Source organism: Burkholderia cenocepacia (assembly GCF_900446215.1).
Lineage (GTDB): Bacteria > Pseudomonadota > Gammaproteobacteria > Burkholderiales > Burkholderiaceae > Burkholderia > Burkholderia cenocepacia.
The window spans coordinates 281,937-336,062 of record NZ_UAQZ01000018.1 but is presented as its reverse complement, the minus strand read 5'-3'; the positions used below and the strand labels follow the sequence as shown (position 1 = coordinate 336,062).

Genomic DNA, 54,126 nt, shown 5'->3' with positions numbered 1-54,126 from the left:
TGCGGCCGTGGAAGCTGTGGTCGAACGTGATGATCTCGTATGCGCCGTTCTTGAACTTGCGGCCCCACTTGCGCGCGAGCTTGATCGCGCCTTCGTTCGCTTCCGCGCCGCTGTTCGTGAAGAACACCTTGTCGAACACGCTGTGCTGCGTGAGCAGGCCCGCGAGCTTCGCCATCGGCTCGTTGTAGAACGCCGGCGACGGGTTCAGCAGCTTGTCGGCCTGCGTCTTCAGCGCCTCGACGATGCCGTCGTTGCAGTGGCCGAGGCTGTTGACGGCCCAGCCCTGGATGAAGTCCAGATAGCGCTTGCCCGTGTGATCGTAGAGCCACGAACCCTTGCCGTGCGTAAACACGATGTCGGGGCGGTTCGTGATGTACATCAGCGAGTCGATCGGATAATCGTTCAGGGGCATGGCAGCAGACTCCAGCGGGCGTTGAAAGGGAAACGGGCAATAAAAAAGCCACGGAAGGCCGTGGCTGGTGGGTCGAACAGCTTGTGCGTAACCGATGAAGCGGAGGAGGGTTACGCGCGAGTCCGTGACGAGCCGGCGGCATCCGGGCGGAGCGGCGAGCGGCGACGTCGGAGAGCGGACAGGAAGCGGTTCATGTGCGCAAGCATAAGGCATCCCGCGCCCCACTGTAAACCGCCGCGATGCCACGGATGTGACGCGGCGGCGCACGGCGGGGTGCGGTCGCGCCCGGTGTTCAGACCGGATGCGCGAGATCGGCGGCGCTCGTGAACGAGTCCGCGTAGAACTCGTCGGCCGACAGCGCGTGGTGCTGCGTGAAGTCGCGCTGCGCGGATTCGACCATCACCGGCGCGCCGCACGCGTACACCTGGTGGCCGGACAGGTCGGGCAGATCCTCGATCACCGCGCGATGGACGAAGCCGGTGCGGCCCGTCCACTGGTCGGCGTCGTCCGGCTCGGAAAGCACCGGCACGTACTTGAAGTTCGGGATCTCGCGCGCCCACTGCTCGGCGAGCTCGGCGAGGTAGATGTCCTTCTTGCGGCGCGCGCCCCAGTAAAGCGTCATCGGGCGCGTGATGCCCGAATGCTTCACATGCTCGATGATCGCCTTGATCGGCGCGAAGCCGGTGCCCGACGCGAGCAGCACGATCGGCTTGTCGGAGTCTTCGCGCAGGAAGAACGTGCCGAGCGGGCCTTCGAAGCGCAGGATGTCGCGCTCCTTCATCGCACCGAACACGTGGTCGGTGAACTTGCCGCCCGGCATGTGGCGGATGTGCAGCTCGATCGGGCCTTCCTCGTGCGGCGCGTTCGCCATCGAGTAGCTGCGGCGCGAGCCGTCCTTCAGGATGAATTCGACGTACTGGCCCGCGAGGTACTGCAGGCGTTCGTTGGCGGGCAACTGCAGCTTCACGACCATCACGTCGTCCGCCTTGCGTTCGAGCGCGGCGATCCGGCACGGCAGCTTCTTGACCTGCACGCCGTCGACGCCGGCGATCTCGCGCACGTCGATCTCGAGGTCGCATTGCGCCTTCGAGCAGCACAGCAGCGCCAGGCCGCGCGTGCGTTCGTCGTTGGACAGCGCCGACGCGGCGTGCGGGCCCTGTTCGATCTGGCCCGACACGATCTGGCCCTTGCAGGAGCCGCACGCGCCGTTCTTGCAGCCGTACGGCAGATGGACGTTCTGGCGCAGCGCGGCCGCCAGCACGGTTTCGTCCGACTCGACCTGGAATTGCCGGCCGCTTTGCTTGAGAGTGACGTTGAATGCCATAGAACCAAACTAGAACAAAATGGGGGGACCGTGCATGTCGCGCACGGCAGCTACAATGCAAAACCGCTGCGCGTCGCGCAACGGCGGCTACTGATTTCGCAACCAACATGATCGCGACACGAATCCTGCGCCGGCCGCGCGTACTGATCGTCGGCTGCGGCGACGTCGGCATGCGCTGCGTCGCGCAATGGCGTGACGCGCGCCGCAATCTGCGCATCCTCGCGCTGACGAGCCACCCGGCCCGCCGCGACGAACTGCGCGGCGCGGGCGCGACGCCGATCGTCGGCGACCTCGATCGCCCGGCGACGCTCGGCCGTCTCGCGGGCCTCGCCCGCACGATCCTGCATCTCGCGCCGCCGCCATCCGACGGCCGCGACGACCGGCGCACGCGTGCGCTGATCGCCGCAACGTCCATGCCCGCGCGTCGGCCGGCGGCACCGCCGGCCCCGGCGGTCGGCCGGCTCCGAACGCTGCGCACCGCGGCCCGACAGGCCGGCGCGCCCGTTCGGGCAGCGCGTATTGTACCCGACGGTCTTCGCGCGCCGACGCTCGTCTACGCCAGTACGACGGGCGTCTACGGCGACTGCGGCGGTGCGCGCATCGACGAAACGCAGCCGCTGCGCCCGGCGAATCCGCGCGCGTTCCGGCGCGTGTCGGCCGAGCGGCAACTGCGTGCGGCGACGGTGCGCGGCGTGCTGTCCGCGCGCATCGTGCGCATCCCCGGCATCTACGCGGCGAACCGCCTGCCGGTCGCGCGGCTCGAGCGCGGCACGCCGGCGCTCGAGCCGGCCGACGACGTGTACACGAACCACATCCACGCGGACGATCTCGCGGCGATCCTGCGTCGTGCGGCCGTGCGCGGCAAGCCGGCGCGCGTCGTGCACGCGTCGGACGACACGGAACTGCGGATGGGAGAGTATTTCGACCGGGTCGCGCAGGTGCTCGGCCTGCCGAGGCCGCCGCGCGTCAGCCGCGCGGACGCCGAGCGTCTGCTCGAGCCGACGCTGCTGTCGTTCATGCGCGAGTCGCGGCGCCTGTCCAACGCACGGCTCAAGGCCGAATTGTGCGTGACGTTGCGCTATCCGACCGTAGACGATTTCCTTCAAACGCTCGCGCCGGGCAGCGCGTCAGGTGAGCGCCGGTAACGCCTCGATCAGCAGGAAGCACAGCAGCGCACCGATCAGCGCGCCGATCAGGTTCGGGTGATATTTGTGCTTCAGATGCATCGCGGCCAGCAGGCCGCCGATCACGATGACGCCGATGATCGCGAACGCGATCATCACGGACGACAGTTCGAAAGAATGGTCGATGTTCATGATGTCTCCCCTGCATCGCTGCTCTTGCAGCTTGTGATTTCAGTATAGCGGGGGAACCTGCGGCAAAGAGGCGGCCGGACACCGAACGGTCGTGCGGATTTTCCCTTACAGGGTTTTGACGGGATTGCGCAGTGCGGCAAGGTCGGCTTCGTCGAGCCAGCGCCATGCGCCGGGCGCGAGGTCGGCCGGCAGCGTGAAGCCGCCGATGCTTTCGCGATGCAGCAATTCGACGCGGTTGCTCGCCGCGGCGACCATCCGCTTGACCTGGTGGTACTTGCCTTCGAGGACGGTCAGCGCGAGCGCGTGCGGGGCGCGGGCGTCGGCCGCGACGGCCGCGATCGGCTTCGGCTCGCCGTGCAGTTGCACGCCGGTGCGCAGCGCGTGCAGTTGCGTGTCGTCGAGCGGGTGGCGCACGGTCGCGACGTAGGTCTTCGGCACCTTGCGCTTCGGCGACGTGTACGCGTGCACGAACTGGCCGTCGTCGGACAGCAGCAGCAGGCCGGTCGTGTCCTGGTCGAGCCGGCCGACGCACTGCACGCCGCGCGCGACGAGCGGCGCGGGCAGCAGGCTGAACACGCTCGCATGGTGCTGCGGATCGCGCGAACACTCGTAGCCGGCCGGCTTGTTGAGCGCGAGATACGCACGCGCATGGAACGGCCATGCCGCATCGTCGACCGAGAACACGAGGCCGTCGGTGTCGAACGCGGCGTCCGGGTCGGTCGCGGCGGCGCCCGCGACGGCGACGCGGCCGGCTTCGATCAGGCCGCGGCACTGGCGACGCGAGCCGAAGCCCTGGGTGTAGAGAATGCTTTCGAGATCCATAGCGCGCGCATTCTATCAAGCACCGGCGCCCGGCCGGCATGAACGCGCGTGCGCTGGTAAGCTGCCGGAACGCTGCGCGGTGCGCGGCGCCCCGTTCATTCTTCACGGAAAGTCCATGCCTTTCGATTCGTTCCCGGTCGGCCGACACGTTGCCGCCGTCATCGTGGCCGCAACCGTTTCGTCGGCCGCGTTCGCGCACGCGCATCTCGCGCACAGCGACCCGGCGGCGGGCGCGGCGCTGGCTGCCGCACCGGCCGCCGTCACGATCGACTTCACCGAGCCGCTGGAGCCGGCATTCAGCTCGATCGTCGTCGTCGACGGCGCCGGCAAGACGGTGTCGGACGGCCGCGCACGCATCGACGCGTCGAACCGCAAGCGGATCACGGTGCCGCTCGCGGCGCCCGGTACGGGCGCGTACACGGTGAAGTGGGTGGCCGTCGCGACCGACGGGCATCGCACGCAGGGCGCGTACGGCTTCAGCGTGAAGTGACGCAACGGCGGCGGCAGGTCCGTGCCAAGGTTGCCGCCCGCCTTCATCCGACAGGGAGTCTCCCGCATGAATCCGACGACGCTCGACGCACTCGCCGATTTTCCCCGTCAGCTCGAAGCGCATTTCGCGGCCGTGCCCGACGGCTATGCGCGCTGGACCCCCGACGACTGGTCCGGCATGCCGAGCGAGCATTTCTCGCCGCTCGGGCAACTCTGCCATGTGCGCGACATCGAGATCGACGGCTATCACGTACGGCTGCGACGCATGCTCGACGAAGACCGGCCGCTGCTGGTCTCGATCGACGGCGACGCACTCGCGATCGAGCGGCGCTACGACGACGCGTATGCGTCCGACGTGCTCGCGGCGATTCGCGACGCACGACGCGAGACGCTAGCGCTGCTGTCGCGCCTCACGCCCGAACAGTTCGCGCGTACCGGCGAGTTCGACGGCTACGGTTCGCTGACCGTGCGCGGGCTGGTCCATTACCTGTGCAGCCACGATCAGCAGCACCTGGCCGGCATGCAGTGGCTGCTCGGCAAGATCGACGCGGCGCTGTACGCGCGCTGAGTCGGCCGGCGCTCGCGCATTGGCATACCGGAATCCGGCGCCGCCGTCGGTGCGGCACGCCACATTGCGCGGCTCGGATTGGATCGGTTTTCTGGATAATCCATCCAGCCGCAGCCGGCTGATCGAGCGGGCGCGGATGCCTACACTCCTAGCTTCGTCCAACGAAAAAAGGAGTCAACCGTGGCAACTCATACGCTCGCAGACAAGGTCGTCCTGATCGCAGGCGGGGCAAAGAATCTCGGTGGCCTGATCGCCCGGGACCTGGCGGGCCACGGCGCGAAGGCGGTGGCGATTCACTACAACAGCGCGGCATCGCAGGCGCAGGCCGAGGAGACCGCCGCGGCGGTCCGTGCGGCTGGCGCGGAAGCCGCGACGTTCCAGGCGGACCTGACGACGGCCGCCGCGGTCGAGAAGCTGTTCGACGACGCGAAGCAGCGCTTCGGCAAGATCGACATCGCGATCAACACGGTCGGCAAGGTGCTGAAGAAGCCGTTCACCGAGATCAGCGAGGCCGAGTACGACGAGATGTTCGCGGTCAACAGCAAGTCGGCGTTCTTCTTCATCAAGGAAGCAGGCCGGCATCTCGAGGATCACGGCAAGCTCGTCACGCTCGTGACGTCGCTGCTCGGCGCGTTCACGCCGTTCTACGCGGCGTACGAAGGGTCGAAGGCGCCGGTCGAGCACTTCACGCGCGCGGCGTCGAAGGAGTACGGCGCGCGCGGGATCTCGGTGACGGCCGTCGGGCCGGGCCCGATGGACACGCCGTTCTTCTATCCGGCCGAAGGCGCCGACGCGGTCGCGTATCACAAGACGGCCGCCGCGCTGTCGCCGTTCAGCAAGACGGGGCTGACCGACATCGAGGACGTCGTCCCGTTCATCCGCCATCTGGTGACCGACGGCTGGTGGATCACCGGCCAGACGATCCTGATCAACGGCGGCTACACGACCAAGTAACCGGGCCGCTCGCGGGCCGCGCGGCGCACCGCACTGGCGCGTTTGCGTGGACAATGGACGGGCGCGCAGCCACGAGGCCGCGCGCCCGTTTTCTCTGTGCCGCCGAAGCCGGTCGCGATGCGCGGCGGCCGGCGGTGACCGTCGTTCGAACCCGGGTTTCCCGCCGATGGACAAGCTGGATCAGGTCAGGATCTTCCTGCAGGTTGCCGAGATGGGCAGCTTCATCAAGGCCGCGCATGCGCTCGACGCGCCGCGCGCGACCGTGTCGGCGGCCGTCCAGCAACTGGAGACGGCGCTCGGCACGCGTCTGTTGCACCGTACGACGCGCCAGGTGCAATTGACTGCCGACGGCGCGCTGCTGCTGGAGCGCGGTCGGCGCCTGCTCGCGGAGGCCGATGAACTCGACCGCCTGTTTCGGCGCCGCGACCACGACGTGGTCGGGCGGCTGAACGTCGACGTGCCGAGCCGGATCGCGCGGCGCGTCGTGGCGCCCGCGCTGCCGTCGCTGTTTCGCCGCTATCCGAAGCTGCAGCTGTCGCTCGGCTCCACGGACCGCTCGATCGACCTCGTGCAGGAGGGCGTCGATTGCGCGATTCGCGTCGGGCGGCTCGCGGACAGCAGCCTCGTCGTGCGGCCGCTCGGGCAGTTCACGCTGATCAACTGCGCGAGCCCCGACTACCTGCGCGAGTGCGGCGTGCCCGAGCATCCGGACGCGCTCGCGCACGGGCACTGGGCGATCGGCTATGCGTCCCCGACGACGGGGCGCGAACTCGGCTGGGAATACTGCGCGGACGGGCAGCGGCGCGTGCTGACGCTGCCGAGCCGCGTGATCGTCAACAACGCCGAAACCTATATCGCCAGCTGCATCGCGGGCATGGGGCTGATCCAGATTCCGCGCTTCGACGTCGAGCATCTGCTGGCAAGCGGCGCGCTCGTCGACGTGATGCCCGGCCATCGCGCCGAGCCGATGGACGTGTCGGCCGTGTATCCGCACCGCCGGCACCGGTCGAGGCGGCTCAATGCGTTCATCGAATGGTTCGGGGAACTGATGGCCGATGCGCTGACGGGGACCGGCGAAGCAGCGAGTTCGGACGGCGACTGACCGGCAGGCCGGCGCGCGCGGCTCTTCAGTCGGGCTGCGTGGCGAACCGCCGGTCGCGCCCGATGTCCCGCACGGCCTCGATCAACGCCGCGCCGGGGCCGTCCGGTTTCGCCGCGAACGCATGGAAGCGCGCGGCCGGCAGCGCCGGCAAGCCGTCCTGCGGCCCGCATTCGCGCAAGCCGTCGCGCAGCTGGCTGCGCGCCAGCGCGGTGACCGCGAAGCCGGCGAGCGCGGCCGACACGCAACCGGCCATGCTGCCGCTTTCGAACAGTACGCGAAACGGCCGCAGCGCGGCGGCGAGCGCCGCGACGGCGGCTTCCCGATAGACGCACGGCTGCGGAAACAGCGCGAGCGGCACTTCGCCGCCTGCGTCGAGCGGGCGGTCCGCTGCGAACGCCCACACGAGCGGCTCTTCCCACAGCAGCTCGCCCGGCGCGTCGACCTGCCGGCACTGCTTGCCGAATACGACGTCGAGCCGGCCGAGCATCTGCTCGCGCAGCAGCGACGCGGTGATCCCGACCTTCAGCTCGATCGACGTGTGCGGGTGGCGGTCGCGGAACGTGCGCAACACGTGCGGCAGCCACGCGCCGGCGAAGTCCTCCGACGCGCCCACCCGCAACGGTCCGTGCGCCGGCGCGCCGCGCAGCCGCGCGCGCACCTCCCGCTCCATGTCGACGATGTTGCGCGCGTAGGCGTACAGCGTGTCGCCGGCCGGCGTGAGCGCGATACGGCGCGTCGTGCGCGCCAGCAGCACGGTGCCGGCGGCCTGTTCGAGCCGCTTGATGTGGCCGCTGACGGCGGACGGCGTCAGCGCAAGGCGCTCGGCGGCCGGCGCGAACCCGCGGCGGTCGACGACTTCGAGAAAGGTGCGCAGCAGTGCGATGTCGAGCGCGGTCGACGCGGGATCGGTCGGCGGTTCCATGGATCGATTCGACGCGAAATATGAGGAATGAATCATGATACTCCGTGAATCGTGATGAAAGACCGGCCTACCATCGTAGGTTCAGGCTGACCTCACGGAGTACACGATGACGACCTATGCGCATGCGGCCACCGCGTCGCTCGATATTGCCTATCTGGAATGGAACCCGCGCGGCGAACGCGCGGCCGTGCTGCTGCACGGCTGGCCGGACAGCCCGGTCGGCTGGGAAGCGGTGGCCGCGGCGCTCGCCGCACGCGGCTACCGCGTGCTCGCGCCCGCGTTGCGCGGCTTCGCGCCGACGCGCTTTCGCGACGCGTCCGTGCCGCGCAGCGGCCAGCTCGCGGCGCTCGGGCGCGACCTGCTCGAATTCGTCGATGCGCTCGGCATCGAGCGGCCGCTGCTGGTCGGGCACGACTGGGGCGCCCGCGCGGCCGCGAACGCGTGCGGGTTGCGCGACGGTGTCGCGTCGCACCTCGTGATGCTGTCGGTCGGGTACGGCACCAACGATCCCGCTCAGCCGCTGTCGCTGCAGCAGGCGCGCAACTACTGGTATCACTGGTTCATGGCGACGCCGCGCGGCGAGCAGGCGCTGCGCGACGACCGCCGTGCGTTCGCGCGCCTGATGTGGGATACGTGGTCGCCGCCGGGCTGGTATCGCGACGGCGATTTCGACGCGGCGGCCGTTGCGTTCGACGGACCCGACTGGATCGACGTCGTGCTGCATTCGTACCGGCAGCGCTGGGGCTTCGCGCCGGGCACGCCGGCCTATGCCGACGACGACGCGCGGCTGAACCCGGCGCCCGTGCTGGCGGTGCCGACGCTCGTGCTGCACGGCGGCGCGGACACCTGCAATCATCCGGACAGCTCGTCCGGGCGCGAGCGGTTCTTCTCCGGGCGCTACGAGCGGCAGGTGCTCGACGGAATCGGGCACTTCCCGCAGCGTGAATCCGCGGCGGCGGTCGCGGACGCGATTCTCCGGTTCTGCGGGCGCGGGTGACGCGCGCCGGCCGGCCCGGCGCGCGAAGGATCAACCGCCGGCGCGCGGCGCGAGCAGGTCGGCGAGCCCGATGTTCCTGAACATCTCGCGGCGGATGCGATCGCCGACGCGGAACACTTCCTCGGCGCCGTCCTGCGACGGATCGACGAACACGCGGTAGGGGCGCTTGCCGGCCGGCGCCGCGACGAGCTCGGCAATCGCCGTGGCGACGGCGCCCGCGTCGGCGTCCGCCGGTTCGAGCGCGGCGAGACCGCGCAACGCCTGATCGGCGACGCCCCCGTACGGCCCGCTGTCGTAGGCGGCCTGCACGGCGGTATCGGCCGGCTTGCCCGCATGGAGGAAGTGATTCGTGCCCCGGGTGAACGCGCCCGGCACGACGATCGACGTTTCGATGCCCCAGCGGGCGAGTTCGGCGGCGTAGGACACGGCGAGCGAATCCATCGCGGCCTTTGCGGCGAAGTAGGGCGCGAGGAACGGCGGGGTGCCGCCGCGCGCCGACGAGGACGATACCCAGACGAGCAGGCCGCGGCGCTGGCCGCGCAGGTGCGGCAGCGCCGCGCGGTTCACGCGTTGGGTCGACACGACATTGACGTCGTAGAGCTGCGCAAGCTGTTCGGGCGTGAACGCTTCGGCCGGCCCGAACACCATGTGGCCGGCGTTGTGGACGACGACGTCCAGACGGCCGTGGTCGGCGATCACGCGCTCGATGGCGGCGTCGACCGACGCATCGTCGCCGACGTCGAGTTCGAGGCTGCGCAGGTCGACGCCGTGTTCTTGCGCATAGGCCGCGACGGCGGCGGCGCGCGGCGCGTTGCGCCCGGCGCTCTCGCGCATCGACGCGTAGACCGTGTGACCGGCGCGGGCGAGCGCCTGGGCCGTCAGCAAGCCGAAGCCGCTGGACGCGCCGGTGACGAGGACGACTTCCTTCATGAGCGATCTCCTGGCGGAAAGAGAGGGTGGCAGCGAGCGGCCGTCAGCACATGCCGCCGTTGGCGCGCAGGATCTGGCCGTTGATCCACGCACCGTCCGGGCCGGCGAGGAACGCGACGACGCGCGCGATGTCGTCTGGCTGGCCGAGCCGCTCGAGCGGGTTCAGCTTCGCGAGCCGGTCGACGAGTTCCGGGCTCTTGCCCTGCAGGAACAACTCGGTCGCGACCGGTCCCGGCGCGACGGCATTCACGCGGACGCCGCGCCCGCGCATTTCCTGCGCGAGCACTTGCGTGAGGCTTTCGACCGCTGCCTTGCTGGCGACGTACACGCCGTAAGTCGGCATGCGCATGCCGATCACGCTGGTCGACAGGTTGATGATGCGTCCGCCGTCGCGCACCCGCTTTGCCGCTTCGCGGCAGACGTTGAAGGTGCCCTTCACGTTGATGGCGAACGTTTCGTCGAAGAGCGCATCGTCGCAGTCGGCGATGGTCGCGAGCTTCATCACGCCCGCGGAATTGACCACCACATCCAGACCGCCGAATGCGTCGCGGGCGGCGTCGAACAGCGCGGCCACGGCCGCCGGGTCGGCGACGTTCGCCTGCACCGCGACGGCATGGCCGCCGTCGGCCACGATCGCGTCGACCACTTCGCGGGCCGGGCCGGCGCTGCCGGCATAGTTGACGACGACCCGGAAGCCGTCCCGGGCGAGTTGGCGGGCGATTTCCGCGCCGATGCCGCGCGACGAACCCGTGACGAGGGCGACCTGTTCCGATGTGTTCATGTCCTGCTCCTGGTGAATGGATGAATGCCGTTCGATCCGGCGACAGGGACAAATGTAGGCTTCTGCGATCAATAAAAATAATGAATAATGCTCAGTCAATACATGACTGAAAGTATGTCTTATGGCATTCGACAGCAGGCTTCTGAGCGGAATCGGCGTGCTCTCGGCGGTGATCGAGGCGGGCACCTTCGCGCGTGCCGGGGAGGCGATGGGCCTGACGCAGCCGGCGGTGAGCCGTGCCGTCGCGCGGCTGGAAGAGCGGGTCGGCATCCGGATCTTCAACCGGACGGCGCGCGCGATCACGTTGACCGACGAAGGGCGGCGCTTCTACGAGGCGGTCGCGCCGCTGCTGGCCGGCATCGAGGACGCGGCGATCGACGCCGGCCGATCGAAGGCACGCGTCAGGGGGCGGCTGCGGGTCAACGTGGACGGCACGTTCGGCCACTACGTGCTGGCGCCGAGGATGGCGGAGTTTCTCGACCGCTTTCCCGACCTGTCCGTCGAGATCAGCGTGCGCGACCGGATGGGCGACCTCGTCGCCGACGGATTCGACGTGGCCGTGCGCTTCGGCGTGCCCGAGCCGTCGTCATACCGTGCGCGGCTACTGCTCGAGACGCGCGTGCTGACCTGCGCATCGGCGGCCTATGTCGAGCGTCACGGCGAACCGCGTCATCCGCGCGATCTCGCGCACGGGCATCGTTGCGTGCTGATCCGCGACCCGGTAACGGGGCGGCCGTACGAATGGGAATTTCATCGGGGCAAGGAGGTGGTGCCGTTCGATGCCGGTGGACGATTGATGGTCAACGATACGGGCGGCCTGCTCGGCGCGTGCGTCGGTGGCGCGGGCATCGCGCAATTGCTGGAACTCTACGCGCGGGACATCGTTGCCGACGGGAAACTGGTCCTGCTGCTGCCGGAGTGGACGGACGAGACATTTCCGCTCTACGCGTATCACCACGCGTCGAACCTCGTGGCCGCGAAGGTGCGGGTGTTTCTCGACTTCGTCCGCGAGTTGACGGTCTGAGCGTATCGTGGGAGGGAGATCGGCGGCAGGCCACCGTCGGTCGCCCGGTGCGGGGCGGAACGCGCGGCAAAAATAAAAAACCCGCGAAGCGGCAGCTTGCGCGGGTTTCGACAGATGCAGCGCGTGACGCTGCGAAATACTGGTGCCCAGGGCCGGAATCGAACCGGCACGCCTTGCGGCGGGGGATTTTGAGTCCCCTGCGTCTACCAATTTCACCACCTGGGCTTGATCCTGGCCGCGCATGCGGTGGTGCGCGGCGAAACGCGGATTATGGCGGAAATCCGGATGCCGGGCAAGCTGCGCCGATGCCCGGCACGCACATTACTGGCTCAGGTAGACGAAGCGGCCCTGTTTCACGATCCCCATCACGCTCGCGCGCTGATCGAGCCCCACATGATCCTTGTCGCTCGTGTTGACGACGCCGTTCGGTACGACCAGCTCATGCGCGCGTTCCAGCTCGCGGCGCAGCGCCGCGCGAAACGCCGGCGTGCCGGGCTGCGCGGCTTTCAGCGCGCGGCCGACCGCGTCGGCGAGGCGCGGGTACACGCCCGCCGCATCGCCCGCGAACTGCGTGACGGTGCCGGCGCCGTACTTCGCCTCGTACGCATCGACGAACGCGAGCGCGGCCTGGCGGGCCGGGTGGTCGGCCGGCAGCGTGCGCGCGACGACCACCGGCTGGGTCGGGAACAGCGTCCCGTCGACGTCCTTGCCGCCAAGCTTGATGAATTCCGGCGTCGCGATCCCGTGCGTCTGGTAGATCGGCCCCTTGTAGCCGCGCTCGATCAGCGTGCGCTGCGGCAGCACGGTCGGCGTGCCCGCGCCGGCGATCAGGATCGCGTCGGGCTTCGCCGCGATCAGCTTCAGCGCCTGGCCCGTGACGCTCGCGTCGGTGCGGTTGAAGCGCTCGGTCGCGATCACGCGGATCTTGCGCAGGTCCGCGAAGCGCGTGAATTCGTTGAGCCAGCTGTCGCCGTAGCTGTCCGCGAAGCCGATGAAGCCGACCGTCTTCACGCCGTGGTTGGCCATGTAGCGCGTCATCACGTCGGCCATCGCGCGGTCGCTCTGCGCCATCTTGAACGCCCAGGTCCGCGCGCCTTCCTGCGGCTCGACGATCGAGCCGGAGCCGACCAGCGTGATCATCGGCGTCTGCGCGGCGGCCACCGCGTCGAGCGCCGCGAGCGCGGCCGGCGTGATGTTCGGGCCGACCACGACGTCGACGTGATCCTCGTCGACCAGCTTGCGGATGTTGCGCACCGCGGCGCCCGGGTCGGATGCGTCGTCGAGCACCGTGACCTGCACGGGCTGTCCGGCAATCGTCTTCGGCCACATCAGGATCGCGTTCTTGCTCGTGATGCCGATCGCGGCGGCCGGGCCGGTCGACGACAGGTCGACGCCGACCTTCAGGTCGGCATGCGCGGCCGCGCATGCCAGCACGAGGGCGGCGCCGGTGGCGAGGCGGGTGCGGCGCAACAGGGCGGGACGCGTCATGCGGGAATCTCCATCTCCGTCGGGCAACGAAAAGGGGCGCAATGCGCGCCCCCGTGTTCATACCTGTCCGTCAAAGCTCGTACGATTCGGCTTCGCCCTTGAGCGCCTGCTCGATCAGCTTGCGGTTCAGCGTCGGCGACAGCAGTTCGACGAGCGTATACACATAGCTGCGCAGGTAGGCGCCCTGCTTGAGCGCGACGCGCGTCACGTTGCTGCCGAACAGGTGGCCGACCGGAATCAGCCGCAGGCCGCGGTCGCGCTCGGGGTTGAACGCGATGTCGGCCATGATGCCGACGCCGAGGCCGAGCTCGACATAGGTCTTGATCACGTCGGCGTCGATCGCCTCGAGCACGATGTCCGGCGACAGCCCGCGCAGCGCGAACGCATGGTTGATCTTCTTGCGGCCAGCGAACGCGTCGTCGTACGTGATCAGCGGGTACTGCGCGAGATCGTCCAGCGTGACCGGCTTGCGTTCGAGCAGCGGGTGGTCGGCCGGCACGACGGCCGCGTGGTGCCACTGGAAGCAGGGCAGCGACACGAGTTCCTTGTAGTCGGAGATCGCCTCGGTCGCGATCGCGAGATCGGCCTGGTCGTGGATCACCATCTCGGCCACCTGCGTCGGGCTGCCTTGCAGGATCGACAGGTGCACCTTCGGGAAGCGCTTCTTGAACTCGGCGATCGCGGCCGGCAGCGAGTAGCGGGCCTGCGTGTGGGTCGCCGCGATGGTCAGGTTGCCCTGGTCCTGCGCCGCATAATCCTTCCCGACCCTTTTGAGGCTTTCAACCTCCTGAAGAATCCGCTCGACCGACGCGAGGATGATCCGGCCCGGCTCGGTGAGCGAGCGCACGCGCTTGCCGTGCCGCGTGAAGATCTCGACGCCCAGCTCGTCCTCGAGCTCGATGATCGCCTTCGATACCCCCGGTTGCGACGTGTAGAGCGCCTTGGCGGCCTCGGTGAGGTTGAAATTCTGCCGGACGGCCTCGCGCACGAAGCGAAATTGGTGCAGGTTCATTTATAACCCTTCCGCATATCAACAGAATTTTTTAGTCGTTTGAAATATAAGGCGAGTTTATTACGATTCACCGGAGTTTTTCAAATATGGATATCTGTTTTCGTCATTAGCAATCCAGCCGGCAGCGGATGCGGCGGTGCGGCGGAACGGAGATTCGGGCGCGACGTGGCTAGGACGTCGCGCGGTCACCACGAAAACCCTGGGGTCCCCGAATGTATCAGTACGACCAATACGACCAGACGATCGTCGACGAGCGAGTCGCGCAGTACCGCGATCAGGTGCGCCGCCGGCTGTCGGGCGAGTTGAGCGAAGACGAATTCCGTCCGCTGCGTCTGCAGAACGGCCTGTACATGCAGCGCCACGCGTACATGCACCGCATCGCGATTCCGTACGGCAACCTGCGCAGCGACCAGCTCCGGATGCTGGCGCGCATCGCCCGCGAACACGACCGCGGCTACGGCCATTTCTCGACGCGCTCGAACATCCAGTTCAACTGGGTGCAGCTCGAAGAGACGCCCGAGATCCTCGCGAAGCTCGCGTCGGTGCAGATGCACGCGATCCAGACGTCGGGCAACTGCATCCGCAACATCACGGCCGACCAGTTCGCCGGCGTCGCGCAGGACGAAGAGATCGATCCGCGCCCGTGGGCCGAGATCCTGCGCCAGTGGTCGACGTTCCACCCCGAATTCGCGTGGCTGCCGCGCAAGTTCAAGATCGCGGTGTCGGGCTCGAAGCGTGACCGTGCGGCCGTGCAGATCCACGACCTCGGCGTGTACCTGAAGAAGAACGCGCAGGGCGAAGTGGTCGCGAGCATCCTCGCGGGCGGCGGCCTCGGCCGTACGCCGATCATCGGCGCGGTGATCAAGGAAGACCTGCCGTGGCAGCACCTGCTCACGTACTGCGAAGCCGTGCTGCGCGTGTACAACCGTTACGGCCGCCGCGACAACCTGTACAAGGCGCGGATCAAGATCCTCGTGAAGGCGCTGTCGCCGGCGAAGTTCGCGCAGCAGGTCGAGGAAGAATGGCAGCACCTGAAGGACGGCCCGTCGACGCTCACGCAGGCCGAGCTCGATCGCGTGTCGCAGTACTTCAAGCCGCCGGTCTACGAGAAGCTGGCCGACACCGACGCGTCGTTCGAACAGCACCTGCTCGAGAACAAGGCGTTCGCGCGCTGGGTCGAGCGTAACGTCGCGCCGCACAAGGTGCCCGGTTACGCAGCCGTCACGCTGTCGCTGAAGGATCACCGCGTGGCGCCGGGCGATGCGACCGACGCGCAGATGGATCTGGTCGCCGACTGGGCCGACGCGTACTCGTACGGCGAGCTGCGCGTGTCGCACGAGCAGAACCTGATTCTCGCGAACGTGAAGAAGCGCGACCTGTTCGCGCTGTGGGAAAAGGCGAAGGCGGCCGGTTTCGCGACGCCGAACATCGGCCTGCTGACCGACATCATCGCGTGCCCGGGCGGCGACTTCTGCTCGCTCGCGAACGCGAAGTCGATCCCGATCGCGCTGGCGATCCAGCAGCGTTTCGACGATCTCGACTACGTGTACGACCTCGGCGAACTGTCGCTGAACATTTCCGGTTGCATGAACTCGTGCGGTCACCACCACGTCGGCAACATCGGCATCCTCGGCGTCGACAAGGACGGCGCCGAGTGGTACCAGGTGTCGCTCGGCGGCGAGCAGGGCACGGGCCAGAACGGCGCGCGCCTCGGCCGCGTGATCGGGCCGTCGTTCTCGGCCGAGGAAGTGCCCGACGTGATCGCGAAGCTGATCGATACGTTCGTCGAGGCGCGCCTCGACGGCGAGCGCTTCGTCGACACGTACGACCGCATCGGCATCGCGCCGTTCAAGGAGCGCGTGTATGCGGCGCGCCAGGCAGTGAACGCGTAACCAACCGGGTAGAAGGAATTTGCAGATGGCTTCGATTATCAAGAACCGCGCAGTGATCGACGATGCATGGCAGGTCATGCGCGCGGCGGAAGACGGTGCGCTGCCCGCGGTCGACGCGTTGCCGGCCGGCAAGGTGCTGGTGCCGTTCGCGTTGTGGCAGGCCGAGCGTGCCGCGCTCGTCGCCGCGAAGACGAAGGACGAACTCGGCGTGTGGCTCGCGCCGGACAGCGAGCCGGCCGATCTCGTGGCCGACTTCGACGCGATCTCGCTGATCGCGGTGGATTTCCCGCGCTTCGCGGACGGCCGCGGCTACAGCATCGCGCGCCTGCTGCGCGAGCGTCATGGCTGGACCGGCGAGCTGCGCGCGATCGGCGACGTGCTGCGCGACCAGTTGCTGTACATGTCGCGTTGCGGCTTCGACGCGTTCGCGGTGCGTGCCGACAAGGACATCCACGACGCGCTGAATGCGTTCACCGAATTCACGCAGCGTTACCAGGGCGCATTCGACGAGCCGGCGCCGCTGTTCCGCCGCCGCGAGGCCGCGTCCGACGCCAAGGTGAACGCATGAGCACCGCGACCGCCACCGCGCTGACGCCGGAACTCGCCGCGAAGGTCGAGCGCCTCGACGCGCTGCTCGCGCAGATCGGCGAGCGTCACGACAAGGTGAAGTTCGCGAGCAGCCTCGCCGCGGAAGACATGCTGCTCACGCACGCGATCCTGTCGAAGGGCGTGCCGATCGGCATCTTCTCGCTGAACACGGGCCGCCTGCACGCGGAAACGCTCGGCATGATCGACCGGGTGCGCGAGCGCTACGGCTACGAGATCGAGCAGTTCCATCCGCAGCAGGACGCGGTCGACCGGTACGTTGCCGAGCACGGCCTGAATGCGTTCTACGAGAGCGTCGAGCTGCGCAAGTCGTGCTGCCACATCCGCAAGGTCGAGCCGCTGAACCGTGCGCTGGCCGACGTCGGCGCGTGGGTGACGGGCCAGCGCCGCGAGCAGTCGGTCACGCGCGCGGAGCTGCACGAGGAAGAACAGGACGAAGCGCGCGGGATCGCGAAGTACAACCCGCTCGCCGACTGGACGGAAGCCGACGTGTGGGCGTACCTTAAGGCGTTTGACGTGCCGGTCAATCCGCTGCATGCGCGCGGCTACCCGAGCATCGGCTGCGAGCCGTGTACGCGTGCGATCCGCCCCGGCGAGGACAGCCGCGCGGGCCGCTGGTGGTGGGAGTCGCGCGACACGAAGGAATGCGGGCTGCACATCACGACGATCACGCCGATTCCCGCGAATGCCGAAGCCGGCGCCGCGCACTGAAAGCCGACAAGAAACTGAATATTGCGTCGCCCGCGACAGCGGGCGGCACGAACCCAGAAGAGAAGGACTGAAATCATGAGCACGACGCTCGAGCAATCCGCCTTTGCCCCGCCCACCGGCGCCGACAGCCGCATGGGCCACCTCGACTGGCTCGAAGCCGAGTCGATCCACATCCTGCGCGAACTGGTTGCCGAATGCAGCAAGCCGGCACTGCTGTTCTCGGGCGGCAAGGACTCGGTCGTCGTGCTGCACCTCGCGCTGAAGGCGTTCGGCCTCGGCGCGAACCGCAAGACGACGCTGCCGTTCCCGCTCGTGCACATCGACACGGGCCACAACTACGAGGAAGTGATCGACTTCCGCGACCGCCGTGCGCAAGAGCTCGGCGCCGAGCTGGTGGTCGGCCACGTCGAGGATTCGATCAAGCGCGGCACGGTCGTGCTGCGCCGCGAAACCGATTCGCGCAACGCCGCGCAGGCCGTCACGCTGCTGGAAACGATCGAGCAGCACGGTTACACGGCGCTGATCGGCGGCGCGCGCCGCGACGAAGAGAAGGCGCGCGCGAAGGAGCGCATCTTCTCGTTCCGTGACGAATTCGGCCAGTGGGACCCGAAGGCGCAGCGCCCGGAGCTGTGGAGCCTGTACAACGCCCGCCTGCACAAGGGCGAGCACCTGCGCGTGTTCCCGATCTCGAACTGGACCGAGCTCGACGTGTGGCAGTACATCGCGCGCGAGAACCTCGAATTGCCGTCGATCTACTACGCGCACCAGCGCGAGATCGTGCGCCGCAACGGGCTGCTCGTGCCGGTCACGCCGCTCACGCCGATGCGTGACGGCGAGACGAGCGAGCTGGCGCAGGTGCGCTTCCGCACGGTCGGCGACATCAGCTGCACGTGCCCGGTCGAGAGCGACGCGGACGACGTCGAGAAGATCATCGCCGAGACGGCGGTGACCGAGATCACCGAGCGCGGCGCGACCCGGATGGACGATCAGGCCTCCGAAGCCGCGATGGAACAGCGCAAGAAGCAAGGTTATTTCTGAAGCACACGAGGACATTCACATCATGAGCATCATCGAGAACACCGAAGACCTCGGCGTGTTGCGCTTCATCACCGCGGGCAGCGTCGACGACGGCAAGAGCACGCTGATCGGCCGCCTGCTGTACGACAGCAAGGCCGTGCTGTCCGATCAGCTGTCCGCGCTGTCGCGCGCGAAGAACAAGCGCACGGTCGGCGACGAACTGGACCTCGCGCTGCTGACGGACGGTCTGGAAGCCGAGCGCGAGCAGGGCATCACGATCGACGTCGCGTACCGCTACTTCGCGACCGCGAAGCGCAAGTTCATCATCGCCGACACGCCGGGCCACGAGCAGTACACGCGCAACATGGTGACGGGCGCGTCGACCGCGCACGCGGCGATCATCCTGGTCGACGCGACGCGCATCACGGTCGAGAACGGCGTCGTGCAACTCCTGCCGCAGACCAAGCGCCACAGCGCGATCGTCAAGCTGCTCGGGTTGCAGCACGTGATCGTCGCGATCAACAAGATGGACCTCGTCGACTACAGCGAGGCGCGCTTCAACGAGATCCGCGACGCGTACGTCGCGCTCGCGAAGCAACTCGGCCTGACCGACGTGCGCTTCGTGCCGGTGTCGGCGCTCAAGGGCGACAACATCGTCGGCGCGAGCGAGCGCATGCCGTGGTACGCGGGCGAGCCGCTCCTCGACGTGCTCGAATCGCTGCCGGTCGAGACGCAGGCGCATGACGCGCTGCGCTTCCCGGTGCAGTGGGTCGCGCGCCAGGACGGCAGCTCGGCCGACGATTTCCGCGGCTACATGGGCCGGATCGAGTCGGGCGAAGTGAAGGTCGGCGACGAGATCGTCGTGCTGCCGTCGAACCGCACCGCGACGGTGGCCGAGATCGTCGCGCCGGTGCCCGGCGGCACCGCGGCGGTTGCGCACGCGTTCGCGGGCCAGACCGTGACGATCCGTCTCGAACAGGATGTCGACGTGTCGCGCGGCGACATGCTCGTCACGACCGCCGAGCCGGTCGAGCCGGCCAAGAAGCTCGAGGCCGACCTGTGCTGGTTCGACGAGGCGCCGCTGTCGCCGCAGCGCAAGTACCTGCTGAAGCAGACCACCAGCACGGTGTTCGCGAAGATCGGCGCGGTCAAGCAGGTGCTCGACGTGCATACGCTGTCGCACGCGACCGACCGTCAGGAACTGAAGATGAACGACATCGGCCGCGTGGCGCTGACGCTGCAGAAGCCGATCGTCTGCGACACCTACGATGCGCATCCCGGTACGGGCGCGTTCGTGCTGATCGACGAGGCGACCCACCACACGGTCGCCGCGGGCATGATCCGCGCGTTCTCGGCGTAATCGTCAATCGGCGCGGCGGCGAACCGGCCGCCGCGGCAGGACCCTAACGAAGCGACAAACATGGGCAAGGTGTATCTGATCGGAGCAGGGCCGGGCGCCGCGGACCTCATCACGGTGCGCGGCATGCGGCTGCTCGAGCAGGCCGACGTCGTGCTGCACGACGCGCTCGTCGAGCCCGCGATGCTCGACTATGCGCCGAACGCGCGCAAGATCGCGGTCGGCAAGCGCTGCGGGCAGCGCTCGACCGCGCAGCATTTCATCAACAAGCAGATCGTCGACGCGGCGCGCGAGCACGCGTGCGTCGTGCGGCTGAAGGGTGGCGATCCGATGCTGTTCGGCCGCGCCGAAGAGGAAATGCGCGCGCTCGAGGCGGCCGGCATCGACTACGAGGTCGTGCCGGGCATCACCGCGGCGCTGGCCGGCGCGGCGACGCTCAAGCGTTCGCTCACGTTGCGCGGCGTGTCGCGCAGCGTCGCGTTCGCGACGCACAGCCGCGCGCCGGGCAGCGACGAGATCCGCGAAGCCGCGCGTGCCGATTCGATCGTCTACTACATGGGCCGCGACAGCGCGCCCGGCATCGCGCAGGAACTGATCGACGCCGGCCGTGCGCCCGCGACGCCGGTGGCGATCGTCGAGGCCTGCAGCACCGCGCGCGAACGCACGCTGACGCTCACGCTCGCGCAGATGGCGGCCGGCGACGCGCAGGCGTGGCTCGATCCGGCGGAACCGAGCCTGCTGATGATCGGCGATGCATTCGCCGAACGCGCACGGCTGGCGCAGGCGGGTGCTCCGGTGCGCAATGCCGCCTGAGCGCGGCTCGAACGCGGTCCGAAACGAAAAAAGCGCTGGCAACCGCCAGCGCTTTTTCTTTGGCTGCGCGGAAAGCGCGGCCTACGCGTCGCCGCCGAGTTGCCCGACGCAATAGCGCGCGACCGCGTCGAGCACGCCGTCGTCTTCGCCGACGGCCGTCGCGCAGCGGATCTCGACGCCCGGATGCGCGGCGCGGCATGCGTCGACGAGCTGCGGCAGGTCGCGGCGGACATGGCCGCCCTGGCCGAAGAATACGGGCACCACGGTGATGCGCGTGCAGCCGGCCGCGACTTGCGCGGCCACGGCGTCACCGAGCGACGGCGTCATCAGTTCGAGGAAGGCGAGCGACACCTGCGCGGCAGGGGAGCCGGCGCCGCGCAGCCGCGCGGCCAGCCGCTCGAACGGCTCGGCCCAGCGCGGGTCGCGGGCGCCGTGGCCGAACAGGACGATACCGTGCGAATGCATGTCGAAGCCTCCGTCGCGACGCGGCGCTCAGTGCCGGTCGACCCACTTGAGCGCGAACAGGCCGAGCGCGAGATAGATGAGGCCCGGCGTCGCCGCGGTGAGCGGCGCGGGCCACGTATTCAGCGTGCCGATGTGCGAGAACAGCGTGTTGAGCAACTGGAAGCTCATGCCGAGCATGATGCCGCCGAACACCTTCACGCCGACCACGCCGGCGCGCGTATGCAGGTACGCGAACGGCAGCGACAGCACGAGCATCACGAACACCGCGAACGGATACAGCAGCTTGCGCCACAGTGCGATGTCGTAGCGCTGCGTGTCCTGCTGGTTCTCGCGCAAGTGCTGGATGTAGCGGAACAGGTTGATGATCGACATGCGCTCCGGCGACACGAGCAGCACCGACAGGATCTGCGGCGTCAGGTCGGAGCGCAGCCGGTATTCGGGCAGCGACACCTGCTGCGACCGGTACACGGGGTTCAGCGCATCGGCCGGCTGGCCGCTGATCGGCTTGATCGGCGTCAGCTCCGTCTCGGTGACGCCCTTCAGCAGCCAGTGGCCGGGCGGCTCGTAGCGGCCCGTCTGCGCGATGCGCACGTTCTGCAGCTGGAATTTCGAGTCGAATTCGTAGATGCGCACGTTGCTGATCGTCGAGTCGGGCGACAGGCTGCCGACGTTGACGAAGCGCGTGACCTGCTCGCCGTTCTCGCGGGCCGCGAGCGTGTCCTTCACCCACACGCCCGACTGGAAGTTCGACGACACCGATGCGCCGAGCGCCTGCAGCCGCACGCGTTCGGACAACTGGTCGGCGTACGGGCCGACGAATTCGCCGATCAGGTAGGTGACGATCACGAGCGGCACGCCGATCTTCAGCAGCGAGCGCAGCGCCTGGTTGGTCGCGAGGCCCGACACGCGGAAGATCGTGAATTCCGAGTTCGCGGCCATCTGCGCGAACACGTAGATCGCGCTGATCAGCGCGGCGACCGGGATGATCTCGTAGAAGCGCGACGGCGTCTGCAGCGCGACGCGCAGCACCGCGTAACCGAACTTGTAGTTGCCGTGCCCGACCGAGTTCAGCTCGCTGATCAGGTCGAAGAAGAAGAACAGACCCGAGAACGCGAACAGGATGAAGATGAACGTGATGTAGATCTGTCGCGCGAAGTACTTTTCATAGAGCCGCATCGATCATGCTCCCGAGCGGCCGAACAGCGCGCGTGTCAACAACGGACGATTGCGCACGCGCAACCAGAAAATGAACGCGACGATCGCCGCGACGATGACGTGCAGCCCGACGAGCCCGACGCCGAACGACATCTTGCCCTGCTCGATCTGCGCCTGCACGACGTTCAGCAGGTTCGAGTACGTGAGGTAGATCAGCACGGCCATCACGAGGTTGATCGTGCGGCTGCGGCGCGGGTTCTGGTACGAGAGCGGGATGCCGAGCACCATCAGGTTGATCGCGATCAGCGGCAGCCCCGCGCGCCACGCGAATTCCGCAAGGTTGTCGCGCGTCGGGTTGCGCAACAGGTCGGGCGTGGGCGTGCTGTTGGTGGTCTGCACGTTGGTGACGGGCTTGCTCGTGATCTTCACGCCGTAGCGCTCGAACTCCATGATCTTGAAGTTCGGCTGGCCGGGCGTGCCGTCGTAGCGGCGGCCGTCCTCGAGGACGACGAAGCGATCGCCGTCCTTCGAGGTTTCCGTATGGCCCGTCTGTGACACGACCACGTTGACCTTGCCGTTTTCCGTCGACGTGACGAACACGTTCTGGACCTTGCTCTGGTCCGGCGACATCTTCTCGATGAAGAACACACGATGGTTCGCGGCCGATTCGCGGAACTGGCCCGGCGCGAGCAGCGAGATTTCGTCGCGCTGCTGGAAGCGCGCCTTGATCATCTTGCTCTGCTGGTTCGACCACGGCCAGCCGACGAACGCGAAGAAGGTGATCAGCAGGATGATCGGCGCGGCGAACACGCCGATCGGCTTGATGAGGCGCGTGAGGCTCACGCCGGACGCGAGCCACACCACCATTTCGGAGTCCCGGTACCACCGGGTCAGCACGAACAGGATCGACACGAACAGCGTGACGACGAGCATCACGGCGAGATAGCCGATCACGGTCAGGCCGATCAGCACGAGCACGTCCCGCGGATCGATTTCGCCGGACGCGGCGTAGCCGACGATGCGAATCATCATCGTCGTGAGCATGATCGTGAGCAGCACCATGAACACGGCGCCAGCCGTATACGCAAGCTCGCGCTGGAGGGAGCGTTCGAAGATCATTCTTGATGAGAAGAGGGCGGGAGGCTGCGCACGCGTGGTGGAGCGCTCGCGCCGCCACGGGAAAAATAGCGGATAATTGCGGCTTTCATCCTTAGCCCAGATTTTATCCGAGGACAAGCGCGATGGACTTTAGCATAAAAGGCTGTGATTGGAGCAAAGGCGAGGCCAAGGGGTTCCTGACCGGGAAGTCCGACTGCATCGTGCTCGGCATCTTCGAGGCGCAGACCCTGTCGGGCGCGGCGCTCGACATCGACACGGCCACCAAGGGACTGATCTCGCGCGTGGTGAAGGCCGGCGACATGGACGGCAAGCGCGGCAAGACGCTGTTCCTGCACGAAGTGTCGGGCATCGGCGCGTCGCGCGTGCTGCTGGTCGGGCTCGGCAAGCAGGATGCTTTCAATCAGAAAGCCTATAACGATGCGGTGACGGCCGCCTGGCGCGCGCTGCTGGCGACCAAGGTCGTCCAGGTCACGTTCTCGCTCGCGCAACTGCCGGTCGACGAACGCAGCTCCGACTGGGGCGTGCGCGCCGCGATCCTCGCGCTGCGCAACGAGACCTACCGCTTCACGCAGATGAAGAGCAAGCCGGAACCGGCGTCGCACACGCTCAAGCGGGTCGTGTTCAGCGTCGACCCGGCGGACGAAAAGGCCGCGAAGGTCGCGGTCAAGCAGGCCGTCGCGCTCGCGAACGGGATGGATCTCACCCGCGACCTCGGCAACCTGCCGGGCAACGTCTGCACGCCGACCTATCTCGGCAACACCGCGAAGAAGATCGCGAAGGATTGGGGCCTGAAGGCCGAAGTCCTCGGGCTCAAGCAGATCCAGGCGCTGAAGATGGGGTCGTTCCTGTCGGTCGCGCGCGCGTCGGTCGAGCCGCCGCAGTTCATCGTGCTGCACTACCAGGGCGCCGCCGCGAAGGCCGCGCCGGTCGTGCTGGTCGGCAAGGGCATCACGTTCGATACGGGCGGCATCTCGCTGAAGCCGGGCGAGGGCATGGACGAGATGAAGTACGACATGTGCGGCGCGGGCTCGGTGCTCGGCACGATCCGCGCGGTCGCCGAGATGGGCCTGAAGATCAACGTCGTCGCGATCGTGCCGACCTGCGAGAACATGCCGGGCGGCAATGCGACGAAGCCGGGCGACATCGTCACCAGCATGAAGGGACTGACGATCGAGGTGCTGAACACCGACGCCGAAGGCCGCCTGATCCTGTGCGACGCACTCACGTACGCCGAGCGTTTCAAGCCGGCCGCCGTGATCGACGTCGCGACGCTGACGGGCGCCTGCGTGATCGCGCTGGGCGGCCACAACAGCGGGCTGTTCTCGACGAACGACGCGCTCGCGGGCGAACTGCTCGACGCGTCGCGCGAGGCGAACGACCCGGCATGGCGCATGCCGCTCGACGACGAGTACCAGGATCAGCTGAAGTCGAATTTCGCGGATCTCGCGAACATCGGCGGGCGCCCGGCCGGCGCCGTGACGGCCGCGTGCTTCCTGTCGCGCTTCACCGAGAGCTACCCGTGGGCCCACCTCGACATCGCGGGCACCGCGTGGAAGGGCGGTGCCGCGAAGGGCGCGACGGGCCGTCCGGTGCCGTTGCTCGCGCAGTTCCTGATCGACCGCGCCGGCCAGTGATGGCGGGGCTGACGACGCTGCGGGTGCGCGGGCCATGACGCGGATCGATTTCCACTCGAACGTCGGCGATTCGCTCGCATACGCGTGCCGGCTGCTGCGCAAGGCCTATCAGGCCGGGCAGCCGGTCGTCGTGCTCGCGGAGCCCGCGCGCCTGCGCGCGCTCGACGAGCGGCTCTGGACGTTCTCGCCGCTCGATTTCATCCCGCATTGCGGCGTCGACAGCGAGCATGCAGCCGGCACGCCGATCGTGCTGGCCGCCGATCTCGATCGCGCGCCGCATCATCACGTGCTGCTGAACCTCGGCGCGACCGTGCCCGCGCAGTTCGCCCGCTTCGAGCGCCTGCTCGAAGTGGTCGGCAACGCGCCGGACGAGCTGGCCGCGGGCCGCGACCGCTACCGGTTCTACCGCGACCGCGGCTACGCGCTGAACAACTACAAGCAGGGCGGCTAGCCGCAACCGTCGACGGAGTGTTCCCGTGACAGAAGCCGATTCATCCTCGATCCCGACACTGACCGACGTGCTGGTGCCGGGCAAGCCGGCGTCGGCGCGTTCGTCCGCGTCCGCCGCCGCCGCGCCGCACGACCGCGCGGCGATTCCGGTGCTCACCGACGTGATCGCACCGGGCGCCGCCGCTGCCGCGCCGGCCGATTCCCGTCAAACCGAAGCCGACCCCGATTCCGTCGTGGTCGAACCCGTCCCGACGCCGCACGTGCCGGCCGTCGAGCTGCCGGGCGACGTGGCGACGCCGGCCGCCGGGGGCGAGACCGATGCGCCGGCCGAACCCGGCGCCGCGGAGCACGTGGTCGCCGAAGAGGCGGGGGCGACGATGGCGCCGCTGCGCTCGTCGCTGGTCAATGACGACTTGCCGCAGCCCACGTTCGCCGCGATGGCGCACGAAGCGGCCGGGCACGCGCCCGATACGGCGATGCCGGAGGCGGTCCTGCCGAGCGCAGCGCCGCAGCCGGACGCGCAGGCCGCGGACGGGCTGACGCCGGAAGATGCACAGCACATCGCCGAACGGCTGCGCAATCGCCTGACGAATTATCTGACCGGGGCCGGGCGCGAGGCCATCGAAGCGCGTTGTCGCGATGCGCTGCACGAGCATTCGGCCTGGCTGGTCGGCCAGGTCACGCGCGAAGTCGCGCTCGCGCTGGAAACCGAGGTGATGGACTGGGTGCGCGATGCGGTCGATGAAGAGATCGCCCGTCGTCGCGCCGGTCATTCCGGCTGAACGGGCCATCGTTCGCGAACGGGGAGCAGGTGCGGTAAGCGCCTGTGAAGCCGCCGGGAAGGCGCTGGCCGGTCGTTACAGGGCTGCCTTCTTGCGGCGCCCTGCACCCGACGGGGGGCGCCGCGCCGCTATCCGGTTCAGCGTACCGACAGCACCCACTGCGCGAGCGTGTGCGCTTCGGTGCTCGTCAGTTGCGTATTGGCGGGCATCGGCACGCTGCCCCACACGCCGACGCTGCCTTTCACGATCGATTGCGCGAGGTAATCGACGGCATCGCCACGCGCCGCGTACTTGCCGGCGATGTCGCGAAACGCCGGGCCCATCAGCGGCTTGCCGATCGCATGGCAGGCCATGCAGTTCCTGCGCTGCGCCAGGGCGAGCCCGTCGGCCTGGTCGGCACGCGCCGCCGCCGCGCTGCCGGTCAGCAGCATCGCGAGCAGCACGCGCAATATCGTCTGTTTCATGCGGTTCTCCGCCGGCGGGGACGGCCGGCTTCATGGTCCGCGCATTATAGAAGCAAAGGGGAAGCAGGTTTTGCGCGTTCCCCAGGCGGCCCCCGTTTATCGGGGCCGCATGCGATGGTGTCCCTGCCTCAGCCCGTGACCGCCCCCTGGTTCGCCGGCCGCGCGAGCGCCGCGAATTTGGCGAGCACCCCGCGCGTATAGCGCGGCGCCGGTTGCCGCCACGCGGCGCGGCGGCGTGCGAGTTCCGCCTCGTCGACGTTCAGTTGCAGCAGCAGCCGGTGCGCGTCGATCGTGATCGAATCGCCTTCCTGCACCAGCGCGATCGTGCCGCCGACGAACGCCTCCGGCGCGACGTGGCCGACCACCATGCCCCAGGTGCCGCCCGAGAAGCGGCCGTCCGTGATGAAGCCGACCGATTCGCCGAGCCCCTTGCCGATGATCGCGGAAGTCGGCGCGAGCATTTCCGGCATGCCGGGGCCGCCCTGCGGGCCCAGGTAGCGCAGCACGAGGATGTCGCCCGCGCGGATCCGGTCGCCGAGGATCGCATCCATCGCGCTCTGCTCGTCGTCGAACACGCGCGCCGGGCCGGTGATCACCGGGTTCTTCAGGCCGGTGATTTTCGCGACCGCACCGTCTTCCGCGAGATTGCCCTTCAGGATCGCCAGGTGGCCTTCCTTGTACAGCGCGCGGTCGATCGGGAAGATCACGTGCTGATCCGCGCGCGGCACGCTCGGCACGTCCTTCAGCTCGTCGGCGATCGTGCGGCCGGTGATCGTCATGCAGTCGCCGTGCAGCAGCCCCGCATCGAGCAGGATCTTCAGCACCTGCGGAATCCCGCCGGCCCGGTGCAGGTCGGTCGCGACGTACTTTCCGGACGGCTTCAGGTCGCAGATCACCGGCACGCGCTTGCGGATGCGCTCGAAGTCGTCGATCGTCCAGTCGACCTCGGCCGCGTGCGCGATCGCGAGATAGTGCAGCACCGCATTGGTCGAGCCGCCGGTGGCCATGATCAGCGACACCGCGTTCTCGATCGATTCCTTCGTGATGATGTCGCGCGGCTTCAGGTCGCGCTTCACCGCCTCGACCAGCACGCGCGCCGATTCGGCGGCCGAATCGACTTTCTCCTGGTCGGGGTTCGCCATCGTCGACGAATACAGCAGCGACATCCCGAGCGCCTCGAACGACGAGCTCATCGTGTTCGCGGTGTACATGCCGCCGCACGAACCCGACGTCGGGCACGCGTTCTTCTCGACGCCTTCGAAATCCTCCTGCGACATCCGGCCCGCGGTGAATTCGCCGACGGCCTCGAACGACGACACGATCGTCAGGTCGCGGCCTTTCCAGTTGCCCGGGCGGATCGTGCCGCCGTACACGTAGATGCCCGGCACGTTCAGGCGCGCGAGCGCGATCATGCCGCCCGGCATGTTCTTGTCGCAGCCGCCGACCACCACCACGCCGTCCATCCACTGGCCCTGCACGCAGGTCTCGATGCAGTCGGCGATCACTTCGCGCGACACGAGCGAATACTTCATCCCTTCGGTGCCCATCGACATGCCGTCCGAAATCGTCGGCGTGCCGAAGATCTGCGGATTCGCGCCGGCCGCCTTCACGGCATCCACGGCCGCGTCCGACAGGCGCTGCAGGCCGGAATTGCACGGCGTGATCGTCGAGTGGCCGTTCGCGATGCCGACCATCGGTTTGTCGAAATCGTCCTTCTGGTAGCCGAGGGCGTAATACATCGAGCGGTTCGGCGAACGGGCCACGCCTTGCGTGATGTGCTTCGAGCGGCGGTTGTACGACATGGGGGACTCCATCGTTGTATGGGCGTCACCCTGAAGGGCGCGCCGGTTCGGATCGAACAAGCATGGAGTTTCCCGATTGGGATGTCCAATATATTATTTGTCGCCTATTAAGTCGTTTTTCGAATGAGTCGAACATGGCCGATCCGATCCCCGACCTGCGCCAGTGGCGCTATTTCGCGACCGTCGCCGACGAGCGCCACTTCGGTCGCGCGGCCGAGCGCCTGTCGATGACGCAGCCGCCGCTGTCGCAGGCGATCCGCGCGCTCGAGGACGCGTTGGGCGTCGCGCTGTTCGTGCGCACCAAGCGCTCGGTGGCGCTGACGGCGGTCGGCGCGGCGTTGTTGCCGGACGTGCACCGGCTGCTGGCGTCGGCCGATGCACTGCCGCCGCTCGCGCGACGGCTCGCACGCGGGGAGGCCGGCTCGCTGTCGCTCGCATTCGTGTCGACCGCCGATTACGGGCTGTTGCCGTCTTTGCTGCGTGCGTTCGGCGCGCGCTACCCGCAGGTGCGGTTGCAGCTCGCCGAAGCGACGAGCGACGTGCAGATCGACGAACTCGTCGCCGGGCGCATCGACGCCGGGCTCGTCATTCCGCCCGTGCCGCCGCGTCACGCGGCCGGGCTGTCGTACCTGCCGGTCGTGCGCGAGCCGCTGGTGGTCGCGATGCCGGCCGGGGCGTCCGATGCGCCCGAGGACGCGCCCGTGCAGCTTGCCGATGTCGCCGCGTTGCCGCTCGTGATCTTTCCGCGCCGTTTGGCGCCCGGCTTTTATGACATCATTACGGGCTGCTACGGCGCGGCGGGGGCAACCCCGCGCATCGGCCAGGAGGCGATCCAGATGCAGACGATCGTCAGCCTCGTGTCGGCCGGCATGGGCGTCGCACTGGTGCCGCAATCGCTGCGTAACCTGCGGCGCACCGGCGTGGTCTACCGGCCGCTCGCCGGCTCTGCGCCGGTCGTCGAGACGGGGCTCGTGTGGCGCACCGGCGACGTGAGCCCCGTGCTCGCCGGTTTCATCGACGTCGTGCGCGCACAAGGTCTTGCCGCGTGACGTGAACGATGGCGCGCGGGCGCCGTCCAACGCGCGGTGCTGCGCGTGCGACGGCCGTACCGTATTCGAAAACTTCTTCGCTAACCCATGATCATTCACCCGAATTTCGACCCCGTTGCGATCCATCTCGGGCCGCTGGCCGTGCGCTGGTACGGCCTCATGTATCTCGTCGGCTTCATCGCGGCGATCGTCGTCGGCCGGATCCGCCTGAAGCTGCCGTACGTCGCGGCGCAGGGCTGGACCGCGAAGGACATCGACGACATGATGTTCTACGGCGTGCTGGGCACCGTGCTCGGCGGCCGGCTCGGCTACGTGCTGTTCTACAAGGCCGATTTCTACTTCTCGCACCCGCTCGACGTGTTCAAGGTGTGGGAAGGCGGCATGTCGTTTCACGGCGGCTTCCTCGGCGTGACGCTCGCGATGATGCTGTTCGCGTGGCAGCGCAAGCGGCACTGGCTGCAGGTCACCGATTTCGTCGCGCCGATGGTGCCGACCGGGCTCGCGGCGGGGCGGCTCGGCAACTTCATCAACGGCGAACTGTGGGGCCGCGTGACCGATCCGACGGCGCCGTGGGCGATGCTGTTCCCGGGCGCGATGCGCGACGATGCGGCATGGCTGCCGAAGCACCCGGCACTCGTGGAGAAGTGGCATCTCGCCGACGTGTTCATGCAATACCAGATGCTGCCGCGCCATCCTTCGCAGCTCTATGAAATCGCGCTCGAAGGTATCGCACTGTTCTTCGTGCTGTTCCTGTTCGCGCGCAAGCCGCGGCCGATGGGCGCGATATCGGCACTGTTCCTGATCGGTTATGGCCTCGCGCGCTTCACGGTCGAGTTCGCGCGCGAACCCGACGACTTCCTCGGTCTGCTGGCGCTCGGCCTGTCGATGGGGCAGTGGCTGTCGCTGCCGATGATCGTCGCGGGGGTCGCGATGATGGTCTGGGCGTATCGCCGCCGCGCGGCGAACGCGAATGCGGCTGCATGAAGTGATTACGTGACGCGGTATCGATGCACGCGTGATCGGCGCGTGCATCGGCTGCACGGAGGTACATGAAAAACGCCGGCCCTCGGGCCGGCGTTTTCGTTTCCGACAACTGCGCGACGCGCGTTACTTCATCTGCACGGAGCCGTTGACGGTGACCGACACGGTGGCCTTGCCGCCTTCGACCGCGATCGGCGCGCTCATCTTCGCGCTGTCCATCGGCGCCGCGGCCATCGCCATCATGCGCGTGTACGGCTGCACGTTGCGGCCGCTGCCGACGTTCACGTCGCGGATCGTGTAGCTGCTGTAGCCGAACGCCTTCGCGGCTTCGTCCGCGCGGGCGCGGAACGACTTGATCGCTTCCGTCGTGAGCTTTTGCTCGGCCGCGCGCTGCGCTTCCGGCGACAACGAGAACTCGACGTTCGCGACCTGCATCAGGTTCGACAACTGGCCTGCCAGCTTCGACGCCGCGGCGAAATCGCGCGATTCGAGCGCGACCTCGGTGCGGCCGCGCCATGCGGAGATCTTGCCGTCGCGATCGGTGCTCGGATACACGGAGAACGCACCCGTATGCGCGGTGACGCCCGACACGCCCTTCGCCTGCGACAGCGCCGCGTCCGCGCGCTGGTTCAGCTGCGCGGTGAGGCTGCCCGGATCCTTGGCCTGCTGCTCGTAGAACAGCGTGATGTGAATGATGTCCTGCGGCACGTCGGCACTGGCCTGCGACGAAAGCGACAGCACGCCCGCCGGCTCCGGAAAGTGCGGGTTCGCCGTCTGGGCGTGCGCGGCGGGCGACGCGAGCGTCAGCGCGACGGGAACGGCGGCGGCAAGGGCGAGCGACAGCGCGAGTGCGGATTTCTTGGTCATTGTTGGACTCCTTGTGCGAGGGCGCACACGCGGATCACGCGTGCACGACGCGGGCGTACCGCGCGACGAAAAAAACGACAGCCGGCCCGATCGGCCGACAGCGGTTGCTTAGGCCGTGCGAACCGGCCGCGAGTTCCGTCGCGGCGGCGTGTACTGACCAGATTTGACCTTTGGCGCGCGGCCTACTTCATCAACTTTTCGGTGATGAAGCGCCATTCCGCCCGCGTGACCGGCGTGATCGACAGCCGGTTGCCGCGGGCGAGCACGCGCATGTCGGCCAGCTCGTCGTGCTCGCGCAGCGCGGCGAGCGGCACGAGCGGCGACTTCTTCACGAAGCGCACGTCGACGAGCAGCCAGCGTGGCGCTTCCTGCGTCGATTTCGGATCGTAATAGGGGCTTTTCGGATCGAACTGCGTGGGATCGGGGTAGGGCGTCGACGATACTTCGGCGAGGCCCGCGATGCCCGGCTCGGGGCAGCTCGAGTGATAGAACAGCACGCCGTCGCCGATCTTCATCGTGTCGCGCATGAAATTGCGCGCCTGATAGTTGCGCACGCCGGTCCACGGCAGCGAGCGCTGCGGTGCGTTGGCGAGATCGTCGATGCTTGCTTCGTCCGGTTCGGACTTCATCAGCCAGTATTGCATGGATCGTAATCGACGCAGAATGGGCATGAGGGTCTGTTTGCATGCGGAACGCGCATGCGTTGCCACGAGGACGGCCGTTCTCGTGGCAACCCAAACTAAAAATTCAATCCACGGGAATGCCCGAAATCGCCCGTATGGCGGCGTCGCTCGTCACTTGTTTGGCTCGGCCAAACGGCGCTCCTCGCTTCTTGCCTGCTCCCCGCAAGGACGTCCCCTCGGGGGACGAGCGATTTCGGGCATTCGCATGCGCGTTCCGCATGCAAACAGACCCTCAAAAGGAAACGGCATCGGAAGTTCCCGATGCCGTTGGATAGGCCCCCGCCTTGGCCGCTAGGCCGGCATCCTGAACCTGAGGTTCAGAATTGGTCGCAGTTAGCAGCACTTCGGGTACATCAGACAGAGTGACGCGCGCGCCCGTGCTACAAATTTCCGCAACCGTGCACATGGCATTGGTTCAAGGAATATATGACCTTGGCGAACCAGGCAGGGAAGCTGACTGAACTGTGATTCGATGCGCCAATTTGACCACCGTTGACCGTCGAGATCAAGGGGAATCGACGCATCGTTTGAAACGTTACTGCGTCTCGTGCTGTGCGAGCACCGCACCGAGTTGTTCGTTCATCTGGTGCATTGTACGACGGATTTCCTCCGCCGGAAATGCTTCACCATGCCGCACGCTCGTTTGCAGCCGCAGCAATTCCGATGCGAGCGACAGCGCCGCCATCACCGCGATGCGATCGGTGCCGCGTACCGAGCTGTTCGAGCGGATTTTCGACATTTCGGCGTCGACGCGCGCGACCGCTTCGAGCAGCGCCGCTTCGGTCTCGGCCGAACAGGCGAGCCGATAGGGCTGACCGAGAATCGAGACTTCGATCTGCTTGGTGCTCATGCATGTTCTCCGTGGCTGGCCGCGTCATCGCCATCCGTGCGCGCCTGCGCATCCAGCAGGTCGAGCTGGTTGTCGGCTTGCTCCGCGCTCTTCGAGCGCGGCAGCTTTTCGAGAATCGCGTTCAGTTTCACCTGGGCGTCGTCGATCTTCGCCGACAGCGTGTCGCGCTCGGCCGCGAGCGCATTGCGTTCGTCGCGCAGCTGCGCGAGTTCCGCGCGGACCGTGTCCGCTTCCGCGCGCAATTGCGCGACCTGCTCCTCGAGCGCGAGCCGTTCCGAGTGATAGCGCTTGTTCAGCGAAATCAGACGGCCAATATTTTGAGATAGGGTTTCGAGTTCGTTGAGCATTTGCTGCGTCCTCTAAAGACCCAGCATTTTAGCGCGGAATAACGCGCAATCCGACATCTGTAACGTTTCCAGTCGTAACACCCCTGCTTCTTGCCGCGAATAGGCGCGTCCCGCGTGTCTCCGGACGCTTCCTTGACGCTCGCGCGACCGGCTCCTAAACTGGCGCCGCCTCGGTGCTCGCGCGCAGGACGCGCGGTTAAACGGGAAGCAGGGTGCGGGCTCCGCGAGCGCGTCAACCTGCGCTGCCCCCGCAACGGTAAGCGGCCGCGTCGCATGACGCAGGCCGGCTCGGGCGCGTTTCGCGTGCAGGTCGCACGCGGGCGCGGGCCACTGCGCGTCATCGCGCGGGAAGGCGAGCCGGACCGCCGCCAGCCCGGATACCGGCCGAGACGGGGAGCCCGCACGGGCTCCATGACGCGCGGCCTGCGGGGAAGCGGGGCGCGCAATGCTTCACGGAACGTTCTTCGATGCCGACCCCAATCGTCCGCCACGCGCCCCCGTCGCGCCCGGCCGGCCCCTGCAAGCGGATGCGCCGTGCGTCGGGCGCGCGGCCGTGCGCCGCATGAGCGCCGCACGCGCCACTGTCATCTGGGCCGCGCTGGCCGCCGTGGTCGCATTGCTGTTCGTCGCGTCGCTGTCGATCGGCAGCGTGCCGATGTCGCCGTGGCAGGCACTCGCGTCGCTCGTGCCGCACGGCGGCGATACCCTGTTTGCCGATATCGTCCGCACGCTGCGCCTGCCGCGCGCGCTCGCGGGTTTCGCGTGCGGCGCGCTGCTCGCGCTGGCCGGCGCGTTGTTGCAGGTGCTGCTGCGCAATCCGCTCGCGGAGCCGTACGTGCTGGGCGTGTCCGGCGGCGCGGCCGGCTTCGCGCTCGTCGCGATGATCGCGGGCGGCGCGTGGTGGCTCGTCGACGCATCCGCGTTCGCCGGTTCGCTCGTCTCGGTCGCGCTCGTGCTCGGTCTCGCCAGACGCGAGCTGTGGCGCGACGCATCGCCGCGGCTGCTGCTCACCGGCGTCGTGATCGCGGCGGGATGGGGCGCGCTCGTCACGCTGTTGCTGTCGCTCGCGCCCGATGCGCGGCTGCGCGGCATCATCTTCTGGCTGACGGGCGACCTGAACGGCGCGACGGCGCCGTGGTTCGCGTGGGGCGCGCTGTTGCTGAGCGCGTGCGTCGCGCTGCCGGCCGCGCCGCAACTGAACGTACTGCTACGCGGCGACGCGACCGCGCAGGCGCTCGGCGTGCCGGTCGCGCGGCTGCGCGTGCGGATCTATCTCGTCGCGTCGCTGGCCGCGGCCGCTGCCGTGACGACGGCCGGCACGATCGGCTTCGTCGGGCTCGTCGTGCCGCATGCGCTGCGGCTCGCGTTCGGCAACGACCAGCGGATGCTGCTGCCGGCCGCGATGCTCGCGGGCGGTGGCGGCGTGATGGCGGCCGACCTGCTCGCGCGCACCGCGATCGCGCCCGCGCAACTGCCGGTCGGCGTGATGACCGCGTTGATCGGCGTGCCGGTGTTCCTGTGGATGTTGCTGAGGAGGCCGATGCGATGACGGGCGCCACATCGTACGCCGCCGCCGGCGACATGCACTACAGGGCCGTCGACCTGACATTGAAGGCCGGCGCGCGCACGCTGCTCGATCGCTTCACGCACGCGTTCCGCCCCGGCGAGATCTGGTGCGTCGCCGGCCCGAACGGCGCGGGCAAGACGACGCTGCTCGCCACGCTCGCGGGATTGCAGCCGCCCGCTGGCGGACACGTCGAGATCGACGGCCGGCCGCTTGCCGCGTGGCGTCCCGAGCACCTCGCGCAGCGCCGCGCGCTGATGCCGCAGCAATTGCACGATGCGTTCAGCGCGACGGTGTTCGACACGGTGCTGCTCAACCGCTTTCCGTATCTCGGCGGCTGGGGCTGGGAGCGCGACGACGACCGCGCGGCCGCGCGCGATGCGCTGGCGACGTTCGACCTGAGCCCGCTCGCGGCGCGCGACGTGATGTCGCTGTCGGGCGGCGAGCGGCAGCGGGTCGCGCTGGCCGCGACGCTGTGCCAGGATGCGCCGCTGATGCTGCTCGACGAACCGCTCGCGCATCTCGACCTGCATCACCAGATCGACTGCCTGACCGCGCTCGCCGCGTGGCTCGCGGCAGGCCCGCGCACGGTGGTGTTTTCGTGTCACGACCTGAATCTCGCGCGGCGTTTCGCGACGCATGCGCTGCTGCTCGACGGCCGCGGCCAAGCGTGGGCCGGCCGCGTGCACGACGTGCTGACGCCCGAGCGCGCGAGCGACGCGTTCGGCTATCCGCTCGTGCTGATCCGCGAGAACGGCCGCGATGCGCTGCTGCCCGCATGGCCTGCGCGACAATGACGTTTCCCGTTCCGATTTTTCCGATGCGCGGCGCATGCCGCGCGCACGACACGGCTTCTCGATGACGACTCCGACCCAATTCCCGCCCGCGATCGCGCCGCTCGACGACGCACTGCGCAAGCGTCTCCAACATGTGATCGACCACAAGACCAAGCCGCCCGGCAGCCTCGGTCAGCTCGAGGCGGTCGCGCTGCAGATCGGCCTGATCCAGCATACCGAACGGCCGGTCGTGCAGCGGCCCGCGACGATCGTGTTCGCGGGCGACCACGGGATCGCGGCCGAGGGCGTCAGTCCTTATCCGCAGGCGGTGACCGCGCAGATGGTCGCGAACTTCCTGGCCGGCGGTGCGGCGATCAACGCGTTTTCGGGTGTCGCGCAGAGCACGCTCGAGATCGTCGATGCGGGCGTCGCGTCGCCGCTGCCGCTGTCGGACCGGCTGGTGTCGCTGCCGGTCGCGCGCGGCACGCGCAACTTCGCGGCGCAGCCGGCGATGACGCGCGACGAGGCGATGGCCGCGCTGGCCGCCGGCGCGGCGCGCGTTCGCCTGCACGCGTCGCTCGGCACGAACGTGATCGGCTTCGGCGAGATGGGGATCGCGAACACGTCGTCGGCCGCGTGCCTGATGAGCCGTCTGCTCGACGTGCCGATCGACGCATGCGTCGGCCGCGGCACGGGGCTCGACGATCAGGGCCTCGCGCACAAGCGCGCGGTGCTCGGCCGCGCGCTCGTCAAGCATTCGCATGCGATCGCGCCGCTCGACGTGCTCGCGACGTTCGGCGGCTTCGAGATCGCGATGATGACGGGCGCGTACCTCGCGGCCGCGAGCGAGCGGATGACGATCCTCGTCGACGGCTTCATCGCGACCGCCGCGCTGCTCGTCGCCGAGCGCATCGCGCCCGGCGTGCGCGACTACTGCGTGTTCTCGCATACGTCGCACGAGGCTGGCCATCGGCGCATGCTCGAGCATTTCGGCGCGAAGCCGCTGCTCGCGCTCGACCTGCGGCTCGGCGAAGGCACGGGCGCCGCGCTCGCGCTGCCGCTGGTGCGCGCGGCGGCCGCGTTCCTGAGCGAGATGGCGAGCTTCGAATCCGCCGGTGTCGACAATCGTGACGCCTGAGCGCGCGCGCGGCATGCGAGCCGAACTGCGCTACTTCTTCGTCGCGCTCGGCTATTTCACGCGCGTGCCCGTGCCGCGCTCGATCGGCTATGCGGCCGGCGATCTCGACCAGGCCGCGCGCTATTTCCCGCTCGTCGGCGCTTGCGTCGGCGCATGGGGCGCGCTGGTCTATCTCGTCGCGCTGCGCGCGCTGCCACCGTCGATCGCGGTCGGGCTGTCGATGGCCGCGACGCTGCTCGCGACCGGCGCCTTCCACGAAGACGGCCTCGCCGACAGTTGCGACGCGTTCGGCGGCGGCTACACGCGCGACGACGTGCTGCGCATCATGCACGATTCGCGAATCGGCACGTTCGGTGCGGTCGCGCTCGTGATCGCGCTCGGGCTGAAATGGCAGGCGCTGACGTCGATGCTGCCGCTGCGCGCCGCATGGACGATGATCGCCGCGCATGCGGCGAGCCGCGCGATGGCCGTGAGCCTGCTGATGACGCTCGACTACGTGCGGCCCGAAGGCAAGGCGAAGCCGGTCGCGCAACGGATGGGCGCACGCGCGACGTGCGTCGCGGCGGTGTTCGGACTGCCGTGGCTGTTCTGGCCGGACTGGCGCATGGGCGCTGCCGCATGCGTGGCGCTCGTCCTGGTGCGCGCGTGGCTGGCCCGCTACTTCGTGAAGCGGATCGGCGGTTATACGGGCGACTGTCTCGGTTTCGCGCAGCAATTGGGCGAATTGGCGATCTATCTCGTGGTGCTCGGATGGACATCGTCCTGATCCGCCATCCGGCCGTCGGCATCGAGCCGGGCATCTGCTACGGGCGCAGCGACGTGCCGCTCGCCGAATCGGCCGATGGCGGCGCGCAGGCCGTGCGTGCGTATCTGTCGACACTCGGCGCGCCGTTGCCCGAACAGGTCTGGACGAGCCCGCTGACGCGTTGCGCGTCGATTGCCGAACGGCTCGCGCGGGCACTCGACGTGCCGCTGCGGCGCGATGCCGACTGGCAGGAAATGGATTTCGGCGCGTGGGAAATGCAGCGCTGGGACGACATCGACCGCGCGGCACTCGATGCATGGGCGGCCGACCTGATGCATGCGTGCGCGCACGGCGGCGAAAGCGTGGCGCGATTCGTCGCGCGGATTGCGCGGCAGGCCGATGCGATGGCGAAGCTCGACGGCCCGCAATGGGTCGTCACGCATGCGGGCGTGATCCGCGCGTTCGCGTCGCATCTATTGCGTGTGCCGCTCGATACGCTGCTGTCGCGGCCGGTGCCGACGGGCGGGGCCGTCTGGCTGCGCGCGGACGACGACGCACAAGCAGCGGAAGTCGTGCACTGGGACGCGTAGGCGCGGTTGCGTCTGCAGATGACCGACGCCGCGCAGGACCGATCCGCCGCGCTCGCCCGGCGCATCCGATATCGATGCGCGATGCACCCGCCCGCCGCCGGACATCAGCGCGCCGGCCGCCGCGCACGCGCGGCATCCAGGTCCTCGCACAGCGCGGCCGCGCCCTGCGCGATGCGCGGCGACGGCCGCGTCAGCAGATCGCCGTCGATCGCGAACAGGTTGTTGCGCGCCACGGCCGTCAGCGCGGGCCACGCGCGCCAGCGTGCGAGGCTCGGCAGCGGTTCGTTCGAACGGGTCGCCCCGGCGCTCGTCGTCACGATCGCTTCCGGATTCGCCGCGAGCACGGCTTCGTCGGTCACGGTCGGCGCGAGCGGCTTGAGCGACGCGAACACGTTGCGGCCGCCGCAAAGTTCGAACACTTCGTTGATCAGGTGCGTGCCGTTGAGCGTCGTCAGCGGGCGGTCCCACACCTGGAAGAACATCGAGACGGGCGGGCGTGCCGCGTAGCGTGCGCGCAGGGCCGCGATGTCGCGCATGAAGGCGGCCGCGGCGGCATCGGCGGTTGGTTGCGTGCCGAGCAGCGTGCCGAGCCGGCGCAGCGACGACGACACGTCGTCGAGATGCTTCGGTTCACTGAAGAACAGCGGAATGTGCAGCGCGCGCAGCGCGTCGGTCTGCCGCTCGGCGTTGCCGTGCCGCCAGACGACGATCAGGTCGGGCTTCAGCGCGGCGATGCGTTCGAGGTCGAGCGCCTTGTTGTCGCCGACGCGCGGCACCGCTTGCGCGGCGGGCGGATAGTCGCTGTACGTGACGGTGCCGACGAGCTTCGCACCGCCGCCGGCCGCGTAGACGAGTTCGGTCGCGTGCGGCGCGAGGCTGATCACGCGTTGGGCAGGCGCGGGCAACGTGACCGTATTGCCGGCGTCGTCGCGCGTCGAGACGTCGGCGTGGACGAGCGGCGCATGAACGAGCGCGGTCAGCAGCGCGGCCGGCGCGAGCCGACGGAACATGCGCGGACTCATGCGGACGCCTGCAGCAGGGGTACGCATTGCGCGAGCGCGTCGCCGAGGCGCTGCCATTCGGCTTCGCTGCCCGGCAAGCCGACGCGCACGCTCGACGGGGCCGGGAAGTGCCGCGTCCAGATCCCGTGCGTTGCGAGCGCCGCATGCAGCGCCGCGGCGCGCGGGTCGTCGGTCCAGCTGAAGAGCGGTGTCGCGCGGACCGCGAAGCCGTGCGCGCGCAGCAGCGCGGCCAGTCGTTCGCCGTCGGCCGCGAGTCGCTCGCGGGCGGCAGCTTGCCACGCGCGATCGGCGAATGCCGCGGCGACCGCGTGGCGCGCGGGGCCGCCGACGGTCCACGCGCCGAGCGTGTCGCGCAACGCGACGATCTGGGTCGGGCACGCGAGCACGAAGCCCGCGCGAATCCCGGCGAGCCCGAAGAACTTGCCGACCGAGCGCAGCACGACGAGCCCCGGACGATCGGCGTGCGGCGCGAGCGATGGGGCGGCGCCCGTGTCGGCGAACGCTTCGTCGACGATCAGCGTACCGCCGCGTGCCGCCAGTTGCGCATGCCAGCCGAGCAGGCGCGCGGCCGGCACGAATTCGGCGGTCGGATTGTTCGGACTCCCGACGATGACGTGACGCAGCGTCGCGGGCAGCGTATCCGCGTGGATGTCGAGCTCGACGACGCGATGGCCGTGGCGCGCGAACGCGGGTGCGTATTCGCCGTACGCGAGCGCCGCGACGCCGGCGTCGCCGGCCGGCAGCAACGCCGGCAACGCGCGGATCGCGGCCTGGCTGCCGGCGACCGGCAGCACGTGCGCGGGATCGGGCGCGTGGTAGTACTGCGCGGCGCAGGCCGCGAGGCCGTCGCCGTCGTCGGGCAGCCGGCGCCAGGCGTCGGCCGGCACGGGCGGCACCGGGTAGCCGATCGGATTGATGCCGGTCGACAGATCGAGCCACGCGTCGTACGGAATGCCGTGGCGGCGGGCGGCTTCATGCAGGTTGCCGCCGTGCGCGATGGATGAATCAGACATGATGGGTGGCCATGACGAGTGCGCCGCTCGCGACCAGCAGCGCGAGCCACAGCGCGAGCGTGCGCGTAACGAGCGACAGCGCGGCGACGATGTGAAGGGCGGTGGCCGTGGCTCCGGTGCCGAGCACCGGGCGATCCTCGATTTCGCCGTGATAGACGGCCGGGCCGCCGAGCTGCACGTTCAGGCTGCCGGCGCCCGCGGCCATCACGGGGCCCGCGTTCGGGCTGTCCCAGTGGCGCGCCTGCGTGCGCCAGCAGCGCCATGCGGCGGCCGTGTCGCCGAGCAGCGCGTAGCTCGCGGCGGTGAGCCGCGCGGGCATCCAGTTCAGCGCGTCGTCGAGGCGCGCGGCGGCCCAGCCGAAGGTCAGGAAGCGCGGCGTGCGGTAGCCCCACATTGCGTCGAGCGTGTTCGCGAGCCGGAACAGCAATGCGCCGGGGCCGCCCGCGACGACGAACCAGAAGAGCGCGCCGAAGATCGCGTCGTTGCCGTTTTCGAGCGCCGATTCGACGGCCGCGCGCGACAGCGCACCTTCGTCCGCGTTGCTGGTGTCGCGCGACACGATGCGCGCGGTCAGCGCGCGTGCCGCGTCGAGGTCGCGCCGCAGCAGCGTGGCGGCGATCGGCGCGACGTGTTCGGCGAGGCTCTTCGCGCCGAGCGCGAACCACAGCAGCGCGACGTGCAGCGCAGCGGCGAACGGCCAGGGCAGCACGGCGACGAGCCATGTCGCGACGGCCACCGGCGGCACGACCGCCGCGACCCACGCGGCGACGCCGATCACACGGCCGCGCCGGCCCGTGTTCAACGCGGCTTCGATGCGCGCGGCGAGGCGGCCGAACGCGACGAGCGGATGCCAGCCGGCCGGCTCGCCGATGGCGCGGTCGACGATCGCGGCCGCGACCGCGAGCATCGCGACGACCGGCAGCGACAGCATCAGCATGACCGCGCTCCCGCCTTGAGGTCGAGCGGCAGCCCGGCAACCAGCAGCGTGACGCGCGTCGCGAGCGCGGCGACGCGCTGGTTCAGGCGCCCGAGCTCGTCGACGTAGCGGCGCGTGACCGACCCGAGCGGCACGACGCCGAGCCCGATCTCGTTGCTGACGACGATCACCTTCGCGCGTGCGCCGCGCAACGCGTGCTCGAGCCGCTCGACCTGCGCCGCGTAGTGCGCATCATCGAGCGGTTCGCCGTCGGCGGGGCACAGCAGGTTCGTGAGCCACAGCGTCAGGCAGTCGACGAGCAGGCACGCGTGCGGATCGTCGAGCCGCGCGAGCGTGCCCGCGAGATCGATGGGCGCGTCGGCGAACCCCCATTCGGCCGGCCGGCGCGCGCGGTGATGCGCGATGCGCTGCGCGAATTCGGCATCGGCGGCGGTGGCGGTCGCGATGTAGGTAACGCGGCGGCCGCTGTCGGCGGCGAGCCGCTCGGCATGCGCGCTCTTGCCCGAGCGCGCGCCGCCGAGGACGAAGGTGAGGTCGTGCGGAATCATCGCGTGATTGTAACGGCGCGCACGACCCGGCGCGGGCGATAATGCCGCCTTTGCTTCGCGACGACCTTTGACACGATGAATGCACCCGAGCCGCGGCCGCGCGGCACGCTGATGATCCAGGGCACGACGTCCGACGCGGGCAAGAGCACGCTCGTCGCGGGCCTGTGCCGCCTCGCGCGCCGCGGCGGCGCGCGCGTGGCCCCGTTCAAGCCGCAGAACATGGCGCTCAACAGCGCGGTGACGGCCGATGGCGGCGAGATCGGCCGTGCGCAAGCGCTGCAGGCGATGGCCGCCGGCGTCGCGCCGCATACGGATTTCAATCCGGTGCTGCTGAAACCGACGAGCGACCGCGGCGCGCAGGTGATCATTCACGGCAAGGCGCGCATGAACCTCGACGCGCGGGCGTATCACGACTACAAGCCGGTCGCATTCGATGCGGTGCTCGAATCGTACGCGCGCCTGCGCGCCGGTTACGACACGGTGATCGTCGAAGGCGCCGGCAGTCCGGCCGAGATCAACCTGCGCGATGGCGACATCGCGAACATGGGGTTTGCCGAGCGGGTCGACTGCCCGGTCGTGCTCGTCGCCGACATCGATCGCGGCGGCGTGTTCGCGCATCTGGTCGGTACGCTCGCATGCCTGTCGGACAGCGAGCGCGCACGTGTGCGCGGCTTCGTGATCAACCGCTTTCGCGGCGACCTCAAGCTGCTCGAACCAGGGCTCGACTGGCTGCGCGCGCGGACGGGCAAGCCGGTGTTCGGCGTGCTGCCGTATCTGCACGGGCTGCTGCTCGACGCGGAGGACATGCTGCCCGCGCAGGCGCGCAGCGCCGCCGCACGGGGCGATGCCGGCGTGCTGCGCGTGGTGGTGCCCGCGCTGCCGCGCATCAGCAACCACACTGATTTCGATCCGCTGCGCGCGCATCCGCAGGTCGAATTCACGTACTGGAAGAGCGGCCCGGTGCCGGACGCCGACCTGCTGATCCTGCCCGGTTCGAAGAGCGTGCAGCGCGACCTCGCGTGGTTGCGCGACGCGGGCTGGGACGCGCTGATCCGGCGCCATCTGCGCTACGGCGGCAAGGTGATCGGCATCTGCGGCGGCATGCAGATGCTCGGCCGTACGCTCGACGATCCGCTCGGCCTCGAAGGCGCGCCCGGCAGCGTGCCGGGGCTCGGGCTGCTCGATTTCGACACGATGCTGCAGCCCGACAAGACGCTGAAGAACGTGACCGGGCACGTCGCGCTGCCGGGCGAGGCTGCCGTGCGCGGCTACGAGATCCATATGGGCGACACGCGCGGGCCGGCGCTCGCGACGCCCGCGCTGATGCTGGCCGCCGATACCGCGCAGGGCGGCGCACGTCCCGACGGCGCGAGATCGGCCGACGGCCAGATCCTCGCGACCTACGTGCACGGGCTGTTCGACGCCCCCGACGCCTGCGCGGCGCTGCTTGCATGGGCAGGGCTCGACGGGACGGCCCGCATCGACTACCCGGCGCTGCGCGAGGCGTCGCTCGAGCGGCTGGCCGACACGTTCGCCGAGCACCTCGACCTCGACGCGCTGTACGCCGAGTTTCGTTGAGGCCGCGCCGGTCCGTCCTCGCTTTTTCCGCCCGATCGCGTACAACAGAGGAGGGCGGAGGTCCGCCCGAAGGAGGGCGACGATGAGGGCGCGATGGTGGTGGAGCGTACTGCTCGCGGCGCTGCTGGGCGGGTCGGCGGCGGCGCATGCGTGCGATTCGTATGCGCCGGGCGGCGGCCAGTCCGGCGGCGATGCCACGCAAGGCAAGGGCGGCTACTGAGCAGGATGCGGGGCATGGTCGGTCATGCCCTTTTTTGTGGTCCGATTCATTCTTTTGTGGAATCAATTTAAGCGAATTGGCGTGTTTATCGGCAGATTCGATTCGAATAGAGTGCGATCCATTCCCATCCACTCACGAAGGAATCCGTCATGAACTCCACCCGCCTGAACGATTTCGCCGCGACGCTGTTGCGCGTCGCACTCGGCGTGCTCTACCTCGCGCACGTCGCGCAGAAGGTGTTCGTCTTCACGCTGCCCGGCACCGCGCAGTTCTTCGCGTCGATCGGCCTGCCGGGCTGGCTCGCATACCTGACCACGTCGGTCGAACTGGCGGGCGGCCTGGCGCTGCTCGCGGGGTTCCGCGTGCGCATCGCCGCGCTGGTGCTGCTGCCGTTCATGCTCGGCGCGGTCGCCGCGCATCTGCCGAACGGCTGGAGCTTCGCGTCGCCGAACGGCGGCTGGGAATATCCGGCGTTCTGGGCCGTCACGCTGGCCGTGCAGGCCCTGCTGGGCGGCGGCGCGTTCGCGATCGGCGCGAGCGGGGCCGCGGTCCGGCGCGCGTGACGGGAACGAAAGCGGACGCCGGCGGCCCGGTTCGACGTGACCGGTTCCGGTCACCCCCCCGTTTGCCGATATCATCGCTCCCTGTATCCGCAATCGAGCGGCGCCTGCCATGCGGCCGGCGCCGCGCGGCTTTTTCGGGGGAATTCATGACGGTCATCGTGGTGGCGAATCCGAAGGGCGGCGTGGGGAAGAGCACGCTGTCCACCAATCTAGCCGGCTATTTCGCGGCGCAGGGCGCGTGGGTCGCGCTGGCCGACCTGGACCGGCAGCAGTCCGCGCATGCGTGGCTCGACCTGCGGCCGGCCGGGTTGCCGGCGATCGAGGCGTGGGATCTCGATCCGGAGGCGCCATCGAAGCCGCCGCGCGGCCTCGAATACGCGGTGATCGATACGCCGGCCGGCCTGCACGGCACGCGGCTCAACGTCGCGCTGCAACTGGCCGACAAGGTGATCGTGCCGCTGCAGCCGTCGATGTTCGATATTCTCGCGACCCAGCAGTTTCTGGAGCGCCTCGCCGGCGAGAAGGCCGTGCGCAAGGGCAGCGTCGAGGTCGGGATCGTCGGGATGCGGGTCGACGCGCGCACGCGCTCGTCCGACCAGTTGCACCGGTTCGTCGAGGGGCTCGGCCTGCCGGTGCTCGGCTACGTGCGCGACACGCAGAACTACGTGCAGATCGCCGCGCACGGCCTGACGCTGTGGGACGTCGCGAAAAGCCGCGTCGAGAAGGATCTCGAACAGTGGCGGCCGATCGTCGAATGGGCCGAACGCCGCGCGCCGAAGGCCGAGAAGGCCGCCAAGGCAGCGTCCTGAACGCCCGGCCGTCCGGCCGATGCGACCTCCAATGAGAAAGGGCCGGATCCCGTCGCGTACGGTATCCGGCCCTTCGGTCGCCAGCGGCATCGCTGCACCGCGCGCCACGGCACGCGGGCATGCCGCTCAGGTCACGTCCAGTTCTGCGTCGGCACGTGATCGCGGTGGCCCTTGATCTTGTTGCCTTCGTCGATGAACACGAGCTTCGGCTTCCAGCCGGCCTGCAATTCGGCTTCGTCGACCATCGCGAACGCCGCGATGATCACGAGGTCGCCGAGCTGCGCGCGGCGCGCGGCCGAGCCGTTCAGCGAGATCATCCCGCTGCCGCGCTCGCCCTTGATCGCGTACGTCGAGAAACGCTCGCCGTTGTTGATGTTCCAGATGTCGATCCGTTCGTTCTCGATGAGGCCCGCCGCTTCGAGCAGGTCTTCGTCGATCGCGCACGAACCTTCGTAGTGCAGTTCGCAGTGCGTGACCGCCGCGCGGTGGATCTTCGATTTGAGCATGTGGCGCTGCATGGTGTCTCCGTGATGCGTCGTGAGAGGCGCGGGCGGGCCGCCCGTCAGATTTCCAGGTTGTCGATGAGGCGCGTCGCGCCGAGTTTCGCGGCCGCGAGCACGACGAGCGGCTCGCCGGCTTCGAGTTCGGCGGCGCTCGGTGCGATCAGGTTCGCGCGGCGGCGGATCGCGATGTAGTCGGGCACCCAGCCGCGTTCGGCCAGGTGCGTGTGCGCGTGCTGCTCGAGCTTGCCGAGGTCGCGCTCGCCGCCGAGCACGCTGTCGCGCACGCGCTGCAGCGTTTTCGCCAGCTCGGGCGCTTCCCTGCGCTCGTCGGGCGTCAGGTAGCGGTTGCGCGACGACAGCGCGAGGCCGTCCTCGTCCCGCACGGTCTCGGCCGCGACGATCTCGACCGGCAGCGCGAGCTGCTGGCACATGCGGCGCACGATCATCAACTGCTGGTAATCCTTCTTGCCGAACACGGCGACGCGCGGCTGCACGCAGGACATCAGTTTCGTGACGACCGTGCACACGCCGGCGAAGAAGCCGGGCCGGAACTCGCCTTCGAGAATCCCGCCGAGATCGTCCGGCGGCAGCACGCGGTATTCCTGCGGCTCAGGGTACATGTCGCGCTCGGTCGGCGCGAACAGCACGTACACGTTTTCCTGCTGCAGCTTCTCGATATCGTCCTGGAGCGTACGCGGGTACTTGTCGAAATCCTCGTTCGGGCCGAATTGCAGCCGGTTGACGAAGATGCTCGCCACGACCGGGTCGCCGTGCTGGCGCGCGAGGCGCATCAGCGACAGGTGCCCTTCGTGCAGGTTGCCCATGGTCGGCACGAACGCCGTGCGGTTCTGTCCGCGCAGCTGGTCGCGCAGTTCCTGGATCGAGCTGATGACTTTCATGATCGGGTAGCGGGTTCCTCGCGCAGGCGCGCGTTGGCGCCGCAGCAGCGGCGTCGGGGTCGAAGCGGAGAACGCCGGCGCGCGGGCGGCGCATCGGGCGTCGGCGGATTGTAGAGGATTTGGCCGCGCGACGCATCGATAAAAGAACGATCGTTCGCTTTTTATCGAGGCTTGCCGGATACGTGTCGGATACGCGCCGGACGGCCACCCGCCGCGGCGAAGCGGCGAGCGTCGGAGCGAACCGGGAACGGGAGGCGACGGGGGCGGCCCTTATGCGGGCAGGTACGCGAGACGCACGTAGATCGGCGCGAACGGCTCGGCCTGCGTGATCTCGAGCAGCGATTCGCGCGCGAGTTCGAGCATCGCGATGAAGTTCACGACGACGACCGGCACGCCGCGCGACGTGTCGAACAGGTCGGCGAACTCCATGAAGCGCGCGTTCTGCAGCCGGCGCAGGATCAGGCTCATGTGTTCGCGCACCGACAGCTCCTCGCGGGAAATCTTGTGGTGCTGGACGAGTTTCGCGCGCTTGAGCACGTCGGCCCACGCGGCGCGCAGGTCGTCCGAATTCACGTCGGGAAAGCGCGGCGTGACGCTTTGCTCGATGTATACCTCGGCGCGCAGGAAATCGCGGCCGAGCTGCGGCAGCTGGTCGAGCCGCTGCGCGGCGAGCTTCATCTGCTCGTACTCGAGCAGCCGGCGCACGAGTTCGGCGCGCGGATCCTCGGCTTCCTCGCCGGTGTCGGCCTTCTTGACAGGCAGCAGCATCCGCGACTTGATCTCGATCAGCATCGCGGCCATCAGCAGGTACTCGGCCGCGAGCTCGAGGTTCGACGCGCGGATCTGGTCGACGTAGCCGAGATATTGCGCGGTGACCTGCGCCATCGGGATGTCGAGCACGTTGAAGTTCTGCTTGCGGATCAGGTACAGCAGCAGGTCGAGCGGGCCTTCGAACGTCTCGAGGAACACCTCGAGCGCATCGGGCGGGATGTAGAGGTCCTGCGGCAGCTTGAAGAGCGGCTCGCCGTACAGGCGTGCGAACGCCGCGACACCGTCGACCGTGTCGGGCGTCGAATCGGCGCCCGCGGGCGCGGCGATCGCGTCGTCCTGCCGGGCGGCGCTGGCCTCGTCGGCGGCGCTCACGTCGTCAGAAGTTCTGGTAGTAGACGTACGGCGTTTGCTTCACGCGCGATTCCTGCTGCTCGGCGCGCTCTTCGAGATCGATCGGCTGCTTGTCCCACAGCAGGGAACGGCCCTTGCGCTGCTCTTCTTCGAGCGTCGGCTTCTGCTGCTTGAGCTGGTTCAGGAACTGCGTGACGTCGGACTGGTACGGCATGGCTGGATCTTCCGTTTCGGGCGGCGCACGACGCGCCGGATTCGCGATGGCGGGATTTTACCGCATCACGGGGAACAGCCGGCGCCAATCGCGCGTCGAAACCGCGGGCCGGCGCCTAGCACTCTTTCACAATCGTTTGGCTGTGACGCCCGCGCCCTGTGGTCAAATACAGGGTTTTCCACGAAACCGTGACAATCCAGGACGGCGAGGTCATATTTGGCGGGGCAGTCGAACCAGCAAGCACACACGGCGCATGACGCGGGCCCGCGCGCGGCACGCGCTCGCGCCGGCGCCGCGGCCCGCGTCGCGCGGGCGGCCCTCGCGGGTTGCCTGGCCGCGTGCTTCGCGGTGCCGGCCCACGCGAAGTACGACGTCGACATCGACGCGCCGCGCTCGATCCGCAAGCTCCTCAAGACCCATCTCGACATCGCGCGCTTCGCGAAGCGCGACGACATCAGCGACGACCAGTTCGACTTCCTCGTGACCGCCACGCCGCAGCAGGTGCGCGACCTGGCCGCGACGGCCGGCTATTTCTCGCCGGTCGTGCGCACCGACGTGCGCACGCGCGACGGCAAGCGCGACGTGCGCATCGCCGTCGACCCGGGCAAGCAGACCGTCGTGTCGACGGTCGACCTGACGTTCAAGGGGCCGGTCGAGACCGAGGATCCGAAGCAGGAGACCGCCACCCGTTTCGCGTTCTCGATGAAGCCGGGCGACCCGTTCACGCAGTCCGACTGGGACAGCGCGAAGGGCGCGGCGCTGCGGCAACTGCAGGCGCGCCGCTATCTCGGCGCGAAGATCGCGTCGTCCGAGGCGCGCATCGATCCGCGCACGCAGCGTGCGACACTCGCGGTCACGTTCGACAGCGGCCCGACGTTCACGATCGGCAAGGTTGATGTCGACGGTGTGCGTCGTTATCCGGAAAAGATTGTCACGAACGTCAATCCGTTGTCGGAAGGCGAGATCTACGACGTGCAGCGGATCGCGGAATTGCAGCGGCAGCTGCAGAACACGCCGTACTACGCGAGCGTCGCGATCGACGTCGGCGACGATACGTCGAAGCCCGAGCGCACGCCCGTGCACGTGAAGGTCAGCGAGTTCCCGTACAACAACATCCGCGGCGGCGTCGGCTTCGCCACCGATACGGGGCCGCACGTACAAGGCTCCTATACGTATCTCGACACGTTCGGCGCCGCGTGGCCGCTGACCGTGTCGGGCCGGCTCGACCAGATCCAGCAGTACGGGCAGGTCCAGCTGTCGATGCCGCCGGGCGAGAAGGGCTGGACCAACAGCGTGCTCGCGTCGTACACGAACACCAACGTGTCGGACACCCGCATCTACAGCGCGCGGGTCGGCGTGCAGCGTACGCGCACCGGGCAGTTCATCGACTATTCGTATTCGCTGATGTACTACCAGGATCGGCTCGACCAGAACGGCGCGGGGCCGACCACGAGCCGCGCGCTCGTGCCGCAATGGGCGTGGACCCGCCGCAACGTCGACGATCCGCTGTTTCCGCGCTCGGGCAACCTGATTCATGCGGAGGCCGGCTTCGCGGTCAAGGGCGTGCTGGCCGACGAGACCTTCATCCGCGGCTACGCGCGCGGGCAGCAATACCTGCCGATCGGCAAGCGCGACCTGTTCGTGTTCCGCGCGGAGCTCGGCGGCGTGTTTACGAGCGGCAGCTCGACCGGCGTGCCGGCGTCGCTGCTGTTCCGCGCCGGCGGCTCGAACTCGGTGCGCGGCTACGGCTACCAGAGCATCGGCAACAGCGTCGACGGCTCCGTTCTGCCGACCAAGTACCTGATGACGGGTACGGCCGAATACCAGCACTGGTTCAACCGCGACTGGGGCGCCGCGACGTTCTTCGACATCGGCACCGCGACCGATGCGTGGGGCGAGCGCGTGTTCTACCCGGGCGTGGGCGTCGGTGCGCGCTGGCGCAGCCCGGTCGGCCCGATCAACGTCGACGTCGCGTACGGCCTGCGCAACCACAGCGTGCGCCCGTATTTGACGCTCGGCATCGCTTTCTGAACCTGCCGCCCTATTGACGACCTGACGACCCGCACGACGAACCGCATGACGAAGGACCCGAACGACACGCCGCCGCCTCACGATCCGGATTCGCCCGACGGTGCGCCCGACACGCCGCCGCGCGCGCCGCGCCGTGGCCGTGCGTGGCGTGTCGTCGCGTGGACGCTTGCGACGGTCGTGCTGCTCGTCGTGCTGGCAGTGGGGCTCGTGGCCGGCGCGGTGACGACCGAGCGCGGGACGCGACTCGCGTGGCAGGTGGCCGGCAAGGTGCTCGGGGCACGGCTCGCGGGCACGCTCGAAGGCGGCTCGCTCGCGACCGGCGTGCGGTTGCGCGGGTTCGCGTGGACCAGCCCCGACGGCACCGGCACCGAGGTCCGCATCGACCGGCTCGACGGCCGCTGGGCACTGACGCGTGCGCCGTGGCGGCTGTCCATCGCCTATCTGCGCGCAGGCACGATCGACGTGCGGATCGCGCCGGGGCCGTCGACGCCGAGTACGACGCCGCAGGACCTGAGCCTGCCGCTGCAGGTGCGGATCGACGACCTGCGCGTCGATCGCCTCGCGATTCACGAAGGCGGCTCGACGACGCAGCTCGACCATCTCGCGCTGAACGGCCGCAGCGACGGCCGTCACCATGAACTCGTGCTCGACGGCGTCGATACGCCGTACGGCGCGCTGACCGCGCGCGCGAAGCTCGACGGGGTGAAGCCGTTCGCGCTGACGGGCGAAGCCACCTACGCAGGCAAGCTGTCCGACGAAGCGGTCGACGCGCGGGCCCGTGTGTCGGGCTCGCTGGAGGCGCTCGTCGCCGAGGTCGACGCGAGCGGGATGAAGCTGAACGGGCGCGCGCACGTCGAGGCTGCGCCATTCGGCACGGTGCCGCTCACGCGTGCGTCGCTCGCGTTCGACCACGTGAATCCGCAGGCACTGTCGCCCGGCGCGCCGGCAGCCGATCTCGCGGTGCGCGCCGAACTCGCACCAGTGACCGCGCCGGCAGGCTCGGCGCCCGCGAAGGGCTTCGCGGTGACGGGCCCGGTGTCGATCGTCAACGCGAAACCCGGTACGCTCGGCGACCATCTGCTGCCGGTGATCGACGTGCATGCGACCGTGCATCTCGACGCGCACGCGCAGCGGATCGACGGCCTCGCGCTGAAGCTGATCCGGGACGGCAGCGTGACGGGCGGCGGCACGCTCACGGGCGGCAAGGGCCGCTTCGACCTGAAGGTCGCGAACCTCGACCTGAACGCGTTCGTCGCCGAACTGCGGCCGATGCGCCTCGGCGGCCCGCTCGGCGTGACGCTCGCGGGCGACGTGACGACCGTCGATTTCAACCTGAACGATCCGAAGCTCGCGCTGGGCGCGCGCGCCAAGGTTGCGCTGACGCGGCAGCAGACCGTGCTGACCGATACGCGCGTGACTGCGGCCAAGGGGCGCATCGACCTGACGGGCGTGTTCCGCCACGACGCGCACTCGAGCTATGACGCGAAGGCGACGCTGACCGCGTTCGATCCGCTGCTGCTCGCCGCGATGAGCGCGCCGAAGGCGGGCGGCGGCAAGGCGCCGGCGAAGGCCGCCAGGGCCCCGGCCAAGCGCGGCGAAACGCGCGTGTCGGGCACGCTGACCGCGTCGGGCGCGTTCGCGCCGCAGGTCTCGACGAAGGCGACCTTCAAGCTCGCCGACAGCCTGTACGACGGCGTGCCGCTGACCGGCGCCGGCGTCGTGCAGCTCGCCGGCTCGCGCATCCTGCCGAGCAACGCGAACCTGTCGATCGCCGGCAACCACGTCGACCTGCGCGGCAGCTTCGGCGCACCCGGCGACCGGCTGCGCTTCGTCGTCGACGCGCCGCAGCTCGACCGCCTCGGCTTCGGCATCGAAGGGCTCGTGCAGGCGCAGGGCGACCTGACCGGCAGCTTCGCGCATCCGAACGTGACGGCGACCTACAAGGCCGAGCACGTCGTCGTCGGCTCGAACCGGATCGGCACCGCCCAGGGCCGCGCGGACATCCGCGACGGCGCGCACGGCGCGCTCGTGTTCACGGCCGACGCGGCCGACATCGCGCTCGGCTCGTTCAAGCTGAAGTCGTTGCGCGCGAACCTCGACGGCACGCGCGCGAAGCACACGCTCGACGCGTCGGCGCTCGGGATGGCCAGCGGCCGCGTGATCGACCTGACGCTCGCGGCGAACGGCGGCGTGGTCGAGAACCGCGACGGCATGCGCTGGGACGGCACCGTCACGCGTCTCGCGAATCGCGGCACGCCGGCGCTCGCGCTGCAGGCGCCGTTGACGATATCGGCCGGCGCCGGTCGCGTGACGCTCGGCGCGACGCGGCTCACGCTCGAAGGCGCGGCGATCGACCTGAAATCGTTCGTGTTCGATCGCGGCCAGATGCGCTCGGCGGGCACCGTGACCGGCGCATCGGTCGCGCGTTTCCTCGAGGTGCGCCAGGCGCTGACCGGCCAGCGGCCGCCGGTGCGGACCGACGTCGTGCTCGATGCCGACTGGGATTTCTCGCTCGGTGCGAACGCGACGGGCCACGTGCAGGTGAAGCGCCGCGGCGGCGACGTGACGATCGAGAGCGGGCGCGGCATCGCGTCGCTCGGCCTGACCGATCTGTCCGCCCGGGCGAGCTTCGCGCCCGGCAACCGGCTCAACGTGACGGCGCTCGCGAAGGCGAGCCGGATCGGCACGCTCGACGCGAACGTCACGGTGCCGTTCGCGTTGCGCGACGGCGTGTTCGGCATCGTCGACGACGGTCCGCTGTCGGGCCGCATCGATGCCGACATCCCGGCGCTGAAGACCACCGGCAACCTGTTCGGGCCGAGCTACCTGCTCGGCGGGCGCGCGGCGCTGAAGCTGACGGTTTCCGGCACGCCGGTGAAACCGAACCTGTCGGGGACGCTGACGGGCGACGAGCTGTCCGCGACGCTGATCGACCAGGGCGTGCAGCTGAAGGACGGCATCGTGCGCGTGAAGCTGTCGGACAACCTCGTCGAATTCCAGCAGGTCGAATTTCACGGCGGCGACGGCACGCTGCGCGCGCTCGGCCGCGTGCGCCTCGACGGCGAGGCGCCGGACCTGACCGCGAGCATCGTCGCGGACAAGCTCGAACTGTTCGCGGCGCCCGATCGCAAGCTGTCGCTGTCGGGCAAGGCCACCGTCGCGAACGACGGGCCGCGCGGCGCGCTGTCGATCGACGGCAAGTTCGTGGTCGACCGCGCGCTGTTCGACCTGCCCGAGCAATCGGCGCCGCACCTGTCGGACGACGTCGTGATCGTGCAGCCGGACGGCACGGTGCGCGGCGAGACGCCGACCGGCACCGCGGTCGCGAAGCCGAAGGCGGTCGAGGACAAGCCGGCGCCATCGCTCGCGCCGCGCGCGAACATCGACGTCGGGCTCGGCAACAACTTCCGCTTCAAGGGGCACGGCGCGGATCTGGGACTGCGCGGCACGATCACCGTGATGAGCGCGCCGGGCGTGCCGCTGCGCGCGGTCGGCAACGTGCGTGTGACCGAAGGTTCGACGTACACGACGTTCGGCCGCAAGCTCGCGATCGAGAACGGCTTCTTCACGTTCAACGGCCCGGTATCGAACCCGGGCGTCAACATCCTCGCGATGCGGCGCAACCAGGAGGTCGAGGCCGGCGTGCAGGTGACGGGCACGATCCAGTCGCCGACCGTCAAGCTCGTGTCGGAGCCGAACGTCACCGACAATGAAAAGCTGTCGTGGCTGCTGTTCGGGCACGGCACCGACCAGGGCAACAACGTCGGCCAGCAGGGCGCGATGACGGCGGCGCTCGGGCTGCTCGGCAGCGTGACCGGCAAGCGCGTCGCGCAGACCTTCGGCCTCGACGAGGTGTCGGTCGGCCGTAGCGAAGTCGGCCTGACCGATCCGCAGGTCGTGCTGGTGTCGAAGGCGATCAACGAGCGGTTCGTGCTCGGCTTCGAGCAGGGGCTGCAATCGGCGAGCAACGCGTTCAAGGCGACGATCAACCTGACGCGCTTCTGGTCGGTGTCCGCGTACGGCGGCACGTTCCAGGGCGTCGACCTGAACTACACGCGGCGCTTCGATCGCTGGTTCGGGCAGCGGTGACGGCGGATGCGGCTTACCGGGCAGCGATAAAAAAGCCCCGCACGATTCGACATCGTGCGGGGCTTTTTTGCGGCGGCAGCAGTGCGTTCTGCTTACTTCACGCGCATGCCGGGCTTCGCGCCGCTGTGCGGTTCGAGGATGTAGAGGCCCGGTTCCGCCTTCTCGTCGGTGGCCGACGCGGCGAGCACCATCCCTTCGGACAGGCCGAACTTCATCTTGCGCGGCGCGAGATTCGCGACCATCACGGTCAGCTTGCCGACGAGCTGCTCGGGCTGGTACGCGGACTTGATGCCCGAGAACACGTTGCGGGTCTTTTCCTCGCCGACGTCGAGCGTGAGCTGCAGCAGCTTGTCCGATCCTTCGACCGCCTGGCACGCGACGATCTTCGCGATGCGCAGGTCGATCTTCGCGAAATCGTCGATCGAGATCGGCGCGTCGTCGGCGCCGTTCACGACGGCCGGCTTCGCGTTCGCCTTGGCGTTGCTCTTCGCGTCCTTCGCAGCATTGGCGCCGCCGGCGGCCGCGCCGGCTGCATCGGCCTGCAGCGAATCGCGGTTCGCGGCGAGCAGCGCTTCGATCT

Annotated in this window: 56 protein-coding genes, 1 tRNA gene, 1 other RNA gene and 1 riboswitch (2 of these 59 running past the window's edge); of the genes, 29 read left to right on the top strand and 29 right to left on the bottom strand. The window is 68.8% G+C overall.

Features of this window, described 5'->3' with window-relative positions:
* Both DTA15_RS38160 and DTA15_RS38155 read right to left on the bottom strand, forming a co-directional pair.
* Positions 1-412 carry the 5' portion of an acetylornithine transaminase gene (locus DTA15_RS38160; RefSeq protein WP_006488944.1) on the bottom strand. It extends 773 nt beyond the left edge of the window, so 412 of the gene's 1,185 nt are visible here — the first part of the coding sequence; the start codon lies at positions 410-412; its stop codon lies beyond the left edge, outside the window.
* A 292-nt stretch (positions 413-704) separates the two neighbouring features.
* Complete coding sequence (locus DTA15_RS38155; RefSeq protein ID WP_006488970.1) at positions 705-1,736, bottom strand: CDP-6-deoxy-delta-3,4-glucoseen reductase; 1,032 nt, start codon at positions 1,734-1,736, stop codon at positions 705-707.
* Positions 1,737-1,843: 107 nt separating this feature from the next.
* On the opposite strand from DTA15_RS38155, the gene DTA15_RS38150 reads away from it, so the two are divergent.
* Complete coding sequence (locus tag DTA15_RS38150; RefSeq protein ID WP_012492821.1) at positions 1,844-2,881, top strand: NAD-dependent epimerase/dehydratase family protein; 1,038 nt, start codon at positions 1,844-1,846, stop codon at positions 2,879-2,881.
* On the opposite strand, the gene DTA15_RS38145 is transcribed toward DTA15_RS38150, so the two are convergent.
* Positions 2,864-3,052 (bottom strand): hypothetical protein, encoded by a 189-nt coding sequence (locus DTA15_RS38145; protein ID WP_006482776.1) that lies wholly within the window; start codon positions 3,050-3,052, stop codon positions 2,864-2,866. The two genes, DTA15_RS38150 and DTA15_RS38145, sit on opposite strands and share 18 nt — an antisense overlap.
* Positions 3,053-3,157: 105 nt before the next feature.
* The gene (locus DTA15_RS38140; RefSeq protein ID WP_006482773.1) at positions 3,158-3,874 is read right to left on the bottom strand and encodes a 16S rRNA pseudouridine(516) synthase; all 717 of its coding nucleotides are present in this window, start codon (positions 3,872-3,874) and stop codon (positions 3,158-3,160) included.
* A 115-nt stretch (positions 3,875-3,989) separates the two neighbouring features.
* On the opposite strand from DTA15_RS38140, the gene copC reads away from it, so the two are divergent.
* The 4 genes from copC (at position 3,990) to DTA15_RS38120 (ending at position 6,987) form a co-directional block, all read left to right on the top strand.
* Positions 3,990-4,364, top strand: coding sequence for a copper homeostasis periplasmic binding protein CopC (gene copC / locus DTA15_RS38135; RefSeq protein ID WP_006482777.1), 375 nt, complete (start codon positions 3,990-3,992; stop codon positions 4,362-4,364).
* A gap of 66 nt (positions 4,365-4,430) precedes the next feature.
* Positions 4,431-4,931: a DinB family protein gene (locus tag DTA15_RS38130; protein ID WP_006482771.1), complete on the top strand. Its 501-nt coding sequence runs from the start codon at positions 4,431-4,433 to the stop codon at positions 4,929-4,931.
* Positions 4,932-5,111: 180 nt separating this feature from the next.
* Positions 5,112-5,885 (top strand): SDR family oxidoreductase, encoded by a 774-nt coding sequence (locus tag DTA15_RS38125; protein ID WP_006478064.1) that lies wholly within the window; start codon positions 5,112-5,114, stop codon positions 5,883-5,885.
* Positions 5,886-6,051: 166 nt separating this feature from the next.
* On the top strand, positions 6,052-6,987 hold the full coding sequence (locus DTA15_RS38120; protein ID WP_006482774.1) for a LysR family transcriptional regulator: 936 nt from the start codon (positions 6,052-6,054) through the stop codon (positions 6,985-6,987).
* Between the two features lie 25 nt (positions 6,988-7,012).
* On the opposite strand, the gene DTA15_RS38115 is transcribed toward DTA15_RS38120, so the two are convergent.
* Positions 7,013-7,909, bottom strand: a complete 897-nt coding sequence (locus DTA15_RS38115; RefSeq protein ID WP_034178368.1) for a LysR family transcriptional regulator — start codon at positions 7,907-7,909, stop codon at positions 7,013-7,015.
* Positions 7,910-8,015: 106 nt separating this feature from the next.
* Between DTA15_RS38115 and DTA15_RS38110 the strand changes: the two genes are divergently transcribed.
* Entirely contained in the window at positions 8,016-8,906 is an 891-nt protein-coding gene (locus DTA15_RS38110; protein WP_006492722.1) for an alpha/beta fold hydrolase, read from the top strand.
* Positions 8,907-8,936: 30 nt separating this feature from the next.
* On the opposite strand, the gene DTA15_RS38105 is transcribed toward DTA15_RS38110, so the two are convergent.
* Positions 8,937-9,836, bottom strand: coding sequence for an SDR family oxidoreductase (locus tag DTA15_RS38105; RefSeq protein WP_006482977.1), 900 nt, complete (start codon positions 9,834-9,836; stop codon positions 8,937-8,939).
* A 43-nt stretch (positions 9,837-9,879) separates the two neighbouring features.
* On the bottom strand, positions 9,880-10,617 hold the full coding sequence (locus DTA15_RS38100; protein WP_006482981.1) for an SDR family oxidoreductase: 738 nt from the start codon (positions 10,615-10,617) through the stop codon (positions 9,880-9,882).
* 121 nt (positions 10,618-10,738) lie between these two features.
* Between DTA15_RS38100 and DTA15_RS38095 the strand changes: the two genes are divergently transcribed.
* Positions 10,739-11,641: a LysR family transcriptional regulator gene (locus DTA15_RS38095; protein WP_006482979.1), complete on the top strand. Its 903-nt coding sequence runs from the start codon at positions 10,739-10,741 to the stop codon at positions 11,639-11,641.
* Positions 11,642-11,781: 140 nt separating this feature from the next.
* On the opposite strand, the gene DTA15_RS38090 is transcribed toward DTA15_RS38095, so the two are convergent.
* The 3 genes from DTA15_RS38090 to DTA15_RS38080 form a co-directional block, all read right to left on the bottom strand.
* A tRNA-Leu gene (locus tag DTA15_RS38090) sits at positions 11,782-11,866 on the bottom strand.
* Positions 11,867-11,962: 96 nt separating this feature from the next.
* Positions 11,963-13,129 carry an ABC transporter substrate-binding protein gene (locus DTA15_RS38085; RefSeq protein WP_006492726.1) on the bottom strand — a complete coding sequence of 389 codons (1,167 nt, stop codon included), beginning with the start codon at positions 13,127-13,129 and terminating at the stop codon, positions 11,963-11,965.
* A gap of 70 nt (positions 13,130-13,199) precedes the next feature.
* Positions 13,200-14,141, bottom strand: a complete 942-nt coding sequence (locus tag DTA15_RS38080; protein WP_006478072.1) for a CysB family HTH-type transcriptional regulator — start codon at positions 14,139-14,141, stop codon at positions 13,200-13,202.
* 212 nt (positions 14,142-14,353) lie between these two features.
* Between DTA15_RS38080 and DTA15_RS38075 the strand changes: the two genes are divergently transcribed.
* The 6 genes from DTA15_RS38075 (at position 14,354) to cobA (ending at position 20,537) form a co-directional block, all read left to right on the top strand.
* Entirely contained in the window at positions 14,354-16,033 is a 1,680-nt protein-coding gene (locus tag DTA15_RS38075) for a nitrite/sulfite reductase (protein ID WP_006484802.1), read from the top strand.
* Between the two features lie 25 nt (positions 16,034-16,058).
* Positions 16,059-16,601 (top strand): DUF934 domain-containing protein, encoded by a 543-nt coding sequence (locus DTA15_RS38070; protein ID WP_006484805.1) that lies wholly within the window; start codon positions 16,059-16,061, stop codon positions 16,599-16,601.
* Positions 16,598-17,350: a phosphoadenylyl-sulfate reductase gene (locus DTA15_RS38065; RefSeq protein ID WP_006484803.1), complete on the top strand. Its 753-nt coding sequence runs from the start codon at positions 16,598-16,600 to the stop codon at positions 17,348-17,350. Before DTA15_RS38070 ends, DTA15_RS38065 begins: the two co-directional genes overlap by 4 nt.
* A gap of 75 nt (positions 17,351-17,425) precedes the next feature.
* Positions 17,426-18,388 carry a sulfate adenylyltransferase subunit CysD gene (cysD, locus tag DTA15_RS38060; protein WP_006478076.1) on the top strand — a complete coding sequence of 321 codons (963 nt, stop codon included), beginning with the start codon at positions 17,426-17,428 and terminating at the stop codon, positions 18,386-18,388.
* Positions 18,389-18,410: 22 nt separating this feature from the next.
* Positions 18,411-19,727, top strand: coding sequence for a sulfate adenylyltransferase subunit 1 (locus DTA15_RS38055; RefSeq protein WP_006484806.1), 1,317 nt, complete (start codon positions 18,411-18,413; stop codon positions 19,725-19,727).
* Between the two features lie 60 nt (positions 19,728-19,787).
* Positions 19,788-20,537 (top strand): uroporphyrinogen-III C-methyltransferase, encoded by a 750-nt coding sequence (gene cobA / locus DTA15_RS38050; RefSeq protein ID WP_006484807.1) that lies wholly within the window; start codon positions 19,788-19,790, stop codon positions 20,535-20,537.
* 81 nt (positions 20,538-20,618) lie between these two features.
* Here cobA and DTA15_RS38045 read toward each other — a convergent pair whose 3' ends face one another.
* From DTA15_RS38045 to lptF, 3 genes are read right to left on the bottom strand one after another with little or no spacing between them, the layout of a single operon-like run.
* The gene (locus DTA15_RS38045) at positions 20,619-21,002 is read right to left on the bottom strand and encodes a sirohydrochlorin chelatase (protein WP_006484798.1); all 384 of its coding nucleotides are present in this window, start codon (positions 21,000-21,002) and stop codon (positions 20,619-20,621) included.
* A gap of 27 nt (positions 21,003-21,029) precedes the next feature.
* A complete protein-coding gene (lptG, locus tag DTA15_RS38040) occupies positions 21,030-22,178 on the bottom strand; it encodes an LPS export ABC transporter permease LptG (RefSeq protein ID WP_006484804.1) in 1,149 nt (382 codons plus the stop codon).
* 3 nt (positions 22,179-22,181) lie between these two features.
* A complete protein-coding gene (gene lptF / locus DTA15_RS38035) occupies positions 22,182-23,276 on the bottom strand; it encodes an LPS export ABC transporter permease LptF (protein ID WP_006484800.1) in 1,095 nt (364 codons plus the stop codon).
* A 122-nt stretch (positions 23,277-23,398) separates the two neighbouring features.
* Between lptF and DTA15_RS38030 the strand changes: the two genes are divergently transcribed.
* From DTA15_RS38030 to DTA15_RS38020, 3 genes are read left to right on the top strand one after another with little or no spacing between them, the layout of a single operon-like run.
* Positions 23,399-24,910: a leucyl aminopeptidase gene (locus DTA15_RS38030; protein ID WP_006484797.1), complete on the top strand. Its 1,512-nt coding sequence runs from the start codon at positions 23,399-23,401 to the stop codon at positions 24,908-24,910.
* Between the two features lie 34 nt (positions 24,911-24,944).
* Positions 24,945-25,361, top strand: coding sequence for a DNA polymerase III subunit chi (locus DTA15_RS38025; protein WP_006484796.1), 417 nt, complete (start codon positions 24,945-24,947; stop codon positions 25,359-25,361).
* A gap of 25 nt (positions 25,362-25,386) precedes the next feature.
* Positions 25,387-26,142 carry a DUF2486 family protein gene (locus DTA15_RS38020; RefSeq protein ID WP_006493437.1) on the top strand — a complete coding sequence of 252 codons (756 nt, stop codon included), beginning with the start codon at positions 25,387-25,389 and terminating at the stop codon, positions 26,140-26,142.
* A gap of 137 nt (positions 26,143-26,279) precedes the next feature.
* On the opposite strand, the gene DTA15_RS38015 is transcribed toward DTA15_RS38020, so the two are convergent.
* Both DTA15_RS38015 and ilvD read right to left on the bottom strand, forming a co-directional pair.
* A complete protein-coding gene (locus tag DTA15_RS38015; RefSeq protein WP_006484446.1) occupies positions 26,280-26,606 on the bottom strand; it encodes a c-type cytochrome in 327 nt (108 codons plus the stop codon).
* Positions 26,607-26,734: 128 nt separating this feature from the next.
* Positions 26,735-28,408, bottom strand: coding sequence for a dihydroxy-acid dehydratase (ilvD, locus tag DTA15_RS38010; protein ID WP_006484443.1), 1,674 nt, complete (start codon positions 28,406-28,408; stop codon positions 26,735-26,737).
* 134 nt (positions 28,409-28,542) lie between these two features.
* Between ilvD and DTA15_RS38005 the strand changes: the two genes are divergently transcribed.
* Both DTA15_RS38005 and lgt read left to right on the top strand, forming a co-directional pair.
* Positions 28,543-29,457, top strand: a complete 915-nt coding sequence (locus DTA15_RS38005) for a LysR family transcriptional regulator (protein ID WP_006484440.1) — start codon at positions 28,543-28,545, stop codon at positions 29,455-29,457.
* An 87-nt stretch (positions 29,458-29,544) separates the two neighbouring features.
* The gene (gene lgt / locus DTA15_RS38000) at positions 29,545-30,441 is read left to right on the top strand and encodes a prolipoprotein diacylglyceryl transferase (protein ID WP_006484447.1); all 897 of its coding nucleotides are present in this window, start codon (positions 29,545-29,547) and stop codon (positions 30,439-30,441) included.
* A gap of 123 nt (positions 30,442-30,564) precedes the next feature.
* On the opposite strand, the gene DTA15_RS37995 is transcribed toward lgt, so the two are convergent.
* The 5 genes from DTA15_RS37995 to DTA15_RS37975 all read right to left on the bottom strand — a co-directional run bounded on the left by DTA15_RS37995 (position 30,565) and on the right by DTA15_RS37975 (position 33,185).
* Positions 30,565-31,305, bottom strand: coding sequence for an SIMPL domain-containing protein (locus tag DTA15_RS37995; RefSeq protein WP_006484449.1), 741 nt, complete (start codon positions 31,303-31,305; stop codon positions 30,565-30,567).
* Positions 31,306-31,487: 182 nt separating this feature from the next.
* The gene (locus DTA15_RS37990; protein ID WP_006478090.1) at positions 31,488-31,949 is read right to left on the bottom strand and encodes an EVE domain-containing protein; all 462 of its coding nucleotides are present in this window, start codon (positions 31,947-31,949) and stop codon (positions 31,488-31,490) included.
* Between the two features lie 311 nt (positions 31,950-32,260).
* Positions 32,261-32,442, bottom strand: a non-coding RNA gene (ssrS, locus tag DTA15_RS37985) — 6S RNA.
* Between the two features lie 81 nt (positions 32,443-32,523).
* Positions 32,524-32,838: a cell division protein ZapA gene (locus tag DTA15_RS37980; protein WP_006478091.1), complete on the bottom strand. Its 315-nt coding sequence runs from the start codon at positions 32,836-32,838 to the stop codon at positions 32,524-32,526.
* A complete protein-coding gene (locus tag DTA15_RS37975) occupies positions 32,835-33,185 on the bottom strand; it encodes an ATPase (protein WP_006478092.1) in 351 nt (116 codons plus the stop codon). The genes DTA15_RS37980 and DTA15_RS37975 overlap by 4 nt, the downstream gene beginning before the upstream one ends.
* A 154-nt stretch (positions 33,186-33,339) precedes the next feature.
* Positions 33,340-33,588, top strand: a riboswitch (cobalamin riboswitch).
* Positions 33,589-33,630: 42 nt separating this feature from the next.
* On the opposite strand from DTA15_RS37975, the gene DTA15_RS37970 reads away from it, so the two are divergent.
* The 5 genes from DTA15_RS37970 (at position 33,631) to cobC (ending at position 37,998) form a co-directional block, all read left to right on the top strand.
* The gene (locus DTA15_RS37970) at positions 33,631-34,734 is read left to right on the top strand and encodes a FecCD family ABC transporter permease (RefSeq protein ID WP_006484445.1); all 1,104 of its coding nucleotides are present in this window, start codon (positions 33,631-33,633) and stop codon (positions 34,732-34,734) included.
* Positions 34,731-35,546, top strand: coding sequence for an ABC transporter ATP-binding protein (locus DTA15_RS37965; protein ID WP_006484439.1), 816 nt, complete (start codon positions 34,731-34,733; stop codon positions 35,544-35,546). Before DTA15_RS37970 ends, DTA15_RS37965 begins: the two co-directional genes overlap by 4 nt.
* A 61-nt stretch (positions 35,547-35,607) precedes the next feature.
* Positions 35,608-36,663, top strand: a complete 1,056-nt coding sequence (gene cobT, locus DTA15_RS37960; RefSeq protein ID WP_006496112.1) for a nicotinate-nucleotide--dimethylbenzimidazole phosphoribosyltransferase — start codon at positions 35,608-35,610, stop codon at positions 36,661-36,663.
* 13 nt (positions 36,664-36,676) lie between these two features.
* A complete protein-coding gene (locus tag DTA15_RS37955; RefSeq protein ID WP_006484444.1) occupies positions 36,677-37,429 on the top strand; it encodes an adenosylcobinamide-GDP ribazoletransferase in 753 nt (250 codons plus the stop codon).
* Complete coding sequence (cobC, locus tag DTA15_RS37950) at positions 37,414-37,998, top strand: alpha-ribazole phosphatase (protein ID WP_006484442.1); 585 nt, start codon at positions 37,414-37,416, stop codon at positions 37,996-37,998. Before DTA15_RS37955 ends, cobC begins: the two co-directional genes overlap by 16 nt.
* A 104-nt stretch (positions 37,999-38,102) precedes the next feature.
* Here cobC and DTA15_RS37945 read toward each other — a convergent pair whose 3' ends face one another.
* From DTA15_RS37945 to cobU, 4 genes are read right to left on the bottom strand one after another with little or no spacing between them, the layout of a single operon-like run.
* Positions 38,103-39,020 (bottom strand): cobalamin-binding protein, encoded by a 918-nt coding sequence (locus DTA15_RS37945; protein ID WP_012492819.1) that lies wholly within the window; start codon positions 39,018-39,020, stop codon positions 38,103-38,105.
* Positions 39,017-40,033 (bottom strand): threonine-phosphate decarboxylase CobD, encoded by a 1,017-nt coding sequence (cobD, locus tag DTA15_RS37940; protein ID WP_006493439.1) that lies wholly within the window; start codon positions 40,031-40,033, stop codon positions 39,017-39,019. The genes DTA15_RS37945 and cobD overlap by 4 nt, the downstream gene beginning before the upstream one ends.
* Entirely contained in the window at positions 40,026-40,970 is a 945-nt protein-coding gene (gene cbiB, locus DTA15_RS37935; protein ID WP_006493435.1) for an adenosylcobinamide-phosphate synthase CbiB, read from the bottom strand. The genes cobD and cbiB overlap by 8 nt, the downstream gene beginning before the upstream one ends.
* Complete coding sequence (gene cobU / locus DTA15_RS37930) at positions 40,964-41,518, bottom strand: bifunctional adenosylcobinamide kinase/adenosylcobinamide-phosphate guanylyltransferase (RefSeq protein ID WP_006484041.1); 555 nt, start codon at positions 41,516-41,518, stop codon at positions 40,964-40,966. Before cobU ends, cbiB begins: the two co-directional genes overlap by 7 nt.
* A 75-nt stretch (positions 41,519-41,593) precedes the next feature.
* Between cobU and DTA15_RS37925 the strand changes: the two genes are divergently transcribed.
* The 4 genes from DTA15_RS37925 (at position 41,594) to DTA15_RS37915 (ending at position 44,688) form a co-directional block, all read left to right on the top strand.
* Positions 41,594-43,096 carry a cobyric acid synthase gene (locus DTA15_RS37925; RefSeq protein WP_012492818.1) on the top strand — a complete coding sequence of 501 codons (1,503 nt, stop codon included), beginning with the start codon at positions 41,594-41,596 and terminating at the stop codon, positions 43,094-43,096.
* An 82-nt stretch (positions 43,097-43,178) separates the two neighbouring features.
* A complete protein-coding gene (locus DTA15_RS38835) occupies positions 43,179-43,316 on the top strand; it encodes a hypothetical protein (protein WP_006484040.1) in 138 nt (45 codons plus the stop codon).
* 149 nt (positions 43,317-43,465) lie between these two features.
* The gene (locus tag DTA15_RS37920; RefSeq protein WP_006484043.1) at positions 43,466-43,879 is read left to right on the top strand and encodes a DoxX family protein; all 414 of its coding nucleotides are present in this window, start codon (positions 43,466-43,468) and stop codon (positions 43,877-43,879) included.
* Between the two features lie 146 nt (positions 43,880-44,025).
* Positions 44,026-44,688, top strand: a complete 663-nt coding sequence (locus DTA15_RS37915) for a ParA family protein (protein ID WP_006484037.1) — start codon at positions 44,026-44,028, stop codon at positions 44,686-44,688.
* 131 nt (positions 44,689-44,819) lie between these two features.
* Here DTA15_RS37915 and panD read toward each other — a convergent pair whose 3' ends face one another.
* The 4 genes from panD to DTA15_RS37895 form a co-directional block, all read right to left on the bottom strand.
* Positions 44,820-45,206, bottom strand: a complete 387-nt coding sequence (gene panD / locus DTA15_RS37910; RefSeq protein ID WP_006484038.1) for an aspartate 1-decarboxylase — start codon at positions 45,204-45,206, stop codon at positions 44,820-44,822.
* Between the two features lie 44 nt (positions 45,207-45,250).
* Complete coding sequence (panC, locus tag DTA15_RS37905) at positions 45,251-46,090, bottom strand: pantoate--beta-alanine ligase (protein ID WP_006484042.1); 840 nt, start codon at positions 46,088-46,090, stop codon at positions 45,251-45,253.
* Between the two features lie 270 nt (positions 46,091-46,360).
* Complete coding sequence (locus DTA15_RS37900; RefSeq protein WP_006478106.1) at positions 46,361-47,233, bottom strand: segregation and condensation protein A; 873 nt, start codon at positions 47,231-47,233, stop codon at positions 46,361-46,363.
* A gap of 4 nt (positions 47,234-47,237) precedes the next feature.
* Positions 47,238-47,426 carry a DUF3460 family protein gene (locus tag DTA15_RS37895; protein ID WP_006484044.1) on the bottom strand — a complete coding sequence of 63 codons (189 nt, stop codon included), beginning with the start codon at positions 47,424-47,426 and terminating at the stop codon, positions 47,238-47,240.
* Between the two features lie 216 nt (positions 47,427-47,642).
* On the opposite strand from DTA15_RS37895, the gene DTA15_RS37890 reads away from it, so the two are divergent.
* A complete protein-coding gene (locus DTA15_RS37890) occupies positions 47,643-49,457 on the top strand; it encodes an autotransporter assembly complex protein TamA (RefSeq protein ID WP_012492817.1) in 1,815 nt (604 codons plus the stop codon).
* A gap of 45 nt (positions 49,458-49,502) precedes the next feature.
* Entirely contained in the window at positions 49,503-53,546 is a 4,044-nt protein-coding gene (locus DTA15_RS37885) for a translocation/assembly module TamB domain-containing protein (RefSeq protein ID WP_006485417.1), read from the top strand.
* A 92-nt stretch (positions 53,547-53,638) separates the two neighbouring features.
* Here DTA15_RS37885 and metG read toward each other — a convergent pair whose 3' ends face one another.
* On the bottom strand, positions 53,639-54,126 hold the 3' portion of the coding sequence (gene metG, locus DTA15_RS37880; protein WP_006493649.1) for a methionine--tRNA ligase. It continues 1,669 nt past the right edge of the window; the window shows 488 of its 2,157 coding nt (coding positions 1,670-2,157); its start codon lies off the right edge, out of view; its stop codon occupies positions 53,639-53,641.

Excerpts from the sequence above, each read along its gene's own strand:
- DTA15_RS38155 (WP_006488970.1), bottom strand. The coding sequence starts at position 1,736 with ATGGCATTCAACGTCACTCTCAAGCAAAGCGGCCGGCAATTCCAGGTC.
- DTA15_RS38150 (WP_012492821.1), top strand. The coding sequence starts at position 1,844 with ATGATCGCGACACGAATCCTGCGCCGGCCGCGCGTACTGATCGTCGGC.
- DTA15_RS38145 (WP_006482776.1), bottom strand. The coding sequence starts at position 3,052 with ATGAACATCGACCATTCTTTCGAACTGTCGTCCGTGATGATCGCGTTC.
- DTA15_RS38140 (WP_006482773.1), bottom strand. The coding sequence starts at position 3,874 with ATGGATCTCGAAAGCATTCTCTACACCCAGGGCTTCGGCTCGCGTCGC.
- copC (WP_006482777.1), top strand. The coding sequence starts at position 3,990 with ATGCCTTTCGATTCGTTCCCGGTCGGCCGACACGTTGCCGCCGTCATC.
- DTA15_RS38130 (WP_006482771.1), top strand. The coding sequence starts at position 4,431 with ATGAATCCGACGACGCTCGACGCACTCGCCGATTTTCCCCGTCAGCTC.
- DTA15_RS38120 (WP_006482774.1), top strand. The coding sequence starts at position 6,052 with ATGGACAAGCTGGATCAGGTCAGGATCTTCCTGCAGGTTGCCGAGATG.
- DTA15_RS38115 (WP_034178368.1), bottom strand. The coding sequence starts at position 7,909 with ATGGAACCGCCGACCGATCCCGCGTCGACCGCGCTCGACATCGCACTG.
- DTA15_RS38110 (WP_006492722.1), top strand. The coding sequence starts at position 8,016 with ATGACGACCTATGCGCATGCGGCCACCGCGTCGCTCGATATTGCCTAT.
- DTA15_RS38105 (WP_006482977.1), bottom strand. The coding sequence starts at position 9,836 with ATGAAGGAAGTCGTCCTCGTCACCGGCGCGTCCAGCGGCTTCGGCTTG.
- DTA15_RS38100 (WP_006482981.1), bottom strand. The coding sequence starts at position 10,617 with ATGAACACATCGGAACAGGTCGCCCTCGTCACGGGTTCGTCGCGCGGC.
- DTA15_RS38095 (WP_006482979.1), top strand. The coding sequence starts at position 10,739 with ATGGCATTCGACAGCAGGCTTCTGAGCGGAATCGGCGTGCTCTCGGCG.
- DTA15_RS38085 (WP_006492726.1), bottom strand. The coding sequence starts at position 13,129 with ATGACGCGTCCCGCCCTGTTGCGCCGCACCCGCCTCGCCACCGGCGCC.
- DTA15_RS38080 (WP_006478072.1), bottom strand. The coding sequence starts at position 14,141 with ATGAACCTGCACCAATTTCGCTTCGTGCGCGAGGCCGTCCGGCAGAAT.
- DTA15_RS38075 (WP_006484802.1), top strand. The coding sequence starts at position 14,354 with ATGTATCAGTACGACCAATACGACCAGACGATCGTCGACGAGCGAGTC.
- DTA15_RS38070 (WP_006484805.1), top strand. The coding sequence starts at position 16,059 with ATGGCTTCGATTATCAAGAACCGCGCAGTGATCGACGATGCATGGCAG.
- DTA15_RS38065 (WP_006484803.1), top strand. The coding sequence starts at position 16,598 with ATGAGCACCGCGACCGCCACCGCGCTGACGCCGGAACTCGCCGCGAAG.
- cysD (WP_006478076.1), top strand. The coding sequence starts at position 17,426 with ATGAGCACGACGCTCGAGCAATCCGCCTTTGCCCCGCCCACCGGCGCC.
- DTA15_RS38055 (WP_006484806.1), top strand. The coding sequence starts at position 18,411 with ATGAGCATCATCGAGAACACCGAAGACCTCGGCGTGTTGCGCTTCATC.
- cobA (WP_006484807.1), top strand. The coding sequence starts at position 19,788 with ATGGGCAAGGTGTATCTGATCGGAGCAGGGCCGGGCGCCGCGGACCTC.
- DTA15_RS38045 (WP_006484798.1), bottom strand. The coding sequence starts at position 21,002 with ATGCATTCGCACGGTATCGTCCTGTTCGGCCACGGCGCCCGCGACCCG.
- lptG (WP_006484804.1), bottom strand. The coding sequence starts at position 22,178 with ATGCGGCTCTATGAAAAGTACTTCGCGCGACAGATCTACATCACGTTC.
- lptF (WP_006484800.1), bottom strand. The coding sequence starts at position 23,276 with ATGATCTTCGAACGCTCCCTCCAGCGCGAGCTTGCGTATACGGCTGGC.
- DTA15_RS38030 (WP_006484797.1), top strand. The coding sequence starts at position 23,399 with ATGGACTTTAGCATAAAAGGCTGTGATTGGAGCAAAGGCGAGGCCAAG.
- DTA15_RS38025 (WP_006484796.1), top strand. The coding sequence starts at position 24,945 with ATGACGCGGATCGATTTCCACTCGAACGTCGGCGATTCGCTCGCATAC.
- DTA15_RS38015 (WP_006484446.1), bottom strand. The coding sequence starts at position 26,606 with ATGAAACAGACGATATTGCGCGTGCTGCTCGCGATGCTGCTGACCGGC.
- ilvD (WP_006484443.1), bottom strand. The coding sequence starts at position 28,408 with ATGTCGTACAACCGCCGCTCGAAGCACATCACGCAAGGCGTGGCCCGT.
- DTA15_RS38005 (WP_006484440.1), top strand. The coding sequence starts at position 28,543 with ATGGCCGATCCGATCCCCGACCTGCGCCAGTGGCGCTATTTCGCGACC.
- lgt (WP_006484447.1), top strand. The coding sequence starts at position 29,545 with ATGATCATTCACCCGAATTTCGACCCCGTTGCGATCCATCTCGGGCCG.
- DTA15_RS37995 (WP_006484449.1), bottom strand. The coding sequence starts at position 31,305 with ATGACCAAGAAATCCGCACTCGCGCTGTCGCTCGCCCTTGCCGCCGCC.
- DTA15_RS37990 (WP_006478090.1), bottom strand. The coding sequence starts at position 31,949 with ATGCAATACTGGCTGATGAAGTCCGAACCGGACGAAGCAAGCATCGAC.
- DTA15_RS37980 (WP_006478091.1), bottom strand. The coding sequence starts at position 32,838 with ATGAGCACCAAGCAGATCGAAGTCTCGATTCTCGGTCAGCCCTATCGG.
- DTA15_RS37975 (WP_006478092.1), bottom strand. The coding sequence starts at position 33,185 with ATGCTCAACGAACTCGAAACCCTATCTCAAAATATTGGCCGTCTGATT.
- DTA15_RS37970 (WP_006484445.1), top strand. The coding sequence starts at position 33,631 with ATGCTTCACGGAACGTTCTTCGATGCCGACCCCAATCGTCCGCCACGC.
- DTA15_RS37965 (WP_006484439.1), top strand. The coding sequence starts at position 34,731 with ATGACGGGCGCCACATCGTACGCCGCCGCCGGCGACATGCACTACAGG.
- cobT (WP_006496112.1), top strand. The coding sequence starts at position 35,608 with ATGACGACTCCGACCCAATTCCCGCCCGCGATCGCGCCGCTCGACGAC.
- DTA15_RS37955 (WP_006484444.1), top strand. The coding sequence starts at position 36,677 with ATGCGAGCCGAACTGCGCTACTTCTTCGTCGCGCTCGGCTATTTCACG.
- cobC (WP_006484442.1), top strand. The coding sequence starts at position 37,414 with ATGGACATCGTCCTGATCCGCCATCCGGCCGTCGGCATCGAGCCGGGC.
- DTA15_RS37945 (WP_012492819.1), bottom strand. The coding sequence starts at position 39,020 with ATGAGTCCGCGCATGTTCCGTCGGCTCGCGCCGGCCGCGCTGCTGACC.
- cobD (WP_006493439.1), bottom strand. The coding sequence starts at position 40,033 with ATGTCTGATTCATCCATCGCGCACGGCGGCAACCTGCATGAAGCCGCC.
- cbiB (WP_006493435.1), bottom strand. The coding sequence starts at position 40,970 with ATGCTGATGCTGTCGCTGCCGGTCGTCGCGATGCTCGCGGTCGCGGCC.
- cobU (WP_006484041.1), bottom strand. The coding sequence starts at position 41,518 with ATGATTCCGCACGACCTCACCTTCGTCCTCGGCGGCGCGCGCTCGGGC.
- DTA15_RS37925 (WP_012492818.1), top strand. The coding sequence starts at position 41,594 with ATGAATGCACCCGAGCCGCGGCCGCGCGGCACGCTGATGATCCAGGGC.
- DTA15_RS38835 (WP_006484040.1), top strand. The coding sequence starts at position 43,179 with ATGAGGGCGCGATGGTGGTGGAGCGTACTGCTCGCGGCGCTGCTGGGC.
- DTA15_RS37920 (WP_006484043.1), top strand. The coding sequence starts at position 43,466 with ATGAACTCCACCCGCCTGAACGATTTCGCCGCGACGCTGTTGCGCGTC.
- DTA15_RS37915 (WP_006484037.1), top strand. The coding sequence starts at position 44,026 with ATGACGGTCATCGTGGTGGCGAATCCGAAGGGCGGCGTGGGGAAGAGC.
- panD (WP_006484038.1), bottom strand. The coding sequence starts at position 45,206 with ATGCAGCGCCACATGCTCAAATCGAAGATCCACCGCGCGGCGGTCACG.
- panC (WP_006484042.1), bottom strand. The coding sequence starts at position 46,090 with ATGAAAGTCATCAGCTCGATCCAGGAACTGCGCGACCAGCTGCGCGGA.
- DTA15_RS37895 (WP_006484044.1), bottom strand. The coding sequence starts at position 47,426 with ATGCCGTACCAGTCCGACGTCACGCAGTTCCTGAACCAGCTCAAGCAG.
- DTA15_RS37885 (WP_006485417.1), top strand. The coding sequence starts at position 49,503 with ATGACGAAGGACCCGAACGACACGCCGCCGCCTCACGATCCGGATTCG.